Origin of the sequence: Veillonella parvula, assembly GCF_042850485.1 — a bacterium.
Classification (GTDB): domain Bacteria; phylum Bacillota; class Negativicutes; order Veillonellales; family Veillonellaceae; genus Veillonella; species Veillonella parvula_Q.
Genome location: NZ_AP031417.1, coordinates 426,027 through 483,697, shown reverse-complemented (window position 1 = coordinate 483,697; position 57,671 = coordinate 426,027). Strand labels below are relative to the sequence as shown.

General features: G+C 38.8%; 53 protein-coding genes and 4 tRNA genes (2 of these 57 cut by a window edge). 9 read left to right on the top strand and 48 right to left on the bottom strand.

The window, feature by feature from the left end:
- The 4 genes in view from ACGHIY_RS02070 to ACGHIY_RS02055 are tightly spaced (at most 53 nt apart) and all read right to left on the bottom strand, a layout consistent with a single transcriptional unit that may run on beyond the window.
- On the bottom strand, positions 1–133 hold the beginning of the coding sequence (locus tag ACGHIY_RS02070; protein ID WP_349234142.1) for a cytidine deaminase. The gene continues 284 nt to the left of window position 1, outside the view; 133 of the gene's 417 nt are visible here — the first part of the coding sequence; it begins with the start codon at positions 131–133; its stop codon lies beyond the left edge, outside the window.
- 10 nt (positions 134–143) lie between these two features.
- Positions 144–1,445: a pyrimidine-nucleoside phosphorylase gene (locus tag ACGHIY_RS02065; RefSeq protein ID WP_316581489.1), complete on the bottom strand. Its 1,302-nt coding sequence runs from the start codon at positions 1,443–1,445 to the stop codon at positions 144–146.
- A gap of 53 nt (positions 1,446–1,498) precedes the next feature.
- Entirely contained in the window at positions 1,499–2,161 is a 663-nt protein-coding gene (gene deoC, locus ACGHIY_RS02060) for a deoxyribose-phosphate aldolase (protein ID WP_390525633.1), read from the bottom strand.
- Positions 2,162–2,175: 14 nt separating this feature from the next.
- Complete coding sequence (locus ACGHIY_RS02055; RefSeq protein WP_012863964.1) at positions 2,176–2,805, bottom strand: 3'-5' exonuclease; 630 nt, start codon at positions 2,803–2,805, stop codon at positions 2,176–2,178.
- Between the two features lie 188 nt (positions 2,806–2,993).
- Between ACGHIY_RS02055 and pyrF the strand changes: the two genes are divergently transcribed.
- A complete protein-coding gene (gene pyrF / locus ACGHIY_RS02050; protein ID WP_390525632.1) occupies positions 2,994–3,713 on the top strand; it encodes an orotidine-5'-phosphate decarboxylase in 720 nt (239 codons plus the stop codon).
- Positions 3,710–4,297 (top strand): orotate phosphoribosyltransferase, encoded by a 588-nt coding sequence (gene pyrE / locus ACGHIY_RS02045; RefSeq protein WP_004693651.1) that lies wholly within the window; start codon positions 3,710–3,712, stop codon positions 4,295–4,297. Before pyrF ends, pyrE begins: the two co-directional genes overlap by 4 nt.
- Before the next feature lie 276 nt (positions 4,298–4,573).
- Here the strand turns inward: pyrE and ACGHIY_RS02040 are convergent, their stop codons facing one another.
- The 13 genes from ACGHIY_RS02040 to ACGHIY_RS01980 form a co-directional block, all read right to left on the bottom strand.
- Entirely contained in the window at positions 4,574–5,002 is a 429-nt protein-coding gene (locus tag ACGHIY_RS02040; RefSeq protein ID WP_008602776.1) for a hypothetical protein, read from the bottom strand.
- A 9-nt stretch (positions 5,003–5,011) separates the two neighbouring features.
- A complete protein-coding gene (locus tag ACGHIY_RS02035) occupies positions 5,012–5,587 on the bottom strand; it encodes a DUF1700 domain-containing protein (protein WP_008602778.1) in 576 nt (191 codons plus the stop codon).
- Positions 5,574–5,903, bottom strand: a complete 330-nt coding sequence (locus ACGHIY_RS02030) for a PadR family transcriptional regulator (RefSeq protein ID WP_195395062.1) — start codon at positions 5,901–5,903, stop codon at positions 5,574–5,576. The genes ACGHIY_RS02035 and ACGHIY_RS02030 overlap by 14 nt, the downstream gene beginning before the upstream one ends.
- A gap of 357 nt (positions 5,904–6,260) precedes the next feature.
- Positions 6,261–7,358, bottom strand: a complete 1,098-nt coding sequence (locus ACGHIY_RS02025) for a S1C family serine protease (protein ID WP_390525631.1) — start codon at positions 7,356–7,358, stop codon at positions 6,261–6,263.
- 668 nt (positions 7,359–8,026) lie between these two features.
- Complete coding sequence (locus ACGHIY_RS02020) at positions 8,027–8,716, bottom strand: response regulator transcription factor (protein ID WP_004693664.1); 690 nt, start codon at positions 8,714–8,716, stop codon at positions 8,027–8,029.
- Entirely contained in the window at positions 8,713–10,053 is a 1,341-nt protein-coding gene (locus ACGHIY_RS02015) for a sensor histidine kinase KdpD (RefSeq protein ID WP_077708186.1), read from the bottom strand. Before ACGHIY_RS02015 ends, ACGHIY_RS02020 begins: the two co-directional genes overlap by 4 nt.
- 449 nt (positions 10,054–10,502) lie before the next feature.
- On the bottom strand, positions 10,503–11,855 hold the full coding sequence (locus ACGHIY_RS02010) for a pyruvate carboxylase subunit B (protein WP_008602782.1): 1,353 nt from the start codon (positions 11,853–11,855) through the stop codon (positions 10,503–10,505).
- Positions 11,856–12,397: 542 nt separating this feature from the next.
- Positions 12,398–12,724 carry a hypothetical protein gene (locus tag ACGHIY_RS02005; protein ID WP_004698343.1) on the bottom strand — a complete coding sequence of 109 codons (327 nt, stop codon included), beginning with the start codon at positions 12,722–12,724 and terminating at the stop codon, positions 12,398–12,400.
- The gene (locus ACGHIY_RS02000; RefSeq protein WP_390525630.1) at positions 12,711–13,886 is read right to left on the bottom strand and encodes a glycosyltransferase family 9 protein; all 1,176 of its coding nucleotides are present in this window, start codon (positions 13,884–13,886) and stop codon (positions 12,711–12,713) included. Before ACGHIY_RS02000 ends, ACGHIY_RS02005 begins: the two co-directional genes overlap by 14 nt.
- 72 nt (positions 13,887–13,958) lie before the next feature.
- A complete protein-coding gene (locus ACGHIY_RS01995) occupies positions 13,959–14,906 on the bottom strand; it encodes a hypothetical protein (protein WP_004693675.1) in 948 nt (315 codons plus the stop codon).
- An 8-nt stretch (positions 14,907–14,914) separates the two neighbouring features.
- Positions 14,915–15,853 (bottom strand): phosphodiester glycosidase family protein, encoded by a 939-nt coding sequence (locus ACGHIY_RS01990; RefSeq protein WP_004693677.1) that lies wholly within the window; start codon positions 15,851–15,853, stop codon positions 14,915–14,917.
- Positions 15,854–15,864: 11 nt separating this feature from the next.
- Complete coding sequence (locus ACGHIY_RS01985; RefSeq protein ID WP_004693679.1) at positions 15,865–16,668, bottom strand: polysaccharide deacetylase family protein; 804 nt, start codon at positions 16,666–16,668, stop codon at positions 15,865–15,867.
- Positions 16,669–16,736: 68 nt separating this feature from the next.
- A complete protein-coding gene (locus ACGHIY_RS01980) occupies positions 16,737–17,300 on the bottom strand; it encodes a nitroreductase family protein (RefSeq protein ID WP_004698371.1) in 564 nt (187 codons plus the stop codon).
- 169 nt (positions 17,301–17,469) lie between these two features.
- On the opposite strand from ACGHIY_RS01980, the gene ACGHIY_RS01975 reads away from it, so the two are divergent.
- Positions 17,470–18,261 carry a carbon-nitrogen family hydrolase gene (locus ACGHIY_RS01975; protein WP_004698326.1) on the top strand — a complete coding sequence of 264 codons (792 nt, stop codon included), beginning with the start codon at positions 17,470–17,472 and terminating at the stop codon, positions 18,259–18,261.
- Between the two features lie 85 nt (positions 18,262–18,346).
- Here the strand turns inward: ACGHIY_RS01975 and ACGHIY_RS01970 are convergent, their stop codons facing one another.
- Complete coding sequence (locus ACGHIY_RS01970; protein WP_004698384.1) at positions 18,347–19,432, bottom strand: hypothetical protein; 1,086 nt, start codon at positions 19,430–19,432, stop codon at positions 18,347–18,349.
- Between the two features lie 66 nt (positions 19,433–19,498).
- Positions 19,499–19,711, bottom strand: coding sequence for a hypothetical protein (locus ACGHIY_RS01965; protein ID WP_008602789.1), 213 nt, complete (start codon positions 19,709–19,711; stop codon positions 19,499–19,501).
- A 212-nt stretch (positions 19,712–19,923) separates the two neighbouring features.
- Here ACGHIY_RS01965 and ACGHIY_RS01960 point away from each other — a divergent pair, with 212 nt between their 5' ends.
- Positions 19,924–21,297, top strand: a complete 1,374-nt coding sequence (locus ACGHIY_RS01960) for an MFS transporter (protein WP_004693689.1) — start codon at positions 19,924–19,926, stop codon at positions 21,295–21,297.
- A 110-nt stretch (positions 21,298–21,407) separates the two neighbouring features.
- Here ACGHIY_RS01960 and ACGHIY_RS01955 read toward each other — a convergent pair whose 3' ends face one another.
- The 4 genes from ACGHIY_RS01955 to ACGHIY_RS01940 all read right to left on the bottom strand — a co-directional run bounded on the left by ACGHIY_RS01955 (position 21,408) and on the right by ACGHIY_RS01940 (position 22,503).
- Complete coding sequence (locus ACGHIY_RS01955) at positions 21,408–22,049, bottom strand: hypothetical protein (RefSeq protein ID WP_008602791.1); 642 nt, start codon at positions 22,047–22,049, stop codon at positions 21,408–21,410.
- Between the two features lie 183 nt (positions 22,050–22,232).
- A tRNA-Leu gene (locus tag ACGHIY_RS01950) sits at positions 22,233–22,318 on the bottom strand.
- A gap of 12 nt (positions 22,319–22,330) precedes the next feature.
- A tRNA-Phe gene (locus ACGHIY_RS01945) sits at positions 22,331–22,406 on the bottom strand.
- 21 nt (positions 22,407–22,427) lie between these two features.
- Positions 22,428–22,503: transfer RNA gene (locus ACGHIY_RS01940), tRNA-Asp, on the bottom strand.
- A gap of 320 nt (positions 22,504–22,823) precedes the next feature.
- Between ACGHIY_RS01940 and ACGHIY_RS01935 the strand changes: the two genes are divergently transcribed.
- Positions 22,824–23,459, top strand: a complete 636-nt coding sequence (locus ACGHIY_RS01935) for a hypothetical protein (protein WP_390525629.1) — start codon at positions 22,824–22,826, stop codon at positions 23,457–23,459.
- A gap of 238 nt (positions 23,460–23,697) precedes the next feature.
- Here ACGHIY_RS01935 and ACGHIY_RS01930 read toward each other — a convergent pair whose 3' ends face one another.
- From ACGHIY_RS01930 to ACGHIY_RS01845, 18 genes are all read right to left on the bottom strand, one after another.
- Positions 23,698–24,075, bottom strand: coding sequence for a PaaI family thioesterase (locus ACGHIY_RS01930; RefSeq protein ID WP_024061370.1), 378 nt, complete (start codon positions 24,073–24,075; stop codon positions 23,698–23,700).
- A complete protein-coding gene (menC, locus tag ACGHIY_RS01925) occupies positions 24,072–25,223 on the bottom strand; it encodes an o-succinylbenzoate synthase (protein WP_390525628.1) in 1,152 nt (383 codons plus the stop codon). The genes ACGHIY_RS01930 and menC overlap by 4 nt, the downstream gene beginning before the upstream one ends.
- Before the next feature lie 13 nt (positions 25,224–25,236).
- Positions 25,237–26,715 carry an o-succinylbenzoate--CoA ligase gene (gene menE / locus ACGHIY_RS01920; RefSeq protein ID WP_390525627.1) on the bottom strand — a complete coding sequence of 493 codons (1,479 nt, stop codon included), beginning with the start codon at positions 26,713–26,715 and terminating at the stop codon, positions 25,237–25,239.
- Positions 26,716–26,914: 199 nt separating this feature from the next.
- Positions 26,915–27,757, bottom strand: coding sequence for a 1,4-dihydroxy-2-naphthoyl-CoA synthase (menB, locus tag ACGHIY_RS01915; protein ID WP_004693709.1), 843 nt, complete (start codon positions 27,755–27,757; stop codon positions 26,915–26,917).
- Positions 27,758–27,761: 4 nt separating this feature from the next.
- Entirely contained in the window at positions 27,762–28,622 is an 861-nt protein-coding gene (gene menH / locus ACGHIY_RS01910) for a 2-succinyl-6-hydroxy-2,4-cyclohexadiene-1-carboxylate synthase (protein WP_390525626.1), read from the bottom strand.
- A complete protein-coding gene (menD, locus tag ACGHIY_RS01905) occupies positions 28,619–30,382 on the bottom strand; it encodes a 2-succinyl-5-enolpyruvyl-6-hydroxy-3-cyclohexene-1-carboxylic-acid synthase (protein WP_390525625.1) in 1,764 nt (587 codons plus the stop codon). The genes menH and menD overlap by 4 nt, the downstream gene beginning before the upstream one ends.
- Positions 30,383–30,422: 40 nt before the next feature.
- Entirely contained in the window at positions 30,423–31,565 is a 1,143-nt protein-coding gene (locus ACGHIY_RS01900) for an isochorismate synthase (RefSeq protein WP_390525624.1), read from the bottom strand.
- Between the two features lie 263 nt (positions 31,566–31,828).
- Positions 31,829–33,091, bottom strand: coding sequence for a phosphoribosylamine--glycine ligase (purD, locus tag ACGHIY_RS01895; protein ID WP_390525623.1), 1,263 nt, complete (start codon positions 33,089–33,091; stop codon positions 31,829–31,831).
- A gap of 148 nt (positions 33,092–33,239) precedes the next feature.
- Positions 33,240–34,769: a bifunctional phosphoribosylaminoimidazolecarboxamide formyltransferase/IMP cyclohydrolase gene (purH, locus tag ACGHIY_RS01890; protein WP_390525622.1), complete on the bottom strand. Its 1,530-nt coding sequence runs from the start codon at positions 34,767–34,769 to the stop codon at positions 33,240–33,242.
- Between the two features lie 24 nt (positions 34,770–34,793).
- Positions 34,794–35,417 (bottom strand): phosphoribosylglycinamide formyltransferase, encoded by a 624-nt coding sequence (purN, locus tag ACGHIY_RS01885; protein ID WP_390525621.1) that lies wholly within the window; start codon positions 35,415–35,417, stop codon positions 34,794–34,796.
- Positions 35,410–36,471, bottom strand: a complete 1,062-nt coding sequence (gene purM, locus ACGHIY_RS01880) for a phosphoribosylformylglycinamidine cyclo-ligase (RefSeq protein WP_288581050.1) — start codon at positions 36,469–36,471, stop codon at positions 35,410–35,412. The genes purN and purM overlap by 8 nt, the downstream gene beginning before the upstream one ends.
- Positions 36,458–37,876: an amidophosphoribosyltransferase gene (gene purF / locus ACGHIY_RS01875; protein WP_004693726.1), complete on the bottom strand. Its 1,419-nt coding sequence runs from the start codon at positions 37,874–37,876 to the stop codon at positions 36,458–36,460. Before purF ends, purM begins: the two co-directional genes overlap by 14 nt.
- Positions 37,877–37,887: 11 nt before the next feature.
- Entirely contained in the window at positions 37,888–38,616 is a 729-nt protein-coding gene (gene purC / locus ACGHIY_RS01870; RefSeq protein WP_278466915.1) for a phosphoribosylaminoimidazolesuccinocarboxamide synthase, read from the bottom strand.
- A 102-nt stretch (positions 38,617–38,718) separates the two neighbouring features.
- On the bottom strand, positions 38,719–39,210 hold the full coding sequence (gene purE / locus ACGHIY_RS01865) for a 5-(carboxyamino)imidazole ribonucleotide mutase (RefSeq protein ID WP_278466917.1): 492 nt from the start codon (positions 39,208–39,210) through the stop codon (positions 38,719–38,721).
- A 434-nt stretch (positions 39,211–39,644) separates the two neighbouring features.
- Positions 39,645–40,085, bottom strand: a complete 441-nt coding sequence (locus ACGHIY_RS01860) for a hypothetical protein (protein WP_390525620.1) — start codon at positions 40,083–40,085, stop codon at positions 39,645–39,647.
- 11 nt (positions 40,086–40,096) lie between these two features.
- Entirely contained in the window at positions 40,097–40,543 is a 447-nt protein-coding gene (locus ACGHIY_RS01855) for a hypothetical protein (RefSeq protein ID WP_004693736.1), read from the bottom strand.
- Between the two features lie 27 nt (positions 40,544–40,570).
- Positions 40,571–41,146: a xanthine phosphoribosyltransferase gene (locus tag ACGHIY_RS01850; RefSeq protein WP_004693737.1), complete on the bottom strand. Its 576-nt coding sequence runs from the start codon at positions 41,144–41,146 to the stop codon at positions 40,571–40,573.
- 254 nt (positions 41,147–41,400) lie between these two features.
- A complete protein-coding gene (locus ACGHIY_RS01845; protein ID WP_004693739.1) occupies positions 41,401–42,306 on the bottom strand; it encodes a LysR family transcriptional regulator in 906 nt (301 codons plus the stop codon).
- Positions 42,307–42,573: 267 nt separating this feature from the next.
- Between ACGHIY_RS01845 and ACGHIY_RS01840 the strand changes: the two genes are divergently transcribed.
- The 3 genes from ACGHIY_RS01840 (at position 42,574) to ACGHIY_RS01830 (ending at position 48,022) form a co-directional block, all read left to right on the top strand.
- Positions 42,574–46,314, top strand: a complete 3,741-nt coding sequence (locus ACGHIY_RS01840) for a phosphoribosylformylglycinamidine synthase (protein ID WP_390525619.1) — start codon at positions 42,574–42,576, stop codon at positions 46,312–46,314.
- A gap of 165 nt (positions 46,315–46,479) precedes the next feature.
- A complete protein-coding gene (locus ACGHIY_RS01835; RefSeq protein WP_004693743.1) occupies positions 46,480–47,715 on the top strand; it encodes an FprA family A-type flavoprotein in 1,236 nt (411 codons plus the stop codon).
- 216 nt (positions 47,716–47,931) lie between these two features.
- Positions 47,932–48,022 (top strand) — tRNA-Ser (locus ACGHIY_RS01830).
- A 96-nt stretch (positions 48,023–48,118) separates the two neighbouring features.
- Here the strand turns inward: ACGHIY_RS01830 and mmuM are convergent.
- The 3 genes from mmuM to ACGHIY_RS01815 form a co-directional block, all read right to left on the bottom strand.
- Positions 48,119–49,144 (bottom strand): homocysteine S-methyltransferase, encoded by a 1,026-nt coding sequence (mmuM, locus tag ACGHIY_RS01825; RefSeq protein ID WP_390525764.1) that lies wholly within the window; start codon positions 49,142–49,144, stop codon positions 48,119–48,121.
- A gap of 76 nt (positions 49,145–49,220) precedes the next feature.
- Positions 49,221–50,006: a basic amino acid ABC transporter substrate-binding protein gene (locus tag ACGHIY_RS01820; RefSeq protein ID WP_155086386.1), complete on the bottom strand. Its 786-nt coding sequence runs from the start codon at positions 50,004–50,006 to the stop codon at positions 49,221–49,223.
- A gap of 351 nt (positions 50,007–50,357) precedes the next feature.
- Positions 50,358–52,295 carry an OPT family oligopeptide transporter gene (locus ACGHIY_RS01815; RefSeq protein ID WP_004697976.1) on the bottom strand — a complete coding sequence of 646 codons (1,938 nt, stop codon included), beginning with the start codon at positions 52,293–52,295 and terminating at the stop codon, positions 50,358–50,360.
- A gap of 246 nt (positions 52,296–52,541) precedes the next feature.
- Here ACGHIY_RS01815 and pepT point away from each other — a divergent pair, with 246 nt between their 5' ends.
- Positions 52,542–53,765, top strand: a complete 1,224-nt coding sequence (pepT, locus tag ACGHIY_RS01810; protein ID WP_390525618.1) for a peptidase T — start codon at positions 52,542–52,544, stop codon at positions 53,763–53,765.
- Between the two features lie 77 nt (positions 53,766–53,842).
- Here pepT and ACGHIY_RS01805 read toward each other — a convergent pair whose 3' ends face one another.
- From ACGHIY_RS01805 to ACGHIY_RS01790, 4 genes are all read right to left on the bottom strand, one after another.
- Positions 53,843–55,093, bottom strand: coding sequence for an MFS transporter (locus tag ACGHIY_RS01805; protein WP_004697972.1), 1,251 nt, complete (start codon positions 55,091–55,093; stop codon positions 53,843–53,845).
- Between the two features lie 259 nt (positions 55,094–55,352).
- Positions 55,353–55,946 (bottom strand): DNA glycosylase, encoded by a 594-nt coding sequence (locus ACGHIY_RS01800; protein WP_390525617.1) that lies wholly within the window; start codon positions 55,944–55,946, stop codon positions 55,353–55,355.
- A 148-nt stretch (positions 55,947–56,094) separates the two neighbouring features.
- Positions 56,095–57,033, bottom strand: a complete 939-nt coding sequence (locus ACGHIY_RS01795) for a hypothetical protein (protein WP_323722782.1) — start codon at positions 57,031–57,033, stop codon at positions 56,095–56,097.
- A gap of 54 nt (positions 57,034–57,087) precedes the next feature.
- On the bottom strand, positions 57,088–57,671 hold the 3' portion of the coding sequence (locus ACGHIY_RS01790; protein WP_012863918.1) for a sortase. Its footprint extends 148 nt past the window's final position; the window shows 584 of its 732 coding nt (coding positions 149–732); its start codon lies beyond the right edge, outside the window; its stop codon occupies positions 57,088–57,090.

The window sequence follows — 57,671 nt, the reverse complement described above, 5'->3', positions numbered from 1 at the left end:
CATCTTCGCAAAGAAGGGCTGCGCCCACACCAAAATGTGAATACGGACTATAAGTTTTCTCACGAGCAACGATGGCGCAATCTATAAGGTTTTGAATTTCCTGTTCTGTCATATGAGTTTCCTTTTCTATCATATGGATCTCCTCATTCCACAATATCAAGAATCGTATCCGCCATGATTGGTGCAGTTTCGCCAAAGGTAATCGCCTCTAAATATGTCTTTGCAGCATTAGAAAGCAAGCTCTCATCAGAAGCATACAAGGTAGCTATACATTCACCTACTGTAACTGAGTCGCCTGTTTTCTTGTGCATCAAGATGCCCGCACTATAATCGATAGGACCATCCTTAACAGTGCGACCGGCTCCAAGCATAACGGATGCAATCCCACATTGTTCTGTATTCATATGGATAATATAACCGTCTTGAGGTGCTATCACATCATAGGTAAACTGGCCGATTGTCAATATACTTTCATCATCGATAACGCGGCTATCTCCTCCTTGAGCATCAACCATTAAACGTAATCGTTCTAGGGCTACGCCAGAATCTAATGCTTGTTGCACACGATTAAGAGCAGTTTCATAATCACACATATGACTCAATACGAGCATGTGGGCAGCCATGATAATACATTCATGCGTTAAATCCTCTGGACCATGACCTTTCAACGTATCAATAACCTCGCGAATCTCCAAAGCATTTCCAATAGCATGGCCTAGCGGTCGATCCATATCCGTCAAAATAGCCTTAATTGAACGGCCATTTCCCTTTCCAATATCTACCATTGCTTTAGCCAATTCACGAGCATCCTCTATGTTTTTCATAAAGGCACCACTGCCAACCTTTACATCTAACAAAATTGCTTGAGCACCAGAAGCCAATTTTTTGCTCATAACAGAGGATGCAATAAGAGGGATACTATCCACAGTTCCCGTCACATCGCGCAAAGCATATAGCTTTTTATCAGCAGGTGCAAGCCCTTCCGACTGACCAATAACAGCAAGACCAATTTTATTAACTTGATTGATAAAAGCATCTTGCTCTAAAGATACCTTTAAATTTGGAATAGATTCCATCTTATCAATAGTGCCACCTGTATGACCAAGTCCACGTCCAGACATCTTAGCCACCTTGCCGCCACAAGCGGCTACGAGAGGTGCAATAATAAGTGTTGTCTTATCTCCCACGCCGCCTGTACTATGTTTATCTACGGTAATCCCATCAATATTTGACAAGTCTACCATATTACCTGATTGAGCCATAGCCAAGGTCAAAGTTCCTAGTTCGCGAGCATTCATACCATTAAAAACTATGGTCATCAAGAGCGCACTCACTTGGTAATCAGGGATTTCCCCCTTTACATAACCATCTATGACAAAGCGGATTTCCTCATCTGTTAACGGCAAGTTCGCCCTTTTCTTCAGAATAATATCATACATACGCATAGTTACACCGCCATTCTAAGAAACCACCTAAGCATAGCCTAGGTGGTCTTCTATTATACTTCTTCATTCAAGTGATTCTTTAATAACTCTACAGCTGCACTGGCTCCAATTCTGCTACAACCTTCTGCAATATAGGCTTTCATATCCGTAATAGAGCGAATACCACCTGCGGCCTTAATCTGTACATTAGGACTAATATGCTTTTTAAAGAGTCTAATATCTTCAAGGCTTGCACCGCCGCTACCAAATCCAGTAGATGTTTTAATATAGTCTGCACCACCATTTGTAATACATTTGCAAAGCGCTACCTTTTCAGAATCTGTAAGATAACAAGTTTCGATAATAACTTTTAAAATCTTATCACCACAAGCTTTCTTAAGCGCCTCAATTTCACTAGTTACCGCTTCAAAATCACCTTGCTTTACATCTCCAAGATTAATAACCATATCAATTTCGGAAGCGCCCTCTTCAATGGCCTGTTTCGATTCGGCTACCTTTACCTCTGTTGTTTCATATCCTAAAGGGAAACCGATAACGGTACATATGTTAAGTTCTGGATATGCTTCATGGGCGGATGCTACAAAGTCTGGAGGAATACAAACAGATGCAGTTTTATACCTTAAACCAGCCTCACAGACTTCTTTTATATCATCCCATGTAGCTGTAGGACGCAATAATGTATGATCTACATAAGCTAATAATTCTTTACCCAACATAGTACCTCTCCTTACTAAAAGAACGACATTTGCTCTGGTTCTGGCTCTTTATGTAATGCATCTTGAGCAGAGCGATTTTTATCATCAATGAATGGTTCTAACGGTACGCCTGTAATCTTTAATAAATCTGGTAAGCTATTAACACCTTTCAACTTAGCAGCTTCTAATACAACCTTTGCACAAGTCTCCGCATCATCGAGCGCATAGTGATGCTTAAACTCAACTCCAATGTATGCAGCCATTGTATTCAACTTATGATTAACTAAATCAGGCCATACCGCACGTGAAAGTTTAACTGTACATGCATAATCTAGTTCTGGCCAAGGGATTTTATAATAATCTAAGGTAGCACGCAATACGTTCATATCGAATTTCGCATTATGAGCCACCATAATATTTCCTTTTAAATGATTTTCATAAATGGCATTCCACAACTGATCAAAGGTCTTTTCATGAAGAACATCCTTCGGTTGGATACCATGAATTTCAATACATTCATCATCAAAACTCATAAATGGTGGTTTGATGAGACTATATGCCTTTTTAGTAATTTGTCCATCCTTTACGGTAATAACCGCCAAGGAGCACGCACTATTTTTAAATTTATTTGCTGTTTCAAAGTCTAATGCAACAAAATCTAACATAGGACTCCTTTCAAAATCTATATATAAGAATTATATTCATTTACTCTACTTATTATAGCATGAAATAGACTATAATCTACTGTTCAAAGGTGACCAATAATCACCTCATTTACACCAATTTTAATTGACAGATAGGCCCTCAGTATGTGAAAATTATTTAGATATGTATGTAGTATGGAGGTTGCAACATGGCAGATGACAGATTAATCGTTGCCCTTGACGTATCCACGATGGATGCAGTGAAAGAAATCGTATTATCCCTTGGTGATTCGGTTAGCTTTTACAAGGTCGGCATGGAGCTATTCTACGCCGAAGGAGCAAAAACAATTCGTTTTTTACAGGAGCAAAACAAACAAGTATTTCTTGATTTAAAATTGCACGACATTCCAAATACAGTAGCCCATGGCGTTTCTTCTTTAACACGTCTCGGTGCTAGTTTAATTACTCTACATGGTCAAGGTGGTCCTGTCATGATGAAAGCTGCTGTTGAGGCAGCTCGTGAGAGTGGGGAGAAATTAGGCGTTGAGCGGCCAAAATTATTAGCCATCACTGCTTTAACTAGTTTCGACGATGAATCTTGGACTGCTATCGGTGGTCAGCTACCAATTTCCGACCAAGTCATTCGCCTTGCAAAACTCGCTAAAGACTGTGGTATGGATGGTGTTGTATGTTCCGCATTAGAGGCTAAAATGATTCGTGAAGCATGTGGCGATGACTTCCTCATCGTTACCCCTGGTATTCGCCCTTCCTTTGCAACAACAGACGACCAAAAACGGGTTGCTACACCAGCTAGTGCATTACAAGATGGAGCATCTCGCATTGTTATCGGTCGACCTATTACACAAGCCGAAAACCCTCGTGAAGCGGTTCGTTTAATTATTGAAGAAATGGAGAAAGTATCCAAATGATGACAGAACAAGAAGTAAAACAATTACTGATCGACACTCAAGCTATTTTAGAAGGTCACTTCCTTTTGACATCTGGTCTCCACAGTCCAATGTACGTTGAAAAATTTAATGTATTACAACATCCAAAATATACTGAAAAACTTTGTAAAGAATTAGCTGAACGCTTCCGCGATCAAAATGTGGAACTTGTTATTGGACCTATGACCGGCGGCATCTTACTTGCTCACGAAGTAGGTAAAGCGCTTGGCACCCGTGCTATCTTCACAGAACGCGAAAAAGGCGTTATGACATTACGTCGTGGCTTTAAAATCGAACCAGGCACAAGGGTACTTATCGTTGAAGATATCGTAACTACTGGTGGTTCTGTACAAGAAGTAGTAAATGTGGTAAACCAATCCGGTGGTGAAATCGTAGGTGTAGGACTTCTTGTTAACCGTTCTGGGGGCAAAGCAGAATTCGGTGTACCTCACGAAAAGGTACAAGCATTACTTAATCTTGAAGTTCCAACTTATAAACCTGAAGAATGCCCTCTTTGTAAAGATGGCATAGCTATGACAGAACGCGGTTCTAAACACATCAAATAATTTTTTAACGACCTATATACATGCATAGGTCGTTTTTCATTAGGAAGTTAATAAAATATTCCCAGTCCATCAACTACTGTCTATATTTATAAATAGATACAAAAAGAGCTCCTTCACTGAGGAGCTCTTTTTGTTTGTGTGTAGTTATTGTGTGTAAGAGAGAGATTCTGATACGAATGTATCACATAGAGTATGTGGCTCTATGGTGGCCATGAATGCACTTTCATGACCACGTACTCTATAATCTTATAAGAGAAATGGACTCATAAAGTATCGTTAGTTTTGTGTAGCTTGTGGCACACCTTGTTCACTTTGTTGTTGTGGTGCATTACCATTAGTTTGTTGAGGTGGTTGGCCTTGCATAGGCATTTGACCTTGTGGAGGCATTTGACCATTTGAATGTATATGCTGGCCATTATTTGGTCCCATACCATCTTGAGGCATCATTTGGTTTTGACCATTTTGGTGCATATGCTGGCCATTATTTGGCCCCATGCCATCTTGAGGCATCATTTGATTATTTCCATCCATCATATGTTTATCCATATATTTATTAGGACCATCATGTCTATGTGGTTTTCTAAACTGTTGTTCATTTGTTTTCATCCATTCACCAAAATTAGGTAAATCATTTACTGCAAACGATGTACATGCTCCAACCGCACAGATTACGGTTAAAATCGCTGTAATTATAATTCGTCTCATAAATCCTCCTTAGTCCACATTGCGGAAATAACGTTCACGCACACCACGAAGCTCTGTGCCAACAAAGACGCATGTAAGTCCACCAAATAAACCTACACCACCAAGTGCCACTAAAGTTACAATGGACAATACTGGAAATGCAGTAACATTCTCAAATGGTTGCCATGAGCTACCTAGTAAGAACAATATAGCCGGTGTAATAATGAATATAAGAGCACCTACAATATAGGATAAGGCACTTCCAATAGAGAGCAAAGTCTTAGATGCTTTTTTAGCCATGCCCGGTAATTGAGGTAAAAGACGTTCTTTATAATCATCAAATCGTGCATAAATTTCCTGCATATTAACAGATTTACTTTCGCTACCATCTTGATTCATTGTGTCTGTAATGATACCTGCATCTACGTAAGATGCATATATTTCCTCCGGAGTCCCTAAGGATTTAATGATCTCACTATCGGTAAGCCCCTTTTCATAACCTACCGCAAAATGCTCCTCATAAACCTCTATAATACTCTCCACATCTGCAACACGCGCTTTTTTAAATATATTACGCAATGCATCCAAAAAGCTATTTTTGTTCATTATTATCGACTCCTTTCAACAGCATATTGATAACACCAGAAAAATCATCCCATTCTTGACGCATCTTGTTATATGCTGTACGGCCTTCGTTCGTGATATGATAGTATTTCCGTGATGGGCCTGTAGAAGACTCCTTTAAATACGTTTCAACATACTTTTCTTTTTTCAGTCTGTTAAACAATGGATATATCGTTCCTTCAGATATTTCAATATATTCTGAAATGGTGCTTACGATTTCATATCCGTAGCGATCATTTTGTGTTAATAATGCTAGCACCAGCATGTCCATAACACCTTTTTTTAATTGAACTTGCATAGTTCCTCCCTTTTAGGCTGTGCTTGCCTGCCAATGTGAAAGCTCTCTTACGGTCACTATCATGTACTGACAAATACATAATAACATAAGGTACCTCGGAACACAAGGTACCTTACAAAAAAATATTGAAAATTAATATATTTTTTCTTATTTCTAATCTATAAACACAGTTAATTTCTGCATTTATAGAGAAAAATTTTTTCAAAAAAATTTCTTATTTATCGTATTTTTATACAAAATCTATTAAAGTACCCTATTATAACTAAAAATCCTCATCTAAAAGATGAGGATTTTCTAACACTACAAAAGAAAGTAGTGCATTATTGGAATACTTAATTAAGTTTTATTTACTAGATTCTAATTTGAAGACGCTTCCCCTAATTTAAGCTGTGTACTCTTCATTTTGCCGTTATGAGTATAGGATACCAAAATTGTATCTCCAGGGCTCTTAGCATCAATTTGTTCTTTTAATTCAAGTAATGTAGTAATATCTTTACCATCAATTTGTGCAATCGTATCCCCTTCTACGAGACCAGCTTGTGCAGCAGGACCATTAGGATCAAGTTGAACAACAAGAAGTCCTTCACCTTCATAGGTTACATTATTGCGCGCTGCAGTTTGACGGTCTACAGCCCACACCCCAATATAAGGGCGAATGACCTTACCATTTTTAATAATAGAATCAACAATTGTCATCGCAGAATTAATTGGAATAGCAAAGCCCATACCTTCAATTCCTTCTTTAGAGATTTTAGAGCTGTTAATACCAATTAACTCGCCATCTGCATTAATAAGTGCACCACCTGAGTTACCTGGATTAATGGCTGCATCAGTTTGAATCAATGGGAATCGTTGACCTTGATCATCAATTGTACGTGCTAAGGCACTAATAACACCAGAAGTAACTGAACCTTTAAACTCAAGGCCTAAAGGATTGCCAATAGCAATAGCTGGCTCCCCTACTTGCAAGGAGTCAGAGTCACCAATTTTGATAGGTTTAATATCTTTTGGAGGTTTAATTTTTACAACTGCTAAGTCCGTCTGTGAATCTGAACCTATAACAGTCCCCGTCACCGTACTGCCATCAGACAATGATACTGTAACCTCCCCATTTCTAGCCCCCGCTACCACATGTTTATTTGTTATAATATGTCCGTCATTATCGATAAGCACACCAGATCCGACACCTTCTCCAGCATAGATAGTACGGTTAAAAATATCCTTTTGAAATACTTGTGTTGTAATCCCTACTACAGCTGGCCCAGATTCTTTAGCCGCTTGTACTACATAGGTATTACGCGTTTCAGTAATAGGCTTAGTCTGTTTAGTTTGTTCTCTCACGTTTGTTGGTTGCGTATTAACAGGGCTGCCAAAGAAATAGTATCCTCCGCCTACCCCAATACCCAAAGCAAGAATACACGCAATTACTGTTTTCTTATATTTTGAAAATGTCATGTAGATCTCCTTATATTCTTCTTAATATTCTTCTACATCACCCATAACGTCTTAATGATGATTATAAAAGGTAAAATAAGAACCAAATCATAAATCATATAATTATGATACTTTATAAATACGCCACGTCTCACACTAATTCAAATTATCTCAAAAATAATTTTATAAAATTGATTTTGATGAACCTATTATAGTACGCCTGCTTTTACAATGCAAGATATCAATTTATAACTTTTCTTATGAAAGTATAATTATTATAACCGTATATCCTCCACTAGATAAATACCTATAATTCTGAAAGAAGCTGTATAGAATGTATTCAAATATCTAAAATCTAAAAAACATAAAGGGCATTTACTAGCCGTCGCTAGCAAATGCCCTTTATGCATATAGTTTGAGAGTGTAAGGACTGTTGAGAGAGAGAGTATATGTGATCTAGATAAGCTTTAGAGAGAACTTATTAAGAGAGAGAAGTTAAAATATTACTTATCTAGAGTCATAGTCAGCCTTACTTAAATAAGTATACATGGAATATCTAAACTATCAAAGTAACTATATAAACAATTCTTAAACCTTTGATTATATTTCTATAATAAAATCTCTATAAAGTCATATCTAATCAACAGCCACGAACAACGTGAGTATAATGTGAATGCATATTCTCGATACTAAACGAATTTATACCCTACACCCCACACTGTAATAATATGCTTACTATCGGATGGATTATCCTCAATTTCTTCACGTAAACGATTAATATGAACCGCTACAGTTGCATAATCACCATAGGAGTCAAGTCCCCATACACGAGAATACAATTCTTCTTTGCTAAATACAATATCACGGTTACGCATCAAGAACTCCAACAATTGGAATTCTTTCTTTTTGAGATGAACCTCTTTTTCATTCACCCATACTTTCATCATCTTAGGATCGAGACGAATTTCACCGGATTGAATAGCATTAGTTTCCATTGCATCGCGTTCTGTTAAACGTTTATATTGCGCCAACATAGCTTTTATCTTCGCAATCAATACAGATGGAGAGAATGGCTTTTCAATATAATCATCAGCGCCTACGCCTAAGCCACGGATTTTGTCGATATCATCAAGACGCGCAGTTACCATAACGATTGGTACACGAACTTTGTCACGAATTTGACGACAAACTTCAAAGCCATCCATTTCTGGCAACATAACATCAAGGATAATAAGGTCTACAGGAGTATTTAATGCTGCTTCAATGCCATCTGTACCATTAGTCATAATCGTTACATCATAGCCCGCCACCATTAAATAATCACGCTCAATATTGGCAATATCCAAATCGTCTTCAATAATTAAGATATGTTCACTCATGATTCTTCTCCTTGCTTAGGAAACTCTAATATAATACGTAGACCATGTGGCCTTACATTTTCAATCATAACTCGGCCTTCAAAGATTTCCATAATTCGACGGATAATCGACAATCCTAGGCCACTACCTTCTTGAGGATTCGTACGAGACGAATCTACACGATAGAATGGGCGCATCAGACGCTCTAGAGATTCTGGCGGCACACCTGGTCCATCATCACTGATGACACAGTATACAAAATCATCATCACTCGTTACATCTATGACGCAGTGACCAATATCGGTCATTTTATACTTAGCACTATTGTTCAACACATTCTGCAAAACACGTTGTAACAATTGTGGGTTAGCATTGATAAAAGGTGTTTCCGTAGCTATACGGGCCTTAATCTCAAGTCCCTTCGATTGATACGGAGCTAAATGATCTTCTACAAAGTCACGTACAAACTGACCTAATTCAATTCGTTCAGATGGACGAGATTCTTTTTTATAGTTCAATGTTGTTATGAGGAATAGTTCCTCTAACATAGAATCTAAATCATTGGCCCGTTTCAAAATAATTCCCATGTATCTTTTTTGTTGCTCTTCCGTTGGTGCAATACCATCACGAACGCCTTCAGCATACGCTTTAATAGCCGTCAACGGAGTTCGTATATCATGGGATATACCAGCGAGTAACTCTTTTTGTTGCTCCTGTTCCATTTCAATCTGACGATTTGCCATTTCTAACGACTTTGTCATGTTCTTAACGTGAATCATGATAAATCGTGTAACAAATCGGTTAATAGCAAAAAATGTAACAATAAAGAGCAATATGGAAACTACGATAATATAGAAAGATACGGATTCCATTAAGCTATCACTACCATGAGTAGCACGCCTAATCGCAATATGGTATACATAGGAATGACGTCCATCGTACTTTCTCATTTCGTAAACGAAAGTATTATTGGATTGATATACGATGCCCTGTAATTCAGGGTTAACATCAATAAGACCAACAATGGCAGAAGCACTATAGATTTGTGGATTACCGTAGTTATACACCATACTTCCTTGATCAAGTACTTCAACATATACTTCCTTTGGATCAAGTAAGCTATAGCTAGGCTTAACCAAGCTATTAATTAGATCATTTTCTAACCCATAAAAGGTAATGGTTTCAGTTATTCGACTGACACTTTTAAACTGTTGTTCCTGCTCAATACGCAAATAGTAACCGGCATTGGCCAATATGCGCAAACCTGTAAAATATAGCAAAAATAAGATGATTGCTATTAAAATAGGTACAACAAACAGCACAACATTGGATATCCAAATTCGTATTTGTAAATTCACAGGATTACCTCAATATCATAAATAGTAGATACTCTCTATAGTTTACGCTATTTTTAATACTTAACGCAAGTAAAACACGCAAATATCCAACATATTTTTCACTATTCTTTCATACGTAGTTTATAATTGACCGATTATTCAAAGGTATCTCGACCCTTTTAATATCTAATACTTTTCGTAAAAATTATATTTTCACACGCACCCATGTATCTTATGGCGATATGAAAATTGGTAATATCTGATATTTCATAGTTCCTTAGTCTCCCCTTTTAATAGGAACTTGTCTATACTGTTTATAAAAAAGCTAAAATATAAAAAATGAAACAACTATTGAATCTCTTCATTTAATAAAACAAAATATATACTGAATTATACTATTTCTCTATGAGGATAGTTTAAATATGGTCAAAAAAAAGAGGATTCCTAAGAATCCTCTTTTAAAATTTGGATTAACGACGATTTGCATCGAAGAAGTTAATAGCAACTTCTGGGAACATAGCGTAAGTCAATACGTCTTCGTCAGTGATGCCATTGTAGCCTTTAGAAGCTAAATCTTGACGGTAACCTTCCAATTCAGGTTCGATAAGATCTGCTGGACGGCAAGTAATAGGTTGTTCATCACCAATGATAGTTTGACGAATTTCATCAGAAATTGTACCAGGTAATTGACCATATTTACCACGAACAAGATCTTTAACTTCGTTAGGAACCATTTTGTAACGGTCGCCCATCATAACGTTCATCATAGCCATTGTACCAACGATTTGGGATGTTGGAGTTACCAATGGAGGGTAACCCAAGTCTTCACGAACGCGTGGCATTTCATCCATAACGTCAAAGAAGCGATCGCCCATACCCATTTCGTTCAATTGGTTTTGAGTATTGGACAACATACCGCCAGGAATTTGGTAACGACGAACAGCAGGGATTACATCACTAGCTGGTTTCAAGTTGAATTCTTCAGCGATTTGTTGTTTTACTTTACGGAAGTGGTCAACTAATGGAATGTATTTATCAAGGTCAAGACCAAGATCCCATTCAGTACCTTTGAACATTTCAATCATAGTTTCAGTAGCTGGTTGGCTAGTTGCATGAGCAAATGGAGAGATAGCAGTATCGATGATATCTACGCCAGCTTTAGCAGCTTCCCAGTATGTAGTACTAGCAAGACCGCAAGTGAAATGGCTATGCAAATCGATTGGCAATTCGCCAAAACGTTTTTTGAAAGTAGAAACCAAATCATATGCATCAGCAGGTCCTAACAAACCGGACATATCTTTGATACAAAGGGAATCAGTACCCATTTCTACCAAAGTTTCAGCTACTTTCAAGAAGCTTTCAGTTGTGTGAACTGGAGAAATTGTGTATACCATAGCGGATTGAACGTGTGCACCAGCTTTTTTGGAGTACTTAATAGCAGCTTCCATATTGCGTGGGTCATTCAATGCGTCGAAAATACGGATACGGTCGATACCATTTTTTACAGCCGCATTACAGAATGCTTCTACTACGTCGTCGGAGTAGTGTTTATAGCCCAACAAATTTTGACCGCGAAGCAACATTTGCAATGGGGTATTTTTCAAATTAGCTTTCAATTTGCGAAGGCGTTCCCATGGATCTTCATTCAAGAAACGAAGACAGCTGTCATAAGTAGCGCCGCCCCAACATTCAAGAGCTTCATAACCAATATCATCTAAAAGGCCGAGCACTGGTTCCATTTGTTCGTAGCGCATACGTGTTGCCAAAATAGATTGATGACCGTCACGAAGAACGGTTTCGCAAATTCTTAATTTTTTAGCCATGTTAATCCTCCAAATCGAAATAGTCTGTGTATGTAACTTTATACACTCATTAAACAACTATCTCATACCTATTTTTTTACGATTTTTTCGATGTCTGCTCACACTAGCCAAACGCGCTAAAATCGTAATACATACTTATATTAGACTACTTATAAAATTCTTTGTCAACAACCACATTATGCTATTTACTCATAATCTCATGTATTCAAAGATGATTTTTTCGTGATGAATATCACAAAAACTGCAGAAAAACTAGAGTTTAGCATGTATGTTTAATCAAATTAATTTTTTTGTAATTGCTCATTTTAATGAGAAACTAAAAATTATATCGTAATAATTTTTGGTTATTATTAAATACTTTTCAAAATATATCGGTATTTATAAATGTAGTAATTCGATAAACGTCGGTATGTTTATAAGCTCATCAATTTTATTAATAACTAAGCCGATATTTTTAAATGCATAAACATGCAAAAGAACCTGCCCATTTACGGACAGGTTCTGACCTAATCTTTAAAATTTGATAGTCTCCATTATACGGCTTACTTCTCAGGCTTAACCTTTTTAGGCGCAGTTTCAAGGACAATATTTTTACCTTCCCGTTTCACCTGAATAGAGAAAGCCCCTTCCCCTTCTTTAAAATACTCCATCTTGATATCAAGGAGCATTTTACCAATCATAGTCTCTACTTTTTCAGTTAAGAACTCACGGTAAAAAGCATCTTCTTTTTGCTTTGGACTTTGATGAACTACTGGTTTCTTAGCATCTCGCTCCATATTGAGCATAGTATCTTCGAAATTTTCTGTATCCTTAAAATTTTTCATCATATCCGCATCAGATAAACCTTTTTGAATTTTAAACTTTGCCATGTGTATCTCCTATCAGTTCAAAAATTGCTTTCTTTACGCGTACTGGATCAATACCAGACATACAATATTGATTAGGCTTAGGACAACGTCGTTTTCGGCAGCCTAAGCAATCTAATTCATCATTTACGAGCACCTTAAATGTCCCCGTTAGAGGGCCCCATAATTTAGGGTCAGTAGGGCCAAAGAGTGCTACTACAGGCTTATTTAAAGCTAACGCAATATGCAGAGCTCCCGTATCTGCAGTAACTACTACATCACAACTTTCAATTAAAGCCCCTAATTCTTGAAGTGTCGTTTTCCCTAACATATTCAGAACAATTTTATCAATACCCTCATCTGTCAAAGAGTCCAGCAAGGGTTTGTATTGAGCAGCCTCTTTAGGGCCACCTAAACAAACAAATTTCGCTCTATATTGAAGGGATTTAATGAGAGAATACCATTTTTCCTGAGGCCACTCTTTCGTTGCCCAAGAGGTACCTAATACCAGCCCAATGCGTAGCGGAGTTTCTACCACGCCTCGATGTAAAGAAACGTCATTATCAATCGACTTCCATTGATTTTCTGCCCAACTATGTAAATTTGTTGGCACCTGAAAATCCATGTGGTATAGCGTATTAGCATTAGATTCATTTAGTAAACAACTGCTCTCAATACCGTATTTATCAATGTTAAGCGATGTATCTAAATTTGCATGTTCAGTAATAGCCCTTGTTAACAACTGAGCTACCTCTACATAGCGTTTAATCACGTGTTCTGTACTAGGCTTCGTTTTATAGTTAGTAAACAGCCAATTCAACTCTTTTGTGCCACCAAGGCCAAGTCTAATGGGGGCTCCTGAAGCTAATAGTACCAGCCCTGTTATGAGTCGCCCTTGCACATCAACGGCTAAATCAAATTTATAAGGCTCTAATTTGGCCTTAAGATCCCACCACATGTGCCACATTGTAGGAATATGTAGTTTTTTAGAATGTGCCTCGTATTCATCCCGTTCCCAGGGAATTATTTTATCTACATAGGGATTGCCCTGCAGGAGCTCTACCATACTAGGCGTTACAATCCAATGCAACTTAGCATCAGGATACTGTTCCTTAATCCACCGCGCAGCAGGTGTAGCATGCAAAACATCACCTATGTAACTAAGGCGTACAAATAATATATTCATAGATATCCTTAGGGTACATACTATTATAGGAATAAAGCCTTTATAATGAAAGAACATTATAAAGGCTTTTTCTTAAGATTTCTTTTTACTACCACTACTATTTGATGATTTAGAAGATGTAGTATCTTCTGTTACCTTAGTAGTTTCTTCACTACCATTCTTAATGATGTTTTTTACATCTGATAATGTCAACTCATTAAATGTAGTAGGGTGGTTGTATTTGTAAACTGGATTGAAGCCTACACCTAATTTACCAGTGTAAACAGTCAATGCATTATTGTCCTCATCAACACGGGCGATATAGATAGTTTTGTCCATATCAACACCGATAAAGCGGAAACGCCCTTCAGGGTTGATAACACGCCATCCCCCTTCAATGCCGTTGAACATGAATACATCCCCAGTTCTCACATTATCGTAGAAGAAGTTATCTTCATCGTAGAATACACCGATATGACCGATATCAGTAGCTTGCATGTAAACGCGACGTGTATCGTAGTTAGCATCGGTACGATAAATGCGATATGTGTGTTCTTGAACTTTTACCTTCATATACACCACATTTGTCGCTTCAGAGTACGCAGCATCTACAATTTTACTGCCCCGAGGCAAGTCTTCAAGTTTCGTATCAACTTCGTGTTCTGGATCATCCGCATTAAGACGAGCCATGACAACATCTCTGGAGTCATATAAACCCATGACAGCATAGTTACGGTCTGGCATCCAGTTGAAGTAACTAATCGAGCGGCCCTTCAAATCGATATTTGTGGGCTTGCTTTCATTAGCCTTGTAAATTTTCAAAGAGTTCTCTGTAACAACGGCCATAAATTGACGGTCATAAGATACATACTTAGTACCTTCCTTCACATCAGGGAAGTTTTTAGTATCATCTTTTGATGCGCCTGCTACGTTAAACTCTGTAGTCGGTGCAAATATATATTGATCAAGGTATAGGTATACCCCACCTTGCAGAAGAATACCTACCGCAAAGGCGCTCAGTACACGCGTAAAAGGTTTCATCTGTCCTCCTATTTCACGATAAACGCCGTTGGGATCATGCGTTCCCCTAACAAATCGGCAGGTTTATTTACGACTTTACCATTTAGGTACAAAGTAGAACTAGAACCGCCATCTAAATTTGCTGCAATGTAGCAACCCTTTTCAAAAAGAATATCTTGTACGTCACGCAAGGTAGCACCAATGGAATACCCTGGTTGACGACCATCGATTACGAGAAATAGCACTGTACCATCTTTCTTTTGACCGATAGCAGTACGAGGACCTACGCCCCAGCCACCATCACCTTCGGTAATCATCTTCTTACCATCAACGATAAGAGGTGGACCAAAGGTAATACCTTCCATGGCCTTCATATCACTAAGCTGAGTTTTATCATAGTTACCAGCGATAAGATTACCAGATTTAGAGAAACCTACAAAGTCTACGTCTTCATCAGGGCCTACATCCTTACCGATAACGTACTCACCATCATGCAAGATGAAACCATATGGCAAACGGCCTGTACCAGTACCATTAGGGTCGTGGAAACCACCGCCATTAATCGCTGCTACAGCATTATTCATTTTTGCAATATTACTTGTAGTATCGCCTTTTTCTTGAATATTAGCCGCTGTACCTACTTGAATACGACGAGGATCAGGAATTTCTAAAATATAGCCTACATAACGAGCAGACTGGATTTTTTCAAGATTTAAAGTCTTATCTTCACGAGCATTAAACTTGAACAAATCTTGGCTTTTAACAACCCCTACAGTCCCCAAAATAGATTGTAACTCGTCTTCATTAAACAACCATGTAATGTAATGAGGATGGCGAGATTGTAAGATAGCACCAATTACAGCGCGCTTTACATTATTAAATGGTCCAAAGAGCACCACGAAGGGTGATGTGACAACGGTAAATAAGAACACCATAATGATGAACTTTACCCAATTCTTTTTGAACAATGTATTTCTCCTTATAAATCAGTGAAATGTTCAGTGCTAATGCGTTCTTCAAAATGCTTGATATCCACCGCATTACCTACCCAAACACGCAAAATATTATATGGATTATCACCAGTATGAGCCCAGCCAGATTTCATAGCCATCCCCATTTTAATACCAGCTTTCTTAGATGCTGAGTCGGTGAATTCATTTTTATCTCCATATGGATAGCAGAACCAAGGATTATCCTTAATGCCTACTTCTTTAGCAAGTGCCTCTTGGGCCTTTGTAATATTTTCAATTTGTTTTGCTTCTGACAATTGGCCCATTTCTATATGTTGGAAACCATGGTTTGAAATAGTAATACCATTTTTGTGCATTTCACGCACCTGATCCCAAGTTAGACGCGTCCCAACATCGCCAGGATTGATAAATACAGTCGCCGGGAATCCATATTCTTTCATAATTGGATATACGATAGAATATGTATCTGCATAACCGTCATCAAAGGTTAAAACAACAGGTTTTTCAGGCACCGCAGCACCATTTACAACATAATCATACAATTGATCCATCGTCAATGGATTATAGCCATTATCCTTGAGGAACTTCATTTGTTCTCTAAACAAATCCTCCCGAATAACTGCATCATTATCTTTGTCGTCGCCGACTTTATGATACATAAGAACAGGAATACCCGTTGGATGTACCATCTTAACTTCTTTTGCAGGCGGTACTGAACTAGTAGGTTCTGTTTTTTGTGAAAGCAATCCACAACCTGCCACAACCATTGCCAATACCAAAACTAACAGTGTTACCAACGGAATCCGTTTCATAGGTCCTCCTCTATTAGAACACAATTATATACAGAATATTATAACATTTCCATGAAGAATAGTAAAAATTAACGCTTTATTAGTACTTCATCAATCGATTTTCGAGGTCTAGGATACATAGTTTCATCTGGAATACCTATAGCAATGATTGCCTGTACATCGTGAGGAATATTTAAAAAGGTTTTGCTTTCACACTGCATAAAATACACATCATTCATCCATAGTGTACCTAACCCAATTGCTTTTGCCCCCAATAAAATATGTTCTATAAAAGCGCCAATAGCTTGTAAGTCACTTTTCTCCCACACGCGAGTATAGTCAGGCAAGTGATCATAAGGATTAAACACAAATAGCAAGTCACTAGCAGTTTGCATAGCCTTAAGACTAATCTCTAAACTACCAAAATGTTCCTTATGTTCTTTATATTGCTCTAACACCTGAAAGCCTAAATTCACAAAATGTTCTTTCTCCACTGTCGTCACATGAATAACCTGCCAGGGCTGACGATTTTTAGGCGATGGAGCTCGCATACCAAGAGATACTAACTCCTGAATTATGTTGACCCCTACTGATTGAGTTTCTTTATATTTACGTACGCTAGTACGAGAGTTTATAACTTCTGTTAATTCCATAATATTTCACCAAAACATCTAAATTCATATAAATCTTCGGTATCTAAAATCATTCAAAACTTCTACGATTATTTAGAGCTATATTGTAATCCGTTCAATAATGCTTTAATATTCTAATTATAATACATATTTCTAAAATTATGCTTATCCAATAGACAAAGGATTTCTTATGAAAAAACGCTTAAGCCTTATACAAATGGACGTCTATGTAAACGAAGTGGAATACAATTATGCGCGCGTCCAAGAATTACTTTCACAAGCCCTATCAGAAAAGCCTGACATTATCGTCTTGCCCGAAACATGGAATACAGGATTTCATCCATCTAAGGATTTAATCAATATTTCTGACAGAAATGGAGAAAGAACAAAAGCTTTATTAAGTACATTCGCAAAAGAACACAATGTAAACATTGTGGGCGGTTCTGTAGCCGTAGCAAAAGAGGATTTAGTATTTAATACATCCTATGCTTACAACCGTGAAGGCAAGCTCGTAGGAGAGTATTCCAAAATGCACGGATTTAGTCCTGCTAAAGAGGACCAATACTTCGCTAGCGGTACGCATACCACTCATTTTGAATTGGATGGCATTCCTTGTAGTACGGTTATCTGTTACGACATTCGCTTCCCTGAGCTCGTAAGAATGGCTGCATTATCAAATACAGAGCTATTATTTGTACCTGCTCAATGGCCTACTATGCGTTTACGCCACTGGCAAGTATTAAACGAAGTGCGAGCTATTGAAAACCAACTCTTCTTATGTGCTGTCAACGGCTGTGGTACAGTAGGTCGAGTTCAAAGCACTGGTCACTCCGCTGTATACGATCCATGGGGTACAAACCTCCTCGAAATGGACACTAGGGAGGGCATCTCATCTGTAGATATCGACCTCACCGTAGTAGAGGATATTCGCAATAAAATTAACATTTTTAGAGATCGCAAACCTGAACTCTACAAACTATAAAACAAAGGCACATTGTATTGAACACCCATCTAAAATTATTTCATTGTTAGATAGCCTGTTCATATGACAATGTGCCTTTTTTATTTTATTGTACTGTAGTAAGGAAATAAATGACTCTAGTTTGCTCTGGATTAACGGCCATGCCTGCAACAGTAAACATATTATATGAATAATCAAATTTAAAGATGTAGAATGTGTACTCTGCGTTAAATGGTCGCTTTACTTCTTTATACGAATAGTAACCTAAATATTTTTTCTGTAAAGTCTTATTTTCATCATTAGGCAACACTTTATCAGAACTTAATTTACTAGTATCTTGCTCTAAGTCCAAAACCATTTGATTATTCATTTGGTTAGAGAGCTCACGATCAACCTTTCGCTTAATATTCTCATTGCTTAGCGCCATTTTATATTGATACATATTATTGAATATATTAGTTACTTCAATCCATTCTTTTGGCAATATAGTAGACAAGTATTTTCTATAATTCGTCTTAACATCTTCGTACGGTTTAATAGAAACACGTTCAGCCTCACCCTTAGTAATAATAACCTTAGCATGACTTTCTGCATCTTGAATATAAGGTTTTAGTTCTGATGGTTTGCCTGTAAAAGAAACTTGAATATACCGACCATCTTCAATCGCCTTAGGCGGCTTTAAATGAATATCAACCTGTTTAGCAAAAGAAGGTATTTTCTTTGGAAAACCAGATAAATCATTTACTTTATTTATATCTATATGATTGTAATATTCCTTGTCATTAACTGGATACTTACTGCTTTCTCTAAAATTAATGGCCTTTACAATTTGTTTTTCAATTTCTTCTCGTGTATAAGGATTTTTAATAAGGTCTCGTTGTGGCACACTTCTTATTGTTCTATTATGTTCCTCAATATGAGCGTGCATACGTGATTCTACCTCTCGATGTAGCAACATTTGTTCATTAAATGTTTTTTTAGCAACGGACATAACAGCATAAGATAATTCTGTTTCGCCCGTAACTTTACTTTCCAAATAAGGCATAACTTCTTGAGATTGTACTCTATCAAGTTGAGTAGTTTTTGCGCCTAATGGCGTTGATACAGATGGAATGGGTATCTGCTCAGCATTTATTATTCCTATATTAGAAACCAATGCTGTCGCAACTAGTACAATTCCTTTTAAATTCATTCAAGTCTCCATCAAATAATTATATTAAAAAACTGGCTATACATCTCATATAGTTAGTCATATACATTAAAACTCAATAAGCTTCCACATATCCTCTGGAACCTGTTCTAGAGGTTTATTTTTTGCAATTGCTTCTTTTAGAATATCAATAGTATCTTGCACCTCTTGTTTATCCTTTGTATCAGGATCATGAAGGATGACACGATTTAAAGAATCTTCACCAAATTGTTTTACATATTCTTTTTCCACTTGATTAAGTTCACGGCGTAAATATTTCATAGATAATAACCTCCCAATATATTTAATCTAATATATTAAGAAGTACTTGTCTATAATTCAAATATTTTCTATACACATTTTCAGCTAATAATAAGCAATTTAAAGTTACAAATTAATATTTTTATCTCATAAATCATTTACATGAATTCTATAGAAATGGTAGTATTAACAATGCAATAGGATTTAGTTATTAAGAAAGAAAGGTAATAACTATGTTTTCATTTCTACAACCTAAAGAGGCAAAATCATCAGTTCCACAAAGCATGATTATGAATCTATATTATAAATATAGATTGCAATCATTAATTGGTATTTTTATAGGTTATGCTGCGTACTATATTGTTCGTAATAACTTTGCCTTATCAACACACTTTTTATCAGATATCCTCCATATGAGCAAAACAGAAATTGGTTTGCTATCTAGTGGTATGCTTATCGCTTATGGTTTAAGTAAAGGCTTTATGAGTAGTCTTGCGGACAAAGCAAGTCCTGCCAAGTTTATGGCTTTCGGTCTCATTTGCTGTGCAATTATCAATATCTTTATGAGCTTTGCCGATAGTCTCGCCTTCTTCTTAGTTTTAGTAGTACTAAATGGCTTTTTCCAAGGATTTGGTGTAGGACCATCCTTTATCACCTTAGCTAAATGGTACCCAAAACAGGAACGTGGCCGTTATGGAGCTATCTGGAATATTTCACACAATCTCGGTGGTGGTATCGTAGCACCAATCGTAGCCGCCGCATTATATTTCACTACTACAGATCACTGGCAATTAGGGAGTTATGGTGTACCAGCGCTTATTGCAGTTATCATAGCAATTGCCATTTCTTTCTTAATCAAAGAAAGCCCTGAACGTGAAGGCTTACCACCAACAAGTGAAATCATCGCCGACACAGCTCATAAGGCGCACAGAAGTTCTGAAGCACCGCATATGAGCACAAGAGAAATCTTTGTAAAATACGTATTAAAAAATAAAAATGCTTGGTATGTATCATTAGTTGACACCTTCGTTTACATGATTCGCTTTGGTATGCTTACTTGGCTTCCAATTTATTTATTACAAGTAAAGGGTTTCTCCAAAGCAGAAATGTCTGTTGCCTTTTTATTCTTTGAATGGGCGGCTATTCCTTCTACTATTTTTGCTGGTTATATTTCCGATAAATTCTTTAAAGGTTATCGCATGCCACCTGCAATCATTGCTATAAGTATTATCTTCTTCTGTATATTTGGTTATTGGCAAAGCGAGTCTCTCTTATGGGTTACTTTCTTCGCTGCTATTGTAGGTTGTTTAATCTACATTCCTCAATTCTTAGCTTCAGTACAAACTATGGATATTGTACCACCATTTGCAGTAGGTTCTGCTGTTGGTCTTCGTGGATTCATGAGTTACATTGTTGGTGCAAACTTAGGTACAACACTATTTGGTGTTTTAGCAGATAAATTTGGTTGGAATGCAGGTTTCTATCTTTTATTAGTAGCATGTGTTCTTTGTATTACATTCTGTGTATTGGCTCATTTTGGCGCCAAAGAATTAGATGCTAAAGAAGCTGAACTTGAACAACTTCAACCAGCTGAAGCTAATAGCTAACCCCTAACAAATAAATCCTATAGTAAAAAGGTCGTAATATGTATTAAATACATGTTACGACCTTTTATTTACCCCACGAAAGGGACTCCTATATAACCGATGTGTTTTCATCAACGCATAGTTCTGGAAATAATGAAAGCACAAACCACAATGATACCAAGGACTATACTCCCAGCTACTATATAAGGCCAGGTAAGTACATCCCGTACATCATTCAATATTTTTATATCAAAGATTGGCATATAAAGTAGTAAGTTCCCCAAAATCCAACCGATTGGTCCTATGAACTTTAGCTTCTTAATCGTATCCATTTTATCTAGAATAGACTCGGTTACCTCTGAATCCTTTTCGACAGATACGTATTCTTTATTAATGTAAAAGCCTTTTGAATATTCCGTTTCAAAAGCCCACTCTTGAACAGAAAACGTAGCAGTACCATCAGCATTTTCATACTCTTTATATTTAGCAGTATCAGTAGTACCTACGTCTACCTCACCCCAAGTGCCAGTTACCATCTCATAACCACTATCTATGAGTTTCATATCGGCTGGTAGTGCTTTTCCACACAACTTGGAAAACTGGTACGCATCTCGCTTCTTATCCCAACTGAGCCAAAACTCTGCATTATTCTTATGTCTAACTAACTTATACTCATACCCAATTTTTCCATGAGTATCAATATAGCGTATCTTGCCTAAAATCGTATATAGATCCCTTCGGATACGTAACGTCTCACCATAATTAAAAACCATAATCTTCTCTCATATTGAAAACTATATATATAAATGTATATTACTAATTACTATGATTGTACACGGATTGTGAAAACCTGCCAACACTTCTCAGGTTTAAAAGGAGAAGATAAACTCATTAAATATATTTTAATATCAAAATAACGAAAAAAAGACCTACAGTAAACTGTAGGTCCTTATATTTGGTGCGGTTGGCGGGACTTGAACCCGCACGAGCGTTAGCTCACCACCCCCTCAAGATGGCGTGTCTGCCATTCCACCACAACCGCATGGAATACAAATGGTGCCTCAGGACAGAATCGAACTGTCGACACACGGATTTTCAGTCCGTTGCTCTACCAACTGAGCTACCGAGGCATGATTTTTTGTAAAAAAAAATGGCGACCCCGATCAGATTTGAACTGACGATCTTCGCCGTGACAGGGCGACATGTTAACCGCTACACCACGGGGCCGCGTATCAACTCGCGTTGACTACTTGTACATAATATCATGGATTTAAGAGCAATGCAACTATTTTTTAAAAAAATATTATTACAAATCTATGAAAATAATTGATTATATTTGATAATCGTTATTTTATAGCTTTTATAAATATATCTCTATATTATATTACAGGAATCCACCCTTTATCGTCATAATTCGTCACTTTTCGCAATAGTACAATTTTCCCTATAAGCTTCACAAGGCATAACCTTTATTAGAAATCATCCTATTCTTTACTCAATATGCTACAATATGTATATATTCAATATGAAAACGACTCTATAGAAACATGAAAGGATTCGCTGTGAATAAGTTCAATTCAAAAGGTGTTATTGTCGCTCTTATCATAGCTATTATAGGAGCGATGGCCGCAGCATGGTACTTTTTATGGTATGTACCACATACACCAGCCTACACATTAAATATCATTCACCAAGCAGTACAAGATAAAGATGCAGACGAAGCATTGCGCCACGTAGATATAAAATCCATTGTAAAAAACATTGTAGAACGAGAAGGCAATAAATATGTCGATACATCTACCCCACTTGGTAAAGCTACAATAGCAGCTACCAAAACATTTGGACCAGCTCTTATCGAAGACGTAATACGTACATATATCGAAGATCCTGACAGCTTTAAATCTGAATCACCTACCAATAATACCACTAAAGTAAATGATGATAATAAGTCTATGGTAGATCGTCTTGTAGAAGGTCGCCTATTTAAAGAACATGATGTAGAGGTTAAAAACCTAAAGTCAGAAGATAATGGTGATACGGCTACTGTAACTGTAACAATACAAAATAATAAAAAGAATATGACAAAAGATATAAGAGTCTTGATGCGTCATTTAGGAGATGGAACATGGGTAATTTACGATATTCCTGATATCGAAGACCTATATACTATCACTAGAAAATAAAGATCTTTGTCTTTTCTAACATTTTAAATTGCAGATCTTAGAAAACGTAAAAAAGAGCTATGTCGTTTTTTCTAGACGAGCCATTTACATTGTAAATCCAACAAAGGACAGTATCTACCGAAAGGTATATACTGTCCTTTTATTATCCTATGGTCTTAACAATCGTAAGATTTCATGTAGGACGAAATTATACATAGCTTAATTAGCAAATATAACTAAATCCTTTAAAAATGGGATTTTATCTATCAAAATCTACAATAGCCAAGGTTACAGTCACTTGTGAGATAAGACGTTGTGCATCATCTATCATATCAAAGCGCCATACATGAGATGTTTTGCCTTTCACTAGTAATGTTCCTAAGGCTGTTAATGTTCCTTCGCATTTCACAGGACGTAGGTGATTCGCAGTTATAGACTGACCTACGCCAAATTTATGAGAGCCTACCAGCTCATTGCTCATCATGCCTGCAATAATTTCTGCAAAAGCTAAGGTAGCACCACCATTTAAATAGCCTTGTGGTTGTTTATGAAATTCATTTAAATTCATTTTTGCAATACATGTAGTATCGCTCGTCATACGAGGTACATCGATTTGTAAGGATTCAATTAGATTCATAGTGTTCGTTTCTCCATACAATAGGCTTCTAGCCGGTCATCAAAGACTGTTACACCTAGTCCATCACCATCAGGGACCTGCATAATACCCTCTTTAAAGGTTAAATCTGGGAAAATAAGATCTTGTTCAAAATATCGATTTGAATCGGACAAATCCCCTGCCATATAGGAATCTCCTAATGCGGCTAACTGAACATGAAGCATTTTAGAAACCCCTGATTCTACCATGCTACCAATCCAATATGGAATATGACGTTCTCTACATAGATTAATAGCCGCTTTTGTTGGAATAAGCCCCCCCATGCGCCCTACTTTTACATTAAACACATCAATCAAACCATATTCGATAGCATAGGACAAATCATCATATCCTAAAATGGACTCATCCAAACAAATTGGCGTATAGATTTTCCAATCACCATGCTCAAGACGCTCCCACTTCCAATCTTTATAAGATTGAAGGTTTGCTATCGCAAAGGGCTCTTCGATACAAGCTAGACCTAAATCATCATACTGACGGATCTTATCTATTTCTTGATATGAATAGCTTCGATTTGCATCAGCTGCTAAGACTAAATCCGGATAATGTTTGCGAACTAAAGCTACGCGTTCATAACCATCTATAGGATTTACCTTTAATTTAATCCGCTTACAACCATTTACTGCATGATGCGCTACAACATCAAGTAATTGGTCTATTGGCACATCACCAACAACGACACCACTTTCAATTGTCTCTTGTAAAGGTTGATCCATAATGTAGGAAACAGAATTTACACCTATCCGTTCGCAATGAAGATGAATAAGCGCATTTTCTAGAGCCGCAATAGCCATAGGCATATTGTCTCGATTGCGCCAAAATTGTAATTGTCGTACATAGGTCATCAGTGGTTTAGGCCGCATCAAGCGCAAATTAAAGATATAATCGTCTACCATAGCTTTCCAACAGGTTTCTACGGTCTCAAATGTATAGAATGGCTCTGTGAAAGCTACGCATTCCCCATATCCTACATACCCTTGTTGGTCTTCAATGCGAACAACGATAGTCTCTCTTTCTTTCACCTCGCCCTTGGCAGTCTTAAAATTGAACTTCAGTGGCAATTTAAGGCGATATGTAGTTATACTTTTAAAGTTTAAAATATTATTCATAGGCGCCTCAATTTTATAATTTCAATTCATTACGCAATATTTTGCCAGTTCCATTTCGAGGCAATGCGGTTAATACTTTTACATATTTCGGAATCTTATATTTTGCTAAAGAGTCTTTCATAAAGACTATAATATCCTCTGGTGGCAAACTTTTACCATCATGAAAGGCCACAAAGAGGGCTGGCACTTGTCCCCATTTAGCATCAGATACTGGCACAACGGCACATTCCTTTACCAATGGCAACGTATAGACCAAATCCTCTAGTTCCTTAGGATAAATATTTTCACCCCCAGAAATGATGAGATCCTTACGACGATTCAAAATATAAACGAAACCGTCCTCATCGATGTAACCAATATCATCTGTATTAAAGTCTCCATCGATAGGTTCCTTGTTGATATAACCAGTCATAACCATCGGGCCCGTCAAATGAATTTCACCTACCCCATCTGTATCAGGATTATCGATACGAACCTGCATGCCAGGCAAGGGCTTACCTACAGATTCTCGTTTATGAGGATACTCCAATACAGAGAAGGTCACACTTTGACTAAAGGTTTCCGTCATGCCGTAGGTCTTATAGATAGGCAAAGATTTCTTTTCACAAGCTTCGATGAGAGCCATAGGAATGAATTCTCCACCGAGCAATATAACACGTAATGCATGGTGCGTAATATGTGGCTCTAATTGAGTCAAAATGGTAGGCACTAAGGACATCATATTGATTTGCTCAGATTCTATAAGTTTGAGAACTTGAGCTTCATCATATTTAGGCAAAATAGTGACAGCCGTCCCGTTATAAAGAGACCTCATCAAGATAGATAAACCACTTACATGAAACAGAGGCAGTACCATTAGCCAATTATCCTGCTCCGTTTTCCCTAGTACCTCTTGGGATGCTTGTACATGAGCTTTAATCTGCCCCCATCGAAGCGGTACAGACTTAAATTGCCCCGTAGTAGCGCTCGTATTCATGATAGCAGCTATGTCTGTGTCCACAAATACCCAATCAAAGGAGTCCTCGACCGCTAAATCCGATAGAATTCTTTCTAGAGTTTCAAACTCATTTGTAACAATTGGATTAGAGGCCTTCGAATCAACGAAAAAAGATAATTGATTTTCAACAGAATCTGATGCTATAGGTTCAACTAAATTTGATACTTGAGTTTCGATGGTATCGGGCAATTGATTACATCGTTCTTTACTATGTAATACGGTGGTAACACCTAATTGATCCAATTGGTTTTCTATTTCCTTTGGCTTAAGATGTACATTAAGTAAAAGTACCTCTTTATGAACTAGCATAGCAGCCAACACATACATTGCCATGGTCACAGAGTTATCGGATAAGATAGCCACTCGAGATGCGTCTAAAGGCAGTAAATTATGAGCCATATGGAGTACGCCACGGTATATATCATTATAGGTATATTCATTTATACATTTACGATTAGGATAGTGCTGTGCACCATAACGTAACCACTCCATCATCTCACCTCGTATCTAAACCTAATCACTAATAAGTAATCACTAATTACCAGTAAATAGTAAATAATAAGTAATAACTAAAAAATAATAATTGAAACATGATAAATAAAGAGATATTACAAGAAAGGCGCCTCCTATAGAGGCGCACTTGTCGTTTTAATAGTTAATATAATCCGTCATATAGGACTGTATCGACTCCCTATTAAGGGAATTTAGGGAATTGTTTGAAGTTAGGTTTCCGTTTCTCTTTGAATGCGTCGCGCCCTTCTTTCGCTTCATCGATTGTGTAGTACATCAATGTAGCATCCCCTGCGAATTGTTGTAAGCCTGCAAGGCCATCTGTGTCGGCATTGAAGGCGCCTTTCAACATGCGCAAAGCCATTGGAGATAATTCAAGGATTTCGCTACACCATTGAACGGTTTCTTCTTCCAATTTATCGAATGGTACAACAGTATTAACCATGCCCATTTCATACGCTTGAGCTGCAGTATATTGACGGCACAAGAACCATACTTCGCGTGCGCGTTTGTGACCGATCATGCGAGCCAAGTAACCTGCGCCATAACCAGCATCGAAGGAACCTACACGAGGACCAGTTTGACCGAATTTAGCATTTTCAGAAGCGATTGTAAGGTCACATACGATGTGCAACACATGGCCGCCACCGATAGCATAACCATTAACCATTGCAATAACAGGTTTAGGGATGACGCGAATCAAACGTTGTAAATCGAGTACGTTCAAGCGGGGCACATTGTCTTCACCTACATAACCACCGTGACCACGTACGCTTTGGTCACCGCCAGAGCAGAATGCCTCTTTATCTTCACCCTTACCGTGGTTAGCACCAGTCAATACGATTACGCCTACTTCGTTATCTTCACGAGCTACTGTGAAAGCATCAATTAACTCCATTACCGTTTTAGGACGGAATGCGTTGCGCACTTCTGGACGATTAATAGTAATCTTTGCAATGCCATTATATGTTTCGTAAATTACATCTTCATAATTACGATCCAATACTTTCCAATCAAATTTGCTCATGGACTTAACCTTTCTTCTGTAAAAAATCCAATACCGCTTGTTCAAAAATCTGCGGTTTTTCTATATGTACATTATGCCCCGCCCCTTCGACGATGACATGATTAAAACTTGGCAACTTGCCAAATACATCTCTTCCTATTGTAGTATATTTTGTATCTAATGCGCCACTCACATATAAACCTTTAACAGAGAATTTTTCTAATTTATCCCCTACATAAGGCATTACGCCCTGCCCTGAGCCACGCAACGTACAAGCTAAGGCATATGGGCTATTATTGGAACGGCGTAGATAGATTAATTCCTCCACCCCTTCTGAAAGCTGTTTTTGACTCTCAAAAATAGGTACTTCCGCCCATCGTGCAGCAAACCAAGCACCATCATGCTCTTCGATATGAACAGCTAAATCTTCATCCGCCTTGCGGCGTGCTGCTCGCTCAGCTTCAGAAGCGATGCCTACCGAGCCACTTTCAAGAATAAGACCTTTGATTTCACGTTCATATTGTAAAGCATAGGAAAGCGCAATACGTGCTCCCATGGAATAGCCCATGAGGTAGTAGCTTTCACCAACCATATGATAGATAACTGTATGCAAGTCCTCTATCATTTGAGGAATGGTATAGGCCTTATCCTCATCAGGAATATCTGAATCACCATGGCCGATCAAATCGATACGGACCACGCGATACCCCGGCAGATTAATAGAATCCCAAGTATAGCTCGATTCAGAAAAACCATGGAAACATACAATAGGTTCACCTTCTCCAACCACAGTCAAACCGTAGCGGTACTCGCCCAAGTCAAAATACATACGCTGAGCTGGATTACACAAAGCATTATCTACAATACTGCAAAAATACTGACTCATAGTAATGCCTCCATATCAACTGAAACGTTTGTATATTTCCTATGTAACTGACGACTATATTCCCGGTCTGTAGGTATTTCAATGATATGAACACCAGATTCCGTGCTAACTTTAGCTAATACATGACTCAATTCATCAGGACTAGAGATTTTAGTGTGCCCACAGCCATAGAGTTTAGCGGCCCCACTATAATCTAAGCCTTGTGACGTAGAGAACAAATAATCAAAATGCTTTGTTCCCTTTTGCGGTAAATATTCAAAAATACCGCCTCCATCGTTATTATGCAAAATAATCGTCAAATTTAGATTGTGCGTTTTAGCGACCGCTAAGCCGTTTAGATCATGGAATAAAGACAAATCTCCCGTTACGAGATATGTAGGCTGACCATTTGTGGCAAGACCTAGTGCAGTTGAAACGATACCATCGATACCATTAACACCACGATTACCGTAAAGAACGGCATCGGATTCACCAGAGAACCAGAAGTAATCAAAGTCGCGAATGGTCATACTATTCGCCACAAGCAATTGGCTATTGTCAGGAATATGCTGTTGCAACTCGCGTATCGTGCGACCTTCAAAACAACTTGGTTCTTCTATGGCTGTACTTAGTTGAGCTTTGCCAGCTACTTCTAAACGTTGCCAACTATTAAGATATGCATTAGATTCTTTCTTTACAGCGTACAAATGCGTAAACATATCGATGCTTGCTTGCATGTGTATGGTGGTTTTCCCCGTTGGATTCATGGAGTCCATTGTAGGATTTATCTCTATATACTCCACATTATCCCAACTTGCCACCATCTGTTGCACGCGTTTAGACACAACCATTTGGCCAAACTGAATCACGCAATCCGGCTTTAGTACAGGCCATAACTCTTTATCCGCTAAAAATGCATCATACGTTGAAATCACAACATCAGAGAATTGTTTTTTCTGAGTCATATCTGTATCGTTGCTACGATTGATATTAAATTCATGATTATCATCAATAGCATCAGTCTTATGCCAGCGTCTTACATTGGACAATGGATCCGCCAAGATAGGAGCTTGTAAATTCTCCGCAAAGGAATGAATAAACTCAACTTCATCTACATCAATTTGTGGACCAGCTAAAATAAGGACTCTCTTATACTGTGCAAGCAATAGACTTCTATTCTGATAGCTAAACACATCACCGTAATTAGGTTTAAATACTTTGTAAGGGCTACGTCCCGCTTCAAAGTGCTTACGGTCCAGTTCAGGTACCAACGGCTCAAAGAGAGGTATATTGATATGCACGGGTCCTTTTTTAGTATCCATAGCTTTCATATATGCCTTGCGTGCTACTTGTCGTGGATATGTGTAGTAATGCTCATCTTGGGGCACCGATAATTCTTCATAATAGTTTACAGCTGTACCAAAGATTTTTTGTTGATCTACTGTTTGTGGAGCCCCTGTATGTAGCAAGGTATAAGGTCTATCGGCAGACAATACGATAAGAGGTACCCCACTATATTGAGCCTCTAAAATAGCGGGCAAATAATGAGCCACTGCGGAACCGGATGTACAAACTAACACAGTTGGTTCTTTATGAGCCTTTGCAATGCCAAGTGCCATAAAGCTAGCAGAGCGCTCATCTATATTCATATATGTTTCAAAGCCTTCATACTCCGTGAAAAGCATAGCCATCGTCGTAGAACGAGAACCAGGGCTAAACACAGCATGCCGGACGCCGAGTTGGTAAAACTCATCTACCAAGGCAGCAATATATTCGTTCATTATATTCCCTTTCAACAACTCCTAAGAGTTTGGAAATTTATCATAATGCATCCAAAATGGTGCGCATTTTATTATTAGTTTCTGCATATTCTTCATCCGCATCAGAATCGGCTACGACGCCACATCCTGCATAGGCATAAAGAACATTATCCATAATGAGGGCAGATCGAATAGCAACGATGACAATGCCGTCCCCCATGTCTTTCATAAAGCCAAAAGGTGCTGCATACATGCCGCGCTCATGAGTTTCGTACTTTTGTAACAATGTCAACGCCTTTTCTCGCGGTTCACCACCGAGAGCCGGTGTAGGATGTAGCAACTTTGCCCATTCTACGAGGGATTTTGTGCTATCCTTTGCGGTAATAATAGTACGCAAGTGATAGAGATGCGCCAGCTCCATGATGCCCGTTTCACCTATGGTAACATCAGAAGTTATAGTCTCCATTGTTTTCACGATACGATCGCGCACGATATTATGTTCAAAGAGATTTTTCTTATCTGTTAACAGCTGTTCCTTAGTCCATGCATTTGGTCCATGTTTAGGCGCTGTCCCCGCTAAGGCATAACTAAGAATTTCACTACCTCGATGGCGAACTAGAATCTCTGGCGATGCACCCACAAAGGTACGTCCATCCTTTTCGTAACCAAATATAAAGCAATTTGGATTATTATCTACCAAATTTACCAAAATACTCGCCACATTGTATGGTGTTTCGCTAGTGAACTGCACCTCTCGAGAAGAAACGACCTTTGTCATTTCACCACTGCTAATGCCGTCAGCGATAGCATTCATCAAACTATCCCAAGCAGACTTATCATCACTGATTTCCTTGTAATTATGGCGAACTCGAGGCACCTCGAAATCTGTAATAGGGACGCTTTCACCAGCGTGCAAGTAGAAAGATTCCCCATTTTCTACGATATAGTAATGGGTGAAAGCAATCATTTCATGGCCCATGCCAGCCCATTTTGGATCCTTAGAGTTCTCAAAAAAAGTATCCCCATAAAACACGTAAGCGTAATTATGGCGATCTGTATCATCTTTAACCGTCGCCAAACGTTTAGCGCCTACAACGATACGGTCACTTTGACGATCCACCCAGAATACGCGTTCTTCGTTTGGAAAGTTCAACCAAAAGGCTACAGGACTATTCAGTTCTAACGGTTCTTTATTATATATCATAGTTATATATCGCTATTAAGAAATAAAATAGACTATAGTAAAAACACCTAACGTGTAGAAGATTTACTTCTACACGTCAGGCGTCATCAATACGTTTCAAAATTTTTGAGATGAGCCTAACGCCATCACACGTCGATGGGCCCTCTTTATATCTAATTAATTATATCATAGGTAACAGTTAAAAGGTAGAAAATAAAAACCTCTACACCACATGCGTTATGCATAAATGTAGAGGTTTTCATTATATTTAACATGTTGTTACTTTATTTAAAAGCCTTCGCCCCAATATCTGTACGATATTGCATGCCTTCAAAGTCGATATGCTCTATACGTCCATAGGCTCTATCAAGTGCCGTTCTAAGGTCTTTGCCAAGGCCAACAACACCGAGTACACGACCGCCATTAGTGACATAATTTTCACCAACAAGCCTTGTGCCAGAGTGGAATACAATGGTTGTGTCATATTGTTTAATATCCCCACTGATGACATCGCCCTTAGATGAAGTTTCAGGATAGCCCTTAGAAGCAAGGATAACGCAAGCCGCTGAGGAATCTTTCCATTTCACCATATTAGAGGTTAATGTGCCCTTAGCACAGGCCATCATAATCTCACCTAAATCACTATCCAGTAGCGGCAATACAACTTGTATTTCAGGATCACCAAAGCGCGCATTGAATTCTACCACCTTAGGACCTTCGTCAGTAATCATAAGCCCCGCGTAAAGGCAGCCTACATACGGTATGCCTTCTTTTTCCATAGCCGCTACCATAGGTTCTAAGATGGTTTTCATCGCTGCGTCCCGCAATGCATCTGTAAGAACGGGGGCCGGTGCATAGGTCCCCATGCCACCTGTATTAGGCCCTTTATCACCATCAAAAATGCGTTTATGATCTTGAGAGGCAATCATAGGAACTACGGTCTTGCCATCTACAAAGGCTAATAAACTAGCCTCTTCGCCTTCCATAAACTCTTCGATAACAACGGTGCTGCCTGCATCACCGAATCGATTACCACTGAGCATATCTTCTACGGCTGCATTCGCTTCATCGATGGTCATGGCTACTACAACACCCTTCCCTGCCGCCAAGCCGTCAGCTTTAACAACAATAGGAGCTCCTGTTTGAGCAATAAAAGCTTTCGCTTCATCTACCTTGTGGAATACACCATATGCAGCAGTGGGAATATTGTATTTTTTCATGAGGTCTTTAGCAAATACCTTTGAGCCCTCTAGTTGAGCGGCTGCTTTAGATGGACCAAAAACTGGAATCCCCGCCTTAGTAAGTACATCTGCTAAGCCCGCTACTAAAGGAGCCTCAGGCCCAACAACAACTAAATCAACTTGATTATCTTTCAAAAAGCTAATTAAATGATCGCTTTGTTGCCAATCGATGCCAACTAGCTCTGCACAATCTGACATAGCCGCGCTACCAGGAATAGCATATACCTTTGTTACGCTAGGGCTGATGGACAATCGCCACGCCAATGCATGTTCACGGCCGCCGCTACCGATTACACATACTTTCATAAGTCCTCCATCGGCGCCTAAACGCCATCAAATCCATAATAATATAAACACATAACGGGCTTACTCCAAACATCAATAATTGTTGTGACCGTTCAATAGATATTTTGCCCTAATCGTGTTTAACAATCCGCTAAAAATTCTTAACTAGTTAATGTTTAAAGTGACGAATGTTTGTAAATACCATAGCGATGCCCGCTTCGTCAGCCGCTTTGATAGACTCTTCGTCGCGAATAGAGCCACCTGGTTGAATAATAGCTGCAATGCCATGCTTTGCCGCTGTTTCTACGGTATCTCCAAATGGGAAGAATGCATCGGATGCTAATACAGCGCCTTTAGCGGCTTCCCCGGCTTGTTCAAGAGCAATTTTTGCAGAACCTACGCGATTCATTTGACCGGCCCCAACTCCAAGAGTACGCTTTTCATTAGAAATCAAAATCGCATTGGATTTTACATGTTTTACGAGTTTCCATGCCAATTCAAGAGCTTTCCATTGTTCCTCTGTCGGTTGTATCTTCGTAACAACTTTATAATTAACGCGGTCTTCTAGGATATCGTCTTCTGTTTGCACTAATAAACCACCAGACACCTTTTTCACTGTCACTTGGCCAGATTCCGGCTTAGATAGTTCAATGAGGCGAATATTCTTCTTAGCTTCAAGGATTTCTAATGCTTCTTTTGTGAAAGTAGGTGCCATAATAACTTCTAAGAAAATTTTGCTCATTTCCTCCGCTGTACTTGCATCTACTTCACGGTTTAAGGCTACGATGCCACCAAAGGCGGATACGGAATCAGCTTCGTACGCATTTATATAGGCATCATGTAATGTAGATGCAGTAGCGGCACCACATGGGTTCGTATGCTTAATGATACATGCAGCTGGCTCAGTAAACTCCCATACCATATTCCATGCCGCTTCCATGTCTACAATATTGTTATAGGAAAGCTCTTTGCCATGTAATTGTTTCAAGGCCCCCATGCCATGAGCTGTACCAATTTCTTTGTAGAATGCGGCTTGTTGATGCGGATTTTCCCCATATCTAAGATCTGTTACCTTCTCATAAGCACTCAAATATTCTGGAGGTGTAGGGCCTTCATTCAAGATTCCACTCATATAATTGGCGATGGCCACATCGTAAGTCGCCGTATGAGCAAAGGCTTCTTTGGCAAGGCCAAAGCGATATTCCTTAGTCAATTCGCCTTGATCCTTGAGCATCTCCAAAATTTCACCGTAATGATTTGGATTTACTACGATGCCCACAAAGGCATGATTCTTTGCTGCAGAACGAACCATCGTAGGACCACCAATATCGATATTTTCGATGGCCTCTTCTAAGGATACATTAGGTTTTGCAATGGTTTCGCGGAACGGGTAAAGATTGACTACAACAAGGTCGATTGGTTCAATACCATGTTCTGCCATAGCTTGTTGATGCTCCGCATTATCACGGATCGCCAAAATACCACCATGCACCTTAGGATGTAATGTCTTTACGCGGCCATCCATCATTTCAGGAAAATCAGTCAAAGACTCTACCGATTTTGCCGGAATACCTGCTTCGGTTATGGCTTTAAGGGTCCCACCTGTGGAATAAATGGTTACCCCTAAATCAACTAAACCTTTCGCAAAGTCTACAATACCTGTTTTATCAGAAACACTAAGTAATGCATTTTTAATCATCTAACGTCTTCCTTTGCTTACACATCAATCTTCTATATATACAACACGACCTTTTATAGTGAGCTTATCCTCACAAAATAGTCGTAATACCTCTTTATATGTTTTATGTTCAATAGGCAATAATCTATCACTCAGGGTATCCTCTGTATCCTCCGGTAATAAAGGAACCGTATTCTGCATAATGATAGGCCCCGTATCCATTCCGGCATCAACAAAGTGTACCGTACAACCGGTTACCTTTACTCCCGCATCAATAGCTTGTTGATGTCCATGTAGTCCCGGAAAGGATGGCAACAAGGCAGGATGGATATTTAAAATTCTATGCTCATAGTGCTCAATCAATGGAGCCCCTACAATGCGCATATATCCAGCCAAAACGATACCATCTATCTTATAGGGCCCTAACGCATCTAACTGGGCTTGTTCAAAGCTAGCTTTAGAATCATAGTCGCTACGCTCGATGACAATGAGTGGGATATTCCAAGGTTTAGAACGTTCAACAATCCCTGCATCACCGTGATCTGTAATGATAACTACAAACTCACCATTAATATATCCTTCTTGCATGGCTTTATAGAGGGCTTCCCCATTGGAGCCTCTACCGCTTGCGAATAGAGCTAGACGTTTTTTAACTAAGGAACTAGTCATTAAATACCGCCCCTTTTACAACAACTGGACCTTCGCCTTTAACGATATGACCAATTTCATAAACCGCTTCATTACGACTTTCAAGATTTGCCTTTACTCGATCCACATCCGCAGCGTCCACTATGAGGATCATGCCAATGCCCATGTTAAAAGTACGGTACATTTCATGCCAATCTACATTGCCCCATTCTTGTAGCTTTTCAAAAACTGGAAGGCGAGGCCATGTATCACAATCGATCTCTGCCGTTACTCCCGTAGGTAAGACGCGAGGAATATTTTCATAGAAACCGCCGCCCGTAATATGAACCATACCTTTAATTAAATCTTCTTTAATCAACGGTAATACAGCTTTAGGGTATAAGCGCGTTGGCGTTAATAATTCTTCTCCCAGTGTTTTGCCAAATTCAGGAATATCTTGACCAATGGAGAAACCCTTGTGATCAAATACAATTTTACGAACTAACGAGAAACCATTAGAATGAACCCCAGAAGATGGTAACCCAAGAATAACGTCTCCTGCCTTGATACTTTCACCAGTAATCAATTTAGGACGATCTACGATACCAACGGCAAAACCAGCTACATCATAATCCTCATCATCGTAGAAGCCTGCCATCTCAGCAGTTTCACCACCTAGTAAGGCGCAGCCAGATTCTTCACAAGCCTCAGCCACACCGCGTACGATATCCGCCACTTTTACAGGTTCTAGTTTGCCAACCGCAATATAATCGAGGAAGAATAAAGGCGTAGCCCCTTGTACGAGGATATCATTAACACTCATAGCTACGCAGTCTTGGCCGATAGTATCATGTTTATCCATCATAATAGCGAGACGTAATTTGGTGCCCACCCCATCTGTACCAGATACGAGCATAGGATCAGACATAGCATGACCAGCTAAGGAATAGAGTCCCCCAAAACCACCTAAATCACCAACAACACCCGGTGTATACGTGCGTTTAACAGATTCTTTCATCAGTTCTACGGCGCGATTACCTGCATCGATATCAACACCTGCATCACGATAGGTTAAACTAGTTTTATTCGAGCACATATTTGACCCCTTCCTCTTGGTCCGCAGGAACCGCTACACTATAATCACCATTGAAACATGCAAAACATAAATCATCTGGCTTTACATCAGATACAGCACGACATAGGCCTTCACGAGACAAGTAATGTAATTTATCAGCCTTGATAAAATCTCTAATTTCATCCACTGTATGAGTAGCTGCTATAAGTTCTTTACGCACCGATGTATCAATGCCATAGTGACAGGAATACTCAATAGTTGGAGAACTAATACACATATAAATCTCTTTAGCACCAGCCTCTTTTAGCATTTTTACAATGATACCACTCGTAGTACCGCGCACAATAGAATCATCAATAAGGACGATACGCTTACCTCCAACAATATGTGGCAATGCATTTAGCTTCATACGAACAGCTAATTCTCGTTCCTCTTGATTTGGTTTAATAAAGGTACGACCGCTATAACGGTTCTTAACTAAACCTTCTGCAAAAGGGATACCCGATGCACGAGCATAACCTAATGCAGCTGTTGTACCGGAATCCGGAATGGACATTACGATGTCCGCATCATACTTAGTTTCGTTATATAGTTCGCGGCCCATATTTAGCCGAGATTGATATACGGATTGACCATCGATATGACTATCGCCACGTGCAAAATAGATGTATTCAAAGACGCAAAGTTTTTTATCGATTTTTTCTGGTTCCGCATAGATAGTACTACGCACACCAGAGTCATCGATGATAACCATTTCACCAGGATCTATATGACGAATAAACTCTGCCTTAATCGCATCAAAAGCACAGCTTTCACTAGAGAGCACATAACCATTTTCAGTTTTACCTAAACAAAGCGGTCTAAATCCTTGAGGGTCTCGTACACCTACTAAAGAGTCGTTCGTAGTAATGACTAGAGAGAACGCCCCTTCAATTTGACGCGCCGCATCGGCAATCCGTTCCGCTTGTGTTTCTGCTTTAGAACGGGCTATCAAGTTTACGATAACCTCAGAATCCATCGTCGTTTGAAAGATGGAACCATCGGCTTCGAGGCGTTTTCGAATAGATAAGGCATTCGTTAAGTTTCCATTGTGAGCCACCGCAATTTGACCGCCTTGGTAGTGAATAACCAAAGGCTGGATATTACGCGGATTATTGGACCCGGTCGTAGAGTACCGCACATGACCAGTCCCCATATAGCTTGGCAAAGATGGTAATTCTTTGATAGCCTCGGTCAACAAGCCCATGCCTTTTTTCAGTTCTACATCATGACCATCGGTAACAGCAATGCCCGCACTTTCTTGACCACGATGTTGGAGAGCAAATAGTCCCCAATATACATAGCGTGCTACATCAACGGTCCTATCATAGATGCCGAACACACCACACTCTTCGTGCCATTTATCAAAAACAGAATCGTAGTTCATCTTCCCCCCTATTAGGCACGCTCACCTGTAAGACGGAATAACATTTCCTTATATGCTTCTTCAATATTACCAAGATCTCGACGGAAACGGTCTTTGTCGAGTTTTTCACCAGTTGTAGCATCCCAGAAACGGCATGTATCAGGAGAAATTTCATCACCCAATAAAACTTCACCATTATGGGTACCAAATTCTACCTTGAAATCTACAAGGGTCACATTTTTAGTAGCCAAAAATTTCTTCAATATATCATTTACCTTTAAAGTAATTGTAGAAATTACATCAAGTTGTTCTTGAGTAGCCCAACCAAGTGCTGTGATTTGGAATTCATTGGCAAATGGATCGCCTAATTCATCATTTTTGTAGCAGAATTCAAGGATTGGATGTTTAAGTGGTGTACCTTCTTCAATGCCAAAGCGTTTAGCCATCGAACCTGCCGCAATATTACGAACAATAACTTCAAGAGGAACTATTTTCAATGCAAGTACTGTTTGGTTGCGATCATCTTCACGACGAACGAAATGAGTTGGTACGCCTTCTTTTTTCAACAATTCAAAGAAGAAAGAGGAAATTTTGTTATTCAACACGCCTTTACCAAGGATGGTGTCATGTTTTTCACCATTAAATGCAGTGGCATCATCTTTATAATGAACGATGTACTCATCTTTGTTATCTGTTGCATATACTTGTTTTGCTTTGCCTTCGTACAATAATGTTAATTTTTCCAAATCGATGTTAGCCATGATCTTTCTCCTTTATCATAAATTAATGATACAAACTATGTAATAGATATCTAAATAAACTGTTTTTCTTAACCAATATTTAATCGCCGATGATTTATATGATTAAATATGAATAGCACCTTGTAATTCTGCATTGTCTGCTAAGACTTTTTCAGCCATATCTTTACGATATTGTTGATATTGTTCTTTCAGGTCTTTATTGAAAGCTGCTCCAATTTGTACTGCAAAGAGCGCTGCATTTTTAGCACCATCTACAGCCATAGTTGCTACAGGCATGCCAGATGGCATTTGTACAATAGCAAGTAGAGAATCAATACCTTTTAATGCGGTTGCATTAAGTGGGATGCCGATAACAGGTAGTGTAGTGAAGCTCGCCACCACACCAGGTAGGTGAGCCGCTGCGCCTGCACCAGCAATAAAAGCAATAGCTCCTTCACCTTCAAGTCGTGTAACAAAATTCTTTACAGCCTCTGGGGTACGATGAGCTGAGGCAATAACCATTTCATAGGGAATGTTAAATTCATCAAGTACGGTAGATGCTTTTTTCATTGTGTCTAGGTCAGACTTGCTGCCCATGATAATACCGACCTTCATAGATCCTCCTAATAAAAAAGCCCAGCCGAAACAGACTGGGACAAATGCGCACAAGTAGCCTCCGTAGACTTGCTTTGAATTTGTTGATTTGCATAGTTCACGGCGCTACCTCCTTCTTGTACTCAAATTGTAACACCTAACATTTACAAAATCAATACTATTTTCGAATATTTTTTTATTAAATATTTTTATTATTCGTTATATTCCGAACTATTATAAAAAGGTAGATTGCATCATATAAATTAAGCTTAAATAAATCTGCAAAATAGAATACTGTCTTTGCAATCTTATAACAGCATAAATTTATTCTATCAATCATAATATTTGTATGGTTTTGCTTATCCATATAAAAAAGAGGATAACCCATTTATAAACAGGTTATCCTCTTTTCATAATTCCGAACATTAGATCACTTAACTTGTATCTATTATTGATTAGTGAGTACCACTTTCAAAGGCAGCTTTCAATTCACCTACAGATTCAGGAATATAATCTACGATAGAAGACATCAACGCATACATCAATGCAGGCACGAACGCATCATCACCACACATATATACGCAATCCAAGTATAGGCTAGAATCTTGTTCATCAATATATAGTTTGTAATTTTTATATGTCGCATTGTCTCGATTAATTAATGCATTCAAGGCATTCATATTTTGTGCCGTTACCTTTTCAGGACCTAACACTAAACGAACTACACTATAAATACTGTTATCGAGAATGACGAATAAAGGCATATCCCATAAAGGAGACTTGATATAAGAACGATATACTACTGTACCGTCTTCATCATCAAAATCCTTCCGTTCAAAAGATATGATTTCTTCTTCTTTCAAAAACTTATCAAATAATAAGGATTTAGGATTCATAACAACCTCTATTAAGCTAAGCCAGCTACTTTAAGAATATCTTTATGTACAGTATCTAAATGCGGTTGAATAACTTCAAGCATAAGATTCACTACTACAGTAGGATCAAATTGTTCATTCAAACATGGTATAGACACATCCATATAAATGTTATTATCTTCATTGCTCACGTAATATTTAGATATCTTGTAATCTTGATTTAACGTGTTAAGTTCTTTCAATACCGCAGGAATCACTTTTTTATCAATAGATGTTGTTGTGATAGCGATGCGTACATAGGTGAACGCAGAATCGTCTACAACGATGAACACAGGCAAGCTATGCTCATGAACATCCAAACGACCATGATATACAACTGTATTAAGATCGTCTGTCATTTCTTCCTTTGTAAACCAAGTGTTACCGCCTTTGTTAAGGTCAGCAACAAGTAAGTCGAATTTTTCTGCTTTTTTATTCATAATTCCCTCTAACAATAATCAGACAAATTAGTCTTCGATAAACACACAACCATTATCTTTGAATTCTTTAATGCGAACTAAAGACTCTACACGGTAGCCCGCATTTTCCAAGCGTTCACGACCAGGTTGGAAGGACTTTTCGATAGCAATCGCCATGCCAACTACTTCATCACCTGCGTCTTGAACCAACTTAGCAAGGCCCATAGCCGCCTCACCAGACGCCAAGAAATCGTCGATAATCAACACTTTCTCCCCAGCTGGTAAAAATTTTTTAGAAATAGTGATATCATAATTCTCTTCTTTTGTATAAGAGTACACAACACTATGATATACATCATCTACCATAAGGATGGATTTTTTCTTACGCGCAAATACCAATGGCACGTCTAGTTCAAGCGCGGCCATCAACGCCAACGCAATACCAGATGCTTCGATGGTAACAATACGTTGTACACCTGCATCACGGTAACGATCCGCGATTTCTTTACCAATCGCCTTAAACAATTGTGGATCGATTTGATGGTTTAAGAACCCATCTACTTTCAGCACTCGATTATTGAGGACAATCCCCTCTTCACGAATGCGTTCTTTTAATAATTCCATGTGCTCATACCTCCGCATAACTATCTTTAAATTTTAACGTAAACAACCCCTTAGGGTCAACCTATATCTAGTAAAAGTCTTATAATATAACCCATAAATATCATTGCAAATAAGACTTAAATATTTCATATATGAATTATATAACTCGACTGCTTTATAGGAATATAATATAGCACGGTAAAACTCACACTAATATATAAAAAGACACACTTTAAGAAATTTTCCTAAAGTATGTCTTTAAACATGTCTTTTTCTTATAAAACTTTATCTCGAGTACTTTCACGATTAACTAGTAAGGACGTAAATCTTGCAGCCCCTTCAGATTGAGGAACCAAGCGAGAACGCACAAGCACAATGTCGCGTGTTGGTACCGGAATATCTGTATCGATGCGCACAATAGTCCCTTCTTGCATTTTTTGTTGTACCACATGATTAGGCAACATGGAAATACCCATATTGATTTCTACAAGATCTAGTAATACATCGACGCTCCCCAATTCAAAGCGAGGCTTACGACAAGCACCATGTGTTACATCGTCAAAGAATGTACGACTAGCAGAGCCTTTATGCAAGAGTAAAATAGGCTCGTTAAGAAGGCGCCCTTGATCAAAGAATCCTGCCCCTTTATAGTCAGGGCCCCCAACAAAGACGTCTTGAATGGTAGCTAACGTAGTTACCTCTAGCTGAGGATTATCTCTCAAGCCCTCATAATCATTAACCACAGCTAATTGCGCCTCTTTATTGAGTACTAATTCTACACAATCAGGAGACGGACGATTGATAATATGTAAGCCAATTTCACTTTCTTGTAATTGCCATTTGTGGAAATAAGGCAATAGGAAATGGCGACACAAAGTATCTGTGGCAGCCAAATTTAAACTTTCATAAGCTTGGCTAACCCGTTCTTGTAATTGGGTAACACCATTATCAAGAATAGAGAAAGCTTTAGCTACCGTATCAAACAATTCTTTACCTTCTGGCGTGAACCCTACAGATTTTGTAGTACGCACGAAGAGAGGCATATTAAGTTCTCCTTCTAATTGTTTAATACTTTGACTGATGGCGGATTGGGACACGCCTAATTCTTTTGCGGCACGGGAAAAAGATAAATATAAGCCTACCCCTAGAAAGGTTCTATATAAATCTGCAGATACTGCCATTTTATTCACCTCTGTTATATACTAATAGTAACGTCTTACTTTTAAATACACATATCATTACCTTATTATAACTATAGACTCTCAATATATAATGAATATGTAGAAATCTTCATGAAAGTTAGGTCTTATGACCTTCATGAACTTTTCATATTTATTAGTATTTCTAATCTTTTCATTAGTAAGATTATCTTTACTTATAAGTCTAGACCGACTATACTTAATTTGTCAATATCCCATAGGGAATTATATACATTACAGGAGGCTACAATGGCTATACAACGATTATTCGTAACAAAACGAGAATCTTTCAACCTAGAAGCGCAACGCATGTTACAAACCTTACAACAGGAATTATCTATGCCTGCTACAGATGTGACAATCTATGAGCGATACGACATCGAAAATTTAGATGCAAAAGATCTAGAGTCTGCTAAAAATTTAATTTTTTCTGAACCTCCTGTAGATACTGTATTAGAAGAAATTCCAAGTGTACAAGGCTTTGTATTTGCTGTTGAATATGTGCCAGGTCAATACGATCAACGTGCTGACAGTGCAGAGCAATGTATTTCTATGCTCACCCTTACATCTGGCCATATCGTACGTTGCGCTCGCGTATACGTTATCGAAGGCACTTTCACAAAAGAACAAGAAAATGCCATTAAAGCATACTATATCAACCCAGTGGATTCCCGCGAAGCGAGCCTTGATGTACCAAATACATTAGCTCTCGATTTAGAAGATCCAAAACCGGTGGCAACAATCGATGGCTTTACTACAATGAGCGATGCTGATTTAGAAGCGCTCATCAAAAAATACGGTCTTGCTATGACATTAGCAGATCTTCAAATGATTAGACAACAATATGCAGAGGTAGAACACCGCGATCCTACGATTACAGAAATTCGTCTCTTCGATACATATTGGTCTGACCATTGCCGTCACACTACCTTTATGACCGAGTTAACAAATATTACCATTGAAGACAGCCGCTTCACCGGTTCTATAAAGGAAGCCCTCGAAGAATATATGGAAGGCCGTGCTGAGCTTTACACGACTAAGAAAAAAGCTCGCTCCCTCATGGACATGGCTACATTGGCTGTAAAAGAATTACGCCACGCTGGAGGACTTACAAATCTCGATGAGTCTGATGAAATCAATGCATGTACAATCATCGTACCTGTCGATGTAAACGGCAAGACTGAAGAATGGTTGTTACTATTCAAAAACGAAACCCATAACCACCCTACTGAAATCGAACCATTTGGTGGCGCAGCTACCTGCTTAGGTGGTTGTATTCGCGACCCATTGAGCGGTCGCGCCTACGTATACCAAGCTATGCGCATCACAGGCTCTGGCGATCCACATACAAGACTTGAAGATACATTAGAAGGCAAATTACCACAAAGAAAGATCACCCAAGAAGCAGCTCGTGGGTACTCCTCTTACGGCAACCAAATCGGCCTTGCTACAGGTGAAGTAAAAGAATATTACCATCCTGGCTACGTAGCAAAGCGTATGGAAATCGGCGCAGTTATCGGTGCTGCACCTCGCAACCAAGTTCGCCGTGAGGTACCAGTTACAGGCGATGTGGTAGTATTGCTGGGTGGTAAAACTGGCCGTGATGGCTGTGGTGGTGCTACAGGGTCCTCTAAAGAACATACTGTTGACTCTCTATCCACATGCGGTGCAGAAGTACAAAAAGGCAATGCTCTTACAGAGCGTAAAATCCAACGTTTATTCCGTCGTGGCGAAGTAACGACACTTATCAAACGTTGTAATGACTTTGGTGCAGGCGGTGTATCTGTCGCTATCGGTGAACTAACTGATGGTGTATCAATCAATCTTGACTTAGTCCCTAAAAAATATGCTGGCCTCAATGGTACAGAGTTAGCCATCTCTGAATCCCAAGAGCGCATGGCCTGTGTCATCGCTGCTTCTGATGTAGAGGCGTTCAAAGCATACTGCGACGAAGAAAACTTGGAGTGCACAGTTGTAGCTAAGGTAACTGATACAAATCGCCTTGTTATGAACTGGAATGGCGAAACAATTGTAGATATTAGCCGCGACTTTTTAAATACAAATGGTGCAAGTCAACAACAAGAAGCTATCGTAAAAGCTCCAGCAGATCGCTCCTACTTCTTACGCGGTTCTGCTAATGCAGATAACTTCAAAGAAAAATGGCTCGCAGCTGTATCCGATTTAAATGCAGCCTCCCAACAAGGCTTAGCAGAACGCTTTGACAGCACTGTGGGTGCTAATACGGTGCTCATGCCATTCGGTGGTAAGTTCCAAAAAACACCTACCCAAGGCATGGTGGCTAAATTACCTGTTCTAAACGGTGAAACTACAACGGCTAGTATCATGACTCATGGCTTTGTACCCGAGTTATCTGCATGGAGTCCTTATCATGGTGCACAATATGCAGTGCTTTTATCTGTAGCAAAATTAGTAGCTCTTGGCGGTCGCCGTGAAGATGCATACTTAACATTACAAGAATATTTCGAACGCCTCAACTCTAAAGAATCTTGGGGTAAACCAGTAGCTGCACTTCTCGGTGCTTATAAGGCACAAAAAGAACTTGAAATCGGTGCTATCGGCGGCAAAGACTCTATGAGCGGTACATTTATGGACCTTACGGTTCCGCCTACCCTTGTATCCTTTGCGGTTGGTACAGCTCATGTAGATAATATTGTGAGCCAAGACCTTAAAGGCGTAGATCACCGTCTCGTATTCTTCGATGTACCTCGTAAATACGATGACACCCCTGATTGGGATCGATTCAAAGAAAACTGCGATACACTACAAGAACAAATTGAAAAAGGTCGTGTTTACTCTGCCTATGTAGTTGATCAAGGCGGCATTCCTGAAGCAGTCACTAAAATGGCCCTTGGCAACAATATTGGTGTTAAATTCGATAAATACGCTGAACGTGGTATCTTCCAACCAGCTCTCGGTTCCTTCATCGTTGAAGTAGATATTACGGCTGTTAATTATCTTTTAGAGTTACCTGATGTGAAAGTTATCGGTGTAACCCAAGCCACACCTGTTATCGAATGGGAGGGACAATCTGTTTCTCTCAAAGAAATACAAGATGCTTATGAAGCACCTCTAAACGATATTTTCCCAATGCATGCACCAAACGGCTTTGGTGAAGCAGTCGCTTACATTCATGATCAACACGCTAAACCTCGCAGCGCCTCCCTAGGTGCCAAACCAAAAGTTCTTATTCCAGTATTCCCTGGCACAAACTGCGAATTTGACTCTGCTCGCGCCTTTGAACGGGCTGGTGCAGAAACAGATATCGTGCTTATCCGCAACCAAACTCCAGAACAATTAAAAGAATCTATCGACGTAATCAAAGCTAAATTAGCAGAGTCTCAAATTCTTATGTTTCCAGGAGGTTTTAGTGCCGGTGATGAGCCAGATGGTTCTGGTAAATTCATAGCCACCCTCTTCCGCAACCCATACCTTGCAGAAGGTTTAGAAAACCTCTTGTACAAACAAGATGGCCTTGTATTAGGTATTTGTAACGGCTTCCAAGCGCTCATCAAGTTAGGCTTATTACCTGGTGGACATATTGAAACGTTAACTGCAGATCATCCTACATTGACATACAATACTATTGGTCGTCACTTATCTCGCATGGTCAACACGAAAGTTATTTCCACAAAATCCCCTTGGATGAGTGATGCTAAAGCTGGAGAAATTTACACAGTACCAATTTCTCACGGCGAAGGTCGCTTTATAGCTTCTCCTCAACAAGTGTTGGAGTTCAATAAAACTGGCCAAATTGCTACACAATATGTAGACTTTGATGGTATCGCCTCCATGGATAGTCGCTTCAATCCTAACCAGTCTGTAGCTGCTATCGAAGGTATTTATAGCCCTGATGGTCGCGTATTCGGCAAAATGGCACACTCCGAACGCTGTGGTGCAGGCATCAGCAAAAATATTCCTGGCCAATTAGAAATGCCAATCTTTACATCTGGTGTAAAATACTTCAAATAATTGGTCACTATGAACTTTCATGTGAAAGCCTACTTCTTCAAGTAGGCTTTTTCAATATTGATTTTTTTCGAAAATATTAGTATTATAAATTGATACTATATTTACAGACATGAGTTCTCATGTAAAGCTATACATACCTAGTGTGGGTTAAGAAAGGATTTTATTATGCATTGTGCTCAGAAAATGACTCATAATATCTACTGGATTGGTAGTAATGACTGGACAACAGAACGTTTCGAAAACTTATTTCCTATTCCAAATGGTGTTAGCTATAACAGCTATTTCATCGACGATGAAAAGACTTGTGTGGTAGACTCCGTAGATGCTGAAATTCGCGAAGAGTACTTCGACAACTTGACTCACCTCTTAAATGGCCGTGAACTTGATTACATCGTCGTAAACCATATGGAGCCTGATCATTGCCAAACATTATTGGAAACATTGGAACGGTATCCAAATTGTAAAATGGTAGGTAATGCTACAACATTCCGCATGTTTGAGCAATTCTATAACACTCCAAAACCAGAACAATACCATCAAATTAAAGAAGGCGATGAAATCTGTTTAGGTAAACATACTTTGGTTTCTTACACTATGCCTATGGTTCACTGGCCTGAAGTAACTTGTACATACGAAAAATCTACAGGCACATTGTTCTCTGCAGATGCTTTTGGTACATTCGGTACAGTTAATGGTAATATCTTTGCTGATCAAACCGATTTCGTAGCTACATACGAAGAAGAAGCGCGCCGTTACTATACAAATATCGTTGGTAAATACGGACCACAAGTACAAAATGCGCTTCGCAAAATTTCTAGCCTTGATATCAAACGCATTGCTCCACTTCATGGTCCAATCTGGCGCACCCCTGAATCTATCCAATATATCACGCACAAATACTTACATTGGTCCAGCTATACAGCCGAGCAAAAAGGTGTTGTCATCGCTTTTGGTTCCATGTATGGCAATACTCGTGCTATTGCTCAACAATTGGCTAAACAACTCTCCAAACGTGGCGTTACAGATATCAAAATTTACGATGTTTCCAAAACTAATGCTTCCTACATCATCTCCGATGCTTGGAAATATACTAACTTGGTAACTATCGCACCTACATATAACTTGAATCTATACCTTACTATGGAAAACTTTATCCATGAATTAAAAGCCCTTAACTTCCAAAACCATAAGGTATCCATCATCGGTAACCACTCTTGGGCTTCCGCTGCGATGAAAACAATGGTTTCCCATTTCGAAAATGACTTCAAAGACATTGAAATCGTTTCCGAACCACTAGATATCAAATCCTCTTTGAAAGAAGAAGATCTTCCATTAATTGAAAAAATGGCAGACGATATCAAAGCATCCATTGAAGCTGCTGAAATTAAAGACGTATTCTAATACAAGAGCCGCCTATTTAGGCGGCTCTTCTTTTTATATACCAGATTTTATACGCCTAAAACCAAGCTATGATTTTTGGTTTATATCCATTTATTGAGATCAAATACTATATTTTAAAAGCCTTGTAAATATGCAATAATTCTACTATTTTTTTGCTTGACATAAATCTAACTTTTTCATATACTATACAAGTACCTGTTACACAGCAGAATACATGGAGAGGTGTCCGAGCGGCTGAAGGAGCATGATTGGAAATCATGTGTGCGGTTATCCCGTACCCAGGGTTCAAATCCCTGTCTCTCCGCCATAGTAAAAGCAGTGCTTTCGCACTGCTTTTTTATTTGCATATAAAGAAAAAGCTATTCGAATTATACTCGAATAGCTTTTTGTATATCACACTATATTAGTTGTGAATTTTCTTTGCAATATCACCGATAATTTCAGGTGTTGTTCTACAACAGCCACCAATGATTTCAGCTCCAGCTTTTCGCCATACCTCAACGTAGTCTACAAATGATGCAGCATCGCCATACCAAGTTTTAGTTTTACTATCATAGCTTTCACCAAGATTAGGATATACAGCAATCGGTTTATCTGTAACGGTACGGATATCTTTTATCAAGGATTCTACATATTCCGGTTTAGTACAATTAATGCCAATCCCCGTAATAGGATGTACCTTGTCGATCATTTGTGCACATTTAATAATGGTTTCGCCACTAGAAACATGGTGCCCATCTTTACAGGAAAAAGCAATCCACCCGGGAATACCTTTTGATGTAAATGGATCAGACATAGCTCTCGTAATAGCAATCGCTTCAGCATAAGACGGTATAGTTTCAAAGGATAATATGTCTGGATGTTCTTCGCAGAATAATGCTAGCCGTGGAATATGGAATATCTCTAGATATTCTGTTTGCACATCAGGATAACCACGGTATTCAGAGCCATCAGCCAAGAAAGCGCCATAAGGTCCTACAGAGGCTGCCACCAACGGTTTAGGTAAAGCACCTTCAGAAAAATATCTACCCCCCTCAGGAGTCTCTTCGCCAAGTTTAATACCACGCAATGTAAGCGCCCCACTCGCCTTTGCTTCTAAAAACTCATTACGAGCTTGCACGGCTAAACGAACAGATAGTTTAACGAGCTCTATCGCTTCTTCCGTTCCATAACCTAAACCTTTAAAGCCTGCTACCGTCGCTTGATAGCCAGAGCTTTGAATGATATCGGCACCCGCAGCTAAATAAGAAATATGTATTTTCTTGATGATATCTGGCTGATCCATGAGAACCTTAGCAGACCACAACTTATGTTGAATATCACAGCCATAACGCTCTAATTCGGTCCCTAAAGCCCCATCTAAGACGAGGGCGCCCTTTTCCTTAATAATATCTAAAAATGCACTTCGTTTAGCCATCATACCACCCATTCTATACATACCTCTTATAACACGAGGCTTACCTAGCATATTATATCAAATAATACATTCTGGTACTATCTACAAACTATTTTAATACCTCTGCTGGAGGCTCCTTACCAAACCATTTCTTATAAATTTCTGCATATTTACCGTTTGCTTTGATCTTAGCCAAACCATCATTGATTTTGTTAAGCAACTCTGTATTGCCTTTTTTCACAGCAATACCTAGTGGTGCCGCATCATAGTCCTCTCCAGTAACCTTTGCGATACCTTTGCCCTTACCATTAACATAATATTCGTTTACTGGTGTATCATTGATAACTACATCGACGCCTTTATTTTGCAATTCTAAGAACGCATCGACAATAATATTAAACTGACGTACATCGGCATTGGGAATCTTGCTAGCAATCTCTGCACCAGTAGAGCCGATGGATACACCAATGCGTTTACCTTCTAGATCCTTAAAGCTATTAATATTGGTGTTATCAATGTTTACAACGAGACCATTACCTGCAATATAGTACGGTTTACTAAAATCAACGGATTTTGCACGTTCTTCAGAAATAGTCATATCCGAAATAGCGATGTCGATAGTGTTACTTTGTAATGCTGGTAAAAGCGCATCAAAGTTTAGATTTTGAATATCTGCTTCTATGCCCTCTTCGTTTGCAATCGCATTGATAATATCAATATCAAATCCAGCTAATTTACCACTATCTTTGTCTTTAAAACCAAATGGTGCATAGGTCGCATCAGTACCTACGCGCCATGTCTTCTGACTATTACCCGCATTACCACAGCCAGCGATTAATAAACTACTAGCAATAGTGAAAGCCCCTAATAGAGCTGCTATTTTCTTAAATTTCATATTATTACCCTTACTTCTCTCCGTTCTATCTAGAAACAGATTTTTCCTTAATTAACTAATATATTTATACTTACACTTATGAGCATAATAAAAATAATACCTCTAAAGGTATTATAGTTTTATGATAACATTCGATATAGTAAGGGTCAACAAATCCAACTATACCAATAGGTATTGAATTGATATAGTTTTTAGCTATATCGAAAATAACATTCCTAAGTATATAAAAAGACCGCCTTTACCAAGCATAGATGAAACTTGATAAAGGCGGTCATCTCCAAAATGGAGGATTCCTGGTTATTTATAGAATAAATAAGCTATTCAATTCATTTAGGATATATAGTATGTAATTTATTTAGCATGTTTAGCTTTTATATACATAGCTACCTTGTACAAGAACGTACAGAGTAATAAATACATTACGATACTGAGATATGTCGCTTCAGGTGTTTCTACCCAAGCTTGAGCAAATACATCAACACCTGCAATACGAAGCACTGCACTGAACAAGGAGCCAATAGCACCACCAGCTACGAGACCAGAGGCAATTGTACTACCTTTGGAGAAGCGAAGATCTGCCAATTCTTTGTCTTTTGTACTATTTTGTACAAGATACGCAATCAAACCTCCGATAAGTAATGGTGTATTAATTTCCATTGGCAAGTATGTGCCCAAAGCAAATGCCAACGGTGGAACTCTTACCATCCACAAGATGATTGCAAATAATGCGCCAGCCATGTATAGAGGCCATTGAGCACTACCACCAGTCATCATTGGCTCAATGATGGCAGCCATAGCGTTCGCTTGAGGTGCATTTAATGCATGATCTCCTACAAATCCATAAGCATCGTTCAAAAGAATCATAACACCTACAGAAAGTACGGCACAAAGAATAGTACCAACGATTTGCCATTGTTCCATTTTCTTAGGTGTAGCACCTGTCATATGTGCCACCTTAAGCTCAGACATGAAGTTACCAGCCATCCCAATAGTAGTACCGATAAAGGATGCCATCATGAGGACTGCAATCATGCCGACCTTACCAGTCATACCTGCTGCGGTTAAGCATACAGCGGAGATGATAATCATAAAGATTGTCATACCTGAAACTGGTTCTGTACCTGTATAAGCGATGGAGCTAATCCCCACTACAGACAATAGGAAGGACATAATAAGAACGATTAAGAACGCTACAATTGTTTGCCCGAAGCTTTCAGCATACATAAAATGGAAATATGCTGCAAATAAAACTGTACATAACAAGATGCCAGCACCAATCCAAGATGTAGGTACATCACGTTGTGTACGAAGCAAATTAACATCTACAGTTTTAGAACTAAAGATGTCAAGCACTGCATTTTTAACAACATTTGCTACCACTTTAGACATTGTAATTAGACCGATGATGCCTGCCATAGCGAGCATGCCGATACCAATATGACGAACATAATCAAGGAATACCTTACGAATTGGGGCCTCCCCTAATGGAACTGCATGGCCGCCAATTTGCATGATATGTTCAGGCGCTAAATAGTACACAATCGGAATACATACAAACCAAGAGAAGAAGGAACCGGCTGCAATGATAGCCGCATAGCGAAGGCCCGTGAAATAACCAAGGCCAAGCAATGCTGCATCAGTATCTACCGCTGCGGTTAGCTTAGTTTGATCTGCAAGGGCTGCCCCCCACTTAAAGGTAGCAGTGCGAATAACCTCTTGCCACCACCCCAAACTATTAAGAATAAAGTCATACACAAGAGCAATTAAACCAGAGCCAAGCATAAGTTTTGCTTTGCTCCCTTCATTACTCATCAATACTTCCGCTGCAGCACGACCACTTGGGAACGGATACACATAGTGCATTTCCTCAACGAAATAGCGACGGAACATAACGCATAATAAAACACCTAAAACGCCGCCAAGAATGATAGGAATCGCCATTTGTACAAAGGATACATCTGTTACATTCCAGATATAAAGAGCTGGCAAGAAGAACATAGCCCCTGCTAATGTGTTCGTACTAGAACTAGCGATAGCTTGAATGTGTACCGTTTCGGCAAAAGCATTTTGCCGCTTTAAAATAACTGCTGTACCCATAGCAAGTACAGATACTGGTGCAAAGGCATCTACTGTTTGACCGATTTTCAAACATAAATAGCCAACAGCCAGTGTGAAAACTGCCGCATAGAACAAGCCCCAGAATACTACATATGAATTAATCTCTACGTAATCTTTCTTAGGATCTAACACCGGTTCTATGGGTGGAATGGAACGAACCTCGTCCGACATAGTAAAACCTCCTCACAGAAAAAGTACAAACGTATAACTATTCACCTTTATACTAACACGGTACTACACATGGTTCAATGGTTTTCTATGCACTATGCGAATAAAACAATACACCCCCTATAAATAATTATTTTGCATTTTTGGCGTCCCTGTTCTACAATGAAAGTATATTAAGAATCTCTATTATGTAACGGTATCGTATACTGCCCTGTATAACACGTATGTTTACTTACGAGGAGGCTCATTATGGAATCAATGGTCGAACGTTTTGTACGCTATACGAGCATAAATACACGGTCTAATGAGGAAAGTACAACCATTCCTAGTACTCAAACTCAAGTAGACTTTGCTACGAATGTGCTCGTTCCCGATTTAAAGGCAATAGGTTTAGATGAGGTTATTTATAATCGTGAAAATGGTTTTGTCATCGGCACATTACATGCTAACACTGATGAGAAAGCTCCTTCCATCGGCTTCATTGCCCATATGGATACAGCTGATTATAATGCAGAAAATATTAAACCTCGTATCGTAGAAAGCTATGATGGTAGTGATATTTGCCTCAACGAAGAACACCAAATCTTCACCCGACGTGCCGACTTTCCAAATCTAAAAAATTACATTGGCAAATCTTTAGTCGTAACTGACGGTTTAACACTCCTCGGTGGTGACGACAAGGCTGGAATCTGTGAAATCATGGAAGCTCTCGCCTATCTCGTATCTCATCCAGAAATCAAACATGGTAAAATCATGTGTGCTTTCGGTCCAGACGAAGAAATCGGTACTGGCGCAGACCACTTCGATGTTAAACAATTCCCTGTAGACTATGCTTACACTATTGATGGTGAAAGCCTAGGTCAACTCGAATACGAAACCTTTAATGCCGCAGGCGGTACCGTTATCCTGAAAGGTGTTTCTGTTCACACAGGCACAGCCAAGGGCATTATGATCAACTGTGCTAAACTAGCTATGCAATTTGACGCTTTATTACCTGGAGCAGCTGTTCCTGAGTACACCTGTGGGCGCCAAGGTTTCTTTATGCTCATGAGCATGGAAACACAAGTAGATACCGGTAAAATGAACTACATTATCCGCGACCATGACAAAGAACTATTCGAAGCAAAAAAAGCATTCTTCTTACAAGCAGGTCAAACATTGAACGAAATATATGGTCGTGAAGTATGTGAAGTATCTATAAAAGACCAATACTACAACATGTACGATATCATCAAAGATAATATGGAATGTGTAAATGTAGCCAAAGCAGCTATGGAAAAAGCTGGGATTACACCTATTTGTGATCCTATTCGCGGTGGCACAGATGGATCCAAAATCTCCTTCATGGGCATTCCTACACCAAATATTTTTACAGGTGTAGAAAACCTACATGGCCGTCATGAATTTGCATGTATCGATGATATGAAAAAAGCTGTTGAAGTTATCGTTAATATTGTAAATATTGAAAAATAATAGCATTAGCAAAGCAGTAGTAGATAACAAAAAGGACTATACGAGCCTAAGTTCGTATAGTCCTTTTAATTTACATATTACGCAAGCTTATTATTACGCTTACGATTTCTAATTTCTTCCTCTTCAGCGCGAGCTTTTAAAGAAAGATCTCTTTCAGTCCCCACATAACGACCATATAATAAATAATAAACAACCAGCGCAAGGAGCGCCACAACAACGGTTACATGGAACATACTAGTATAACCTACAACCTCTTTAACAGCGCCTAAAATATAGGGGCCAAAGCCTAGCCCCATGTCCAAGGCAATGAAGTATGTGGATGTGGCAACACCAATACGATGAACAGGTACTATTTTAACAGTAACAGCTTGTCCGTTGGACATAAATGTACCATATCCAAGGCCAACAAACACAGCCGATAAAAGCACAAGCCATGTAGAGTGGGCGATGGATAATAAGAAAATACCAAGTGCTAAGGATACAAAACAAGGATAAAGAACAAAGTTTTCCCCTTTCATATCAAACACAATGCCAAGCAATGGTCTTGTTATAGTAATAACTACAGCATATACAACAAAGAAGAAGGTACCTGCCATAATAAGATCTAGGTCTTTTGTGTAGGCTGCCATAAAGCCAATAACACCAGAGTATGCAAAGCCGACTAGAATGGAAACAAGACTGATTGAATTCATCCGTGGTTCAATGTAGTCCGAGATTCTAATGCCCTTATGTGCTTCTGATTCGATACCAAGTTTAGGTTCATTAAATTTCATGATGACAGAGCCAATACCGCAAAGGATGATAAGTGCAACACAGAATGCGATGATAAAATCATAACCAAGGCTATGAAGCATCAAGATACCTAAGAATGGCCCTACTGCAGCGGCGAGAGAGGTAGATAAGCCATAATAGTTAATCCCTTCCCCACGGCGTGACGTAGGAATAATAGCAGCTATGATAGTACTTGTAGCAGTAGATGTAATACCATAAGCAAAACCATTTAAGAAACGAACACTATCAAGCATTAGTAAATTAGGTGTGTAGAAATACATAGCCGTTGAAATCAAGTAAATCAATAACCCTAAATAGAGCATCTTGCGACACCCTAGGATACTGATAAACCGTCCTGCCAACAAACGGGCTACAACGGTGCCAATAATATATATACCAACAGCAAGTCCCGCTTGACTAGCCGTAGCATGAAGATTATCTTTTGCTACAACCGCAATAATAACGATTAATAAATAATAAATTAAAAATACCAAGAAATTAATCAAAGTATCAAGGACAAAGGATTTTGTCCACAAGGCCTCCTTAGCCTTATCCATATTATCAACTCCATTTTTTAAATTATTGTCAACCAGTTTGCGACAACGGTTAATTATAAACCTCTCATTTTAAAAAACAAGAATTAAAATATTATATATCTCATCATTTTTTTTTATAACAAACTACATATTCACAATAAATATGCATTAATTTCCATTTTAATATCTCATATATTTTTACGATATAAAAACACCTTCAATAGCGACAGATGAGACCAAAAGACTCAAAGCCAACCATTAAAGGTGCTACTTTAAATATTTATTTTGTTTTTAGACCACAAGCTTTGAAGAAATTCTTGTACGCTTCAGCCTTTTTCGGTAGGCTCAACGGATAGGCACGTGATGTAGATGGCAAACGTGTCAATGTCAATTCCCGACCATTAAATACAAAAGGAATTGTTTCACCAGTTTTAGGTAATTTAACCTTTTCTGGTAAAAGGCTCAATAAAATCTCCGTAGCCTTGCCGCCTGTTGTAGCAATATGCTTACAGTCAGGGATTTGCTCCAGTACGTCCGCAAGTGGAACTGGTTCAACGACCTTAAGAAATGCATCAGATGCATTCCCTTTTTCGCGAATAGCTTTCAAAACAGTAGGACAAGATGCAATTCCAGCTTCAGACAAAAAGGCTTTGATCTTCTCAGGATCCATCGCTTTTTCCTCACCATTTCTAAAATGATCTTTTTCATCAAAGAATACGAGGCCAAAAACACGCCACATATCATTTTGGAAATTTGGATAATGGAATTCCATAGCACGTTTTGATTGTTCTGGAGGAAATGTGCCCATCATCATGACTGTCGCCTTCTTTGGTAAGAATGGAGGGAATGGTCTTGTTTCAATTGTTTCTGCCATATAGCATCAACTCCTTTCACATTCTAATATGAACTTAATTTTCAATACAATATATGAAATATATCACACATTATAATCCAATTAGCTCCTAGGTGAAAGCAACTAAAGAACTCATTAAAATATATCAATAGACTTACATTATCTATTATTATTGGCCAATTGGTTGAGAAACTAAGGTATTAATATGATCGAAACCAACTGGTGTCGGAGATACGAGATACAAGCAAATTACAGCAGCCACGGCAAAACCGATTGCTAAATAAGAGAAACTGCCATTCCGAGGAAATTCATACATACCAAAGAGGCGTATCCCTATAGCAGCACCAATAGCTGTAATCAAAGACGGTATAGAAAAAATGTTATAAAAACCGAATACTACCATAAGGCCTGCATAGCCACCTACTACAGTAACCATAGGTAACATGCGATCCATTGGATTTGGAATAGATCGCGTAAGTGCAGCTGGATAATATGAAGCCTCTATGCCAAACATGCCTAAGAATATATTAAAACCAGCCCAAATGCTATCCCATACGTTTCTAAAAGCATCTCTATGCTTGCCGGCATACCATGCAAAGTCCGTAACGATTAAAATGGCTAAGCCTACACAGACAAAGTAAAATTCACTAGGAATTTTAGGACCTGCATAAGCACCTACAGCTGTTGCAACAGCACTCAAAATCGATGCTACTATTACACGCTGTAAACGAGGTCGTTTATTTTCAGGAATGCGTTTATACACAGTAGCCAATAACTCTAAAACAAAGCAAGCCATAAAAACAGCAATGCCTGCAGCAGGAACAAAGAACGCGCTTACCAAACTCAAAATGAAGGGAATGCACAAGCGCCATTTAGGGAATAAGACAAGATCTTTATAATCTAAACGAATATCTTGTGTTTCCATAGTGAAGTTGTTGTACACCACAAAGAGCAACATAAAGGCGATTACGTCAACCGCAGTTGCACCCCAAATCAATAAAGTTGGTACTACAACCATAGATAAGGCTACCCCAGAAAGGCGAGATAAACCAGCAGCCACTAAGCCCAGTAATAAAAACGGTGTTAAAGCAGATATAATTTCGAGCATAATATTCCTCCCATCATTGTATAAATTTAAGTATATAGTATCTACCACACTACATCAAGGAGAGATATATTTTTTCATAGCTAGACGCTTTCGCACAGCAGAGGTAGAGCAACCCATCACCTGTGCAATCTTTGCAACTCCATAACCTTGAGCACGGAGTTTTTTAATCTTATTTTCGTCTAGATCAAGAGTATTTGCCCTTATTTCTATACCTTGCTCTCGCAAATAAATTGCCACTGTAGAACCACGTATCCCATAAGCTAGGCCAATGTCATCTGTACTCATGTGATGATGAATATATAAATAAGCCATCTCCTCTACGCGCATAGGCTTTCGAACTTTAGGAATTAAGCAATTCCCCATATGCCGCAATACATGGTGAACTTTCCATCGAGATATACCATACATACGAGCAATGGCATCTGTACTATTTCCACTTTTATAAGCCCTACATATACGTACTACATCTATAGAGACGTTTTTATTTGATTGCTGACAAGCCAATCCATATTCTTTCAAGCGATTCGCTATCGTCGTAATAGACACATCATAACGCTTTGCTAATGAATGGAGCGACCACTTACCGGTCTCATACAAAGCTTGTACATGGACCATATTGATTTCTTTCTTCAGAGGCC

Excerpts from the sequence above, each read along its gene's own strand:
- ACGHIY_RS01965 (WP_008602789.1), bottom strand. The coding sequence starts at position 19,711 with ATGAAATATTTACGCCGTGAACTTAATCAAGTGGAAAAAGAATATGTA.
- ACGHIY_RS01955 (WP_008602791.1), bottom strand. The coding sequence starts at position 22,049 with ATGGTTTTTAATTATGGTGAGACGTTACGTATCCGAAGGGATCTATAT.
- purN (WP_390525621.1), bottom strand. The coding sequence starts at position 35,417 with ATGACTAGTTCCTTAGTTAAAAAACGTCTAGCTCTATTCGCAAGCGGT.
- purD (WP_390525623.1), bottom strand. The coding sequence starts at position 33,091 with ATGAAAGTATGTGTAATCGGTAGCGGCGGCCGTGAACATGCATTGGCG.
- ACGHIY_RS01845 (WP_004693739.1), bottom strand. The coding sequence starts at position 42,306 with ATGGCAGTATCTGCAGATTTATATAGAACCTTTCTAGGGGTAGGCTTA.
- pyrF (WP_390525632.1), top strand. The coding sequence starts at position 2,994 with ATGGCAGATGACAGATTAATCGTTGCCCTTGACGTATCCACGATGGAT.
- menE (WP_390525627.1), bottom strand. The coding sequence starts at position 26,715 with ATGATGGAGTGGTTACGTTATGGTGCACAGCACTATCCTAATCGTAAA.
- ACGHIY_RS01815 (WP_004697976.1), bottom strand. The coding sequence starts at position 52,295 with ATGTCGGACGAGGTTCGTTCCATTCCACCCATAGAACCGGTGTTAGAT.
- ACGHIY_RS01985 (WP_004693679.1), bottom strand. The coding sequence starts at position 16,668 with ATGAAACGGATTCCGTTGGTAACACTGTTAGTTTTGGTATTGGCAATG.
- purH (WP_390525622.1), bottom strand. The coding sequence starts at position 34,769 with ATGATTAAAAATGCATTACTTAGTGTTTCTGATAAAACAGGTATTGTA.
- ACGHIY_RS01935 (WP_390525629.1), top strand. The coding sequence starts at position 22,824 with ATGAAAGGATTCGCTGTGAATAAGTTCAATTCAAAAGGTGTTATTGTC.
- ACGHIY_RS01795 (WP_323722782.1), bottom strand. The coding sequence starts at position 57,033 with ATGCTCGAAATTATATCTGCTTTAACACCGTTTTTATTACTGGGCTTA.
- ACGHIY_RS02035 (WP_008602778.1), bottom strand. The coding sequence starts at position 5,587 with ATGAACAAAAATAGCTTTTTGGATGCATTGCGTAATATATTTAAAAAA.
- purE (WP_278466917.1), bottom strand. The coding sequence starts at position 39,210 with ATGAAGGTCGGTATTATCATGGGCAGCAAGTCTGACCTAGACACAATG.
- ACGHIY_RS02000 (WP_390525630.1), bottom strand. The coding sequence starts at position 13,886 with ATGAATATATTATTTGTACGCCTTAGTTACATAGGTGATGTTTTGCAT.
- ACGHIY_RS02040 (WP_008602776.1), bottom strand. The coding sequence starts at position 5,002 with ATGAGACGAATTATAATTACAGCGATTTTAACCGTAATCTGTGCGGTT.
- ACGHIY_RS01820 (WP_155086386.1), bottom strand. The coding sequence starts at position 50,006 with ATGAAATTTAAGAAAATAGCAGCTCTATTAGGGGCTTTCACTATTGCT.
- ACGHIY_RS01800 (WP_390525617.1), bottom strand. The coding sequence starts at position 55,946 with ATGGCAGAAACAATTGAAACAAGACCATTCCCTCCATTCTTACCAAAG.
- ACGHIY_RS01980 (WP_004698371.1), bottom strand. The coding sequence starts at position 17,300 with ATGGAATTAACAGAAGTTATAAACTCTCGTACTAGCGTACGTAAATAT.
- ACGHIY_RS01970 (WP_004698384.1), bottom strand. The coding sequence starts at position 19,432 with ATGAATTTAAAAGGAATTGTACTAGTTGCGACAGCATTGGTTTCTAAT.
- purC (WP_278466915.1), bottom strand. The coding sequence starts at position 38,616 with ATGGCTAACATCGATTTGGAAAAATTAACATTATTGTACGAAGGCAAA.
- ACGHIY_RS02030 (WP_195395062.1), bottom strand. The coding sequence starts at position 5,903 with ATGCAAGTTCAATTAAAAAAAGGTGTTATGGACATGCTGGTGCTAGCA.
- ACGHIY_RS02020 (WP_004693664.1), bottom strand. The coding sequence starts at position 8,716 with ATGAGTGAACATATCTTAATTATTGAAGACGATTTGGATATTGCCAAT.
- ACGHIY_RS02065 (WP_316581489.1), bottom strand. The coding sequence starts at position 1,445 with ATGCGTATGTATGATATTATTCTGAAGAAAAGGGCGAACTTGCCGTTA.
- ACGHIY_RS01960 (WP_004693689.1), top strand. The coding sequence starts at position 19,924 with ATGTTTTCATTTCTACAACCTAAAGAGGCAAAATCATCAGTTCCACAA.
- ACGHIY_RS01805 (WP_004697972.1), bottom strand. The coding sequence starts at position 55,093 with ATGGATAAGGCTAAGGAGGCCTTGTGGACAAAATCCTTTGTCCTTGAT.
- ACGHIY_RS01840 (WP_390525619.1), top strand. The coding sequence starts at position 42,574 with ATGGCTATACAACGATTATTCGTAACAAAACGAGAATCTTTCAACCTA.
- ACGHIY_RS01855 (WP_004693736.1), bottom strand. The coding sequence starts at position 40,543 with ATGAATAAAAAAGCAGAAAAATTCGACTTACTTGTTGCTGACCTTAAC.
- ACGHIY_RS01900 (WP_390525624.1), bottom strand. The coding sequence starts at position 31,565 with ATGATATATAATAAAGAACCGTTAGAACTGAATAGTCCTGTAGCCTTT.
- ACGHIY_RS02055 (WP_012863964.1), bottom strand. The coding sequence starts at position 2,805 with ATGTTAGATTTTGTTGCATTAGACTTTGAAACAGCAAATAAATTTAAA.
- mmuM (WP_390525764.1), bottom strand. The coding sequence starts at position 49,144 with ATGGGTGGTATGATGGCTAAACGAAGTGCATTTTTAGATATTATTAAG.
- menD (WP_390525625.1), bottom strand. The coding sequence starts at position 30,382 with ATGAACGAATATATTGCTGCCTTGGTAGATGAGTTTTACCAACTCGGC.
- ACGHIY_RS01835 (WP_004693743.1), top strand. The coding sequence starts at position 46,480 with ATGCATTGTGCTCAGAAAATGACTCATAATATCTACTGGATTGGTAGT.
- menB (WP_004693709.1), bottom strand. The coding sequence starts at position 27,757 with ATGAGCAAATTTGATTGGAAAGTATTGGATCGTAATTATGAAGATGTA.
- purM (WP_288581050.1), bottom strand. The coding sequence starts at position 36,471 with ATGTGCTCGAATAAAACTAGTTTAACCTATCGTGATGCAGGTGTTGAT.
- ACGHIY_RS02025 (WP_390525631.1), bottom strand. The coding sequence starts at position 7,358 with ATGACATTTTCAAAATATAAGAAAACAGTAATTGCGTGTATTCTTGCT.
- ACGHIY_RS01995 (WP_004693675.1), bottom strand. The coding sequence starts at position 14,906 with ATGAAACCTTTTACGCGTGTACTGAGCGCCTTTGCGGTAGGTATTCTT.
- ACGHIY_RS02010 (WP_008602782.1), bottom strand. The coding sequence starts at position 11,855 with ATGGCTAAAAAATTAAGAATTTGCGAAACCGTTCTTCGTGACGGTCAT.
- purF (WP_004693726.1), bottom strand. The coding sequence starts at position 37,876 with ATGAACTACGATTCTGTTTTTGATAAATGGCACGAAGAGTGTGGTGTG.
- deoC (WP_390525633.1), bottom strand. The coding sequence starts at position 2,161 with ATGTTGGGTAAAGAATTATTAGCTTATGTAGATCATACATTATTGCGT.
- ACGHIY_RS01850 (WP_004693737.1), bottom strand. The coding sequence starts at position 41,146 with ATGGAATTATTAAAAGAACGCATTCGTGAAGAGGGGATTGTCCTCAAT.
- ACGHIY_RS01860 (WP_390525620.1), bottom strand. The coding sequence starts at position 40,085 with ATGAATCCTAAATCCTTATTATTTGATAAGTTTTTGAAAGAAGAAGAA.
- menC (WP_390525628.1), bottom strand. The coding sequence starts at position 25,223 with ATGAATAATATTTTAAACTTTAAAAGTATAACTACATATCGCCTTAAA.
- ACGHIY_RS01975 (WP_004698326.1), top strand. The coding sequence starts at position 17,470 with ATGAAAAAACGCTTAAGCCTTATACAAATGGACGTCTATGTAAACGAA.
- pyrE (WP_004693651.1), top strand. The coding sequence starts at position 3,710 with ATGATGACAGAACAAGAAGTAAAACAATTACTGATCGACACTCAAGCT.
- pepT (WP_390525618.1), top strand. The coding sequence starts at position 52,542 with ATGGAATCAATGGTCGAACGTTTTGTACGCTATACGAGCATAAATACA.
- menH (WP_390525626.1), bottom strand. The coding sequence starts at position 28,622 with ATGAGTCAGTATTTTTGCAGTATTGTAGATAATGCTTTGTGTAATCCA.
- ACGHIY_RS01930 (WP_024061370.1), bottom strand. The coding sequence starts at position 24,075 with ATGAATCTAATTGAATCCTTACAAATCGATGTACCTCGTATGACGAGC.
- ACGHIY_RS02005 (WP_004698343.1), bottom strand. The coding sequence starts at position 12,724 with ATGGCAAAGTTTAAAATTCAAAAAGGTTTATCTGATGCGGATATGATG.